The 57,671-nt window shown below is 62.9% G+C and carries 45 protein-coding genes (1 of these 45 running past the window's edge); 21 read left to right on the top strand and 24 right to left on the bottom strand.

Annotated elements, in window-relative coordinates; genetic code table 11:
• Together AC3A5O_RS14875 and cobA are read left to right on the top strand one after the other, a co-directional pair.
• Positions 1-2,054: the 3' portion of a nitrate reductase gene (locus AC3A5O_RS14875; protein ID WP_487753365.1), read on the top strand. 664 nt of this gene lie to the left of the window's left edge; the window shows 2,054 of its 2,718 coding nt (coding positions 665-2,718); its start codon lies beyond the left edge, outside the window; the stop codon is at positions 2,052-2,054.
• A gap of 10 nt (positions 2,055-2,064) precedes the next feature.
• Positions 2,065-2,820 (top strand): uroporphyrinogen-III C-methyltransferase, encoded by a 756-nt coding sequence (gene cobA / locus AC3A5O_RS14870; RefSeq protein ID WP_305483057.1) that lies wholly within the window; start codon positions 2,065-2,067, stop codon positions 2,818-2,820.
• Between the two features lie 251 nt (positions 2,821-3,071).
• Here the strand turns inward: cobA and AC3A5O_RS14865 are convergent, their stop codons facing one another.
• The 8 genes from AC3A5O_RS14865 to ppsA form a co-directional block, all read right to left on the bottom strand.
• Positions 3,072-4,106 carry an OmpA family protein gene (locus tag AC3A5O_RS14865; protein WP_122567888.1) on the bottom strand — a complete coding sequence of 345 codons (1,035 nt, stop codon included), beginning with the start codon at positions 4,104-4,106 and terminating at the stop codon, positions 3,072-3,074.
• Between the two features lie 107 nt (positions 4,107-4,213).
• Complete coding sequence (gene sigX, locus AC3A5O_RS14860; protein WP_003183614.1) at positions 4,214-4,804, bottom strand: RNA polymerase sigma factor SigX; 591 nt, start codon at positions 4,802-4,804, stop codon at positions 4,214-4,216.
• A gap of 91 nt (positions 4,805-4,895) precedes the next feature.
• Positions 4,896-5,720, bottom strand: coding sequence for a mechanosensitive ion channel family protein (locus AC3A5O_RS14855; RefSeq protein WP_003199523.1), 825 nt, complete (start codon positions 5,718-5,720; stop codon positions 4,896-4,898).
• Positions 5,721-5,722: 2 nt separating this feature from the next.
• A complete protein-coding gene (locus tag AC3A5O_RS14850) occupies positions 5,723-5,968 on the bottom strand; it encodes a CrfX protein (protein WP_122567887.1) in 246 nt (81 codons plus the stop codon).
• A 63-nt stretch (positions 5,969-6,031) separates the two neighbouring features.
• Positions 6,032-7,027: a zinc transporter ZntB gene (locus tag AC3A5O_RS14845; RefSeq protein ID WP_122567886.1), complete on the bottom strand. Its 996-nt coding sequence runs from the start codon at positions 7,025-7,027 to the stop codon at positions 6,032-6,034.
• A 25-nt stretch (positions 7,028-7,052) separates the two neighbouring features.
• A complete protein-coding gene (gene rraA / locus AC3A5O_RS14840) occupies positions 7,053-7,544 on the bottom strand; it encodes a ribonuclease E activity regulator RraA (protein WP_122567885.1) in 492 nt (163 codons plus the stop codon).
• Between the two features lie 126 nt (positions 7,545-7,670).
• Complete coding sequence (locus AC3A5O_RS14835; protein WP_122567884.1) at positions 7,671-8,660, bottom strand: alpha/beta fold hydrolase; 990 nt, start codon at positions 8,658-8,660, stop codon at positions 7,671-7,673.
• Positions 8,661-8,818: 158 nt separating this feature from the next.
• The gene (ppsA, locus tag AC3A5O_RS14830) at positions 8,819-11,194 is read right to left on the bottom strand and encodes a phosphoenolpyruvate synthase (protein ID WP_122567883.1); all 2,376 of its coding nucleotides are present in this window, start codon (positions 11,192-11,194) and stop codon (positions 8,819-8,821) included.
• Between the two features lie 184 nt (positions 11,195-11,378).
• On the opposite strand from ppsA, the gene ppsR reads away from it, so the two are divergent.
• Positions 11,379-12,197, top strand: coding sequence for a posphoenolpyruvate synthetase regulatory kinase/phosphorylase PpsR (gene ppsR / locus AC3A5O_RS14825; protein ID WP_003199510.1), 819 nt, complete (start codon positions 11,379-11,381; stop codon positions 12,195-12,197).
• 148 nt (positions 12,198-12,345) lie between these two features.
• On the opposite strand, the gene AC3A5O_RS14820 is transcribed toward ppsR, so the two are convergent.
• Positions 12,346-13,191 (bottom strand): type 1 glutamine amidotransferase domain-containing protein, encoded by an 846-nt coding sequence (locus AC3A5O_RS14820; RefSeq protein WP_305483055.1) that lies wholly within the window; start codon positions 13,189-13,191, stop codon positions 12,346-12,348.
• A gap of 103 nt (positions 13,192-13,294) precedes the next feature.
• On the opposite strand from AC3A5O_RS14820, the gene AC3A5O_RS14815 reads away from it, so the two are divergent.
• On the top strand, positions 13,295-14,191 hold the full coding sequence (locus AC3A5O_RS14815) for a LysR family transcriptional regulator (RefSeq protein WP_487753364.1): 897 nt from the start codon (positions 13,295-13,297) through the stop codon (positions 14,189-14,191).
• 190 nt (positions 14,192-14,381) lie between these two features.
• On the opposite strand, the gene AC3A5O_RS14810 is transcribed toward AC3A5O_RS14815, so the two are convergent.
• The 5 genes from AC3A5O_RS14810 to AC3A5O_RS14790 form a co-directional block, all read right to left on the bottom strand.
• Positions 14,382-14,609, bottom strand: a complete 228-nt coding sequence (locus AC3A5O_RS14810; protein WP_014337323.1) for an MbtH family protein — start codon at positions 14,607-14,609, stop codon at positions 14,382-14,384.
• A gap of 84 nt (positions 14,610-14,693) precedes the next feature.
• Positions 14,694-16,106: an aspartate aminotransferase family protein gene (locus AC3A5O_RS14805; RefSeq protein ID WP_305483054.1), complete on the bottom strand. Its 1,413-nt coding sequence runs from the start codon at positions 16,104-16,106 to the stop codon at positions 14,694-14,696.
• Positions 16,107-16,203: 97 nt separating this feature from the next.
• Positions 16,204-16,725, bottom strand: a complete 522-nt coding sequence (locus tag AC3A5O_RS14800; protein ID WP_305470341.1) for a GNAT family N-acetyltransferase — start codon at positions 16,723-16,725, stop codon at positions 16,204-16,206.
• A 224-nt stretch (positions 16,726-16,949) separates the two neighbouring features.
• Positions 16,950-18,281, bottom strand: a complete 1,332-nt coding sequence (locus AC3A5O_RS14795; protein ID WP_305470340.1) for an ATP-binding protein — start codon at positions 18,279-18,281, stop codon at positions 16,950-16,952.
• The gene (locus AC3A5O_RS14790; RefSeq protein ID WP_122567877.1) at positions 18,278-18,958 is read right to left on the bottom strand and encodes a response regulator; all 681 of its coding nucleotides are present in this window, start codon (positions 18,956-18,958) and stop codon (positions 18,278-18,280) included. The genes AC3A5O_RS14795 and AC3A5O_RS14790 overlap by 4 nt, the downstream gene beginning before the upstream one ends.
• Positions 18,959-19,133: 175 nt before the next feature.
• Between AC3A5O_RS14790 and dsbD the strand changes: the two genes are divergently transcribed.
• The 3 genes from dsbD to dsbG are packed head-to-tail and all read left to right on the top strand — an operon-like array spanning position 19,134 to position 22,473.
• Positions 19,134-20,861, top strand: coding sequence for a protein-disulfide reductase DsbD (gene dsbD / locus AC3A5O_RS14785; protein WP_305483052.1), 1,728 nt, complete (start codon positions 19,134-19,136; stop codon positions 20,859-20,861).
• The gene (locus AC3A5O_RS14780; RefSeq protein WP_122567875.1) at positions 20,861-21,730 is read left to right on the top strand and encodes a TlpA disulfide reductase family protein; all 870 of its coding nucleotides are present in this window, start codon (positions 20,861-20,863) and stop codon (positions 21,728-21,730) included. Before dsbD ends, AC3A5O_RS14780 begins: the two co-directional genes overlap by 1 nt.
• On the top strand, positions 21,706-22,473 hold the full coding sequence (gene dsbG, locus AC3A5O_RS14775) for a thiol:disulfide interchange protein DsbG (RefSeq protein WP_305483051.1): 768 nt from the start codon (positions 21,706-21,708) through the stop codon (positions 22,471-22,473). The genes AC3A5O_RS14780 and dsbG overlap by 25 nt, the downstream gene beginning before the upstream one ends.
• Positions 22,474-22,637: 164 nt before the next feature.
• Here dsbG and AC3A5O_RS14770 read toward each other — a convergent pair whose 3' ends face one another.
• Together AC3A5O_RS14770 and AC3A5O_RS14765 are read right to left on the bottom strand one after the other, a co-directional pair.
• Complete coding sequence (locus tag AC3A5O_RS14770) at positions 22,638-23,444, bottom strand: alpha/beta fold hydrolase (RefSeq protein WP_122567873.1); 807 nt, start codon at positions 23,442-23,444, stop codon at positions 22,638-22,640.
• Positions 23,445-23,660: 216 nt separating this feature from the next.
• A complete protein-coding gene (locus AC3A5O_RS14765; protein ID WP_487753363.1) occupies positions 23,661-36,647 on the bottom strand; it encodes a non-ribosomal peptide synthetase in 12,987 nt (4,328 codons plus the stop codon).
• A gap of 281 nt (positions 36,648-36,928) precedes the next feature.
• Here AC3A5O_RS14765 and AC3A5O_RS14760 point away from each other — a divergent pair, with 281 nt between their 5' ends.
• Positions 36,929-37,477, top strand: a complete 549-nt coding sequence (locus AC3A5O_RS14760) for an RNA polymerase factor sigma-70 (RefSeq protein ID WP_092327046.1) — start codon at positions 36,929-36,931, stop codon at positions 37,475-37,477.
• A 146-nt stretch (positions 37,478-37,623) separates the two neighbouring features.
• On the opposite strand, the gene AC3A5O_RS14755 is transcribed toward AC3A5O_RS14760, so the two are convergent.
• The 3 genes from AC3A5O_RS14755 to AC3A5O_RS14745 form a co-directional block, all read right to left on the bottom strand.
• Positions 37,624-38,637 carry a GNAT family N-acetyltransferase gene (locus AC3A5O_RS14755; RefSeq protein WP_122567871.1) on the bottom strand — a complete coding sequence of 338 codons (1,014 nt, stop codon included), beginning with the start codon at positions 38,635-38,637 and terminating at the stop codon, positions 37,624-37,626.
• Positions 38,638-38,707: 70 nt separating this feature from the next.
• Entirely contained in the window at positions 38,708-39,484 is a 777-nt protein-coding gene (locus tag AC3A5O_RS14750) for a substrate-binding periplasmic protein (RefSeq protein ID WP_163006840.1), read from the bottom strand.
• Positions 39,485-39,599: 115 nt separating this feature from the next.
• Entirely contained in the window at positions 39,600-40,226 is a 627-nt protein-coding gene (locus tag AC3A5O_RS14745) for a TetR/AcrR family transcriptional regulator (protein ID WP_122567870.1), read from the bottom strand.
• Between the two features lie 180 nt (positions 40,227-40,406).
• Between AC3A5O_RS14745 and AC3A5O_RS14740 the strand changes: the two genes are divergently transcribed.
• The 6 genes from AC3A5O_RS14740 (at position 40,407) to ppnP (ending at position 48,300) form a co-directional block, all read left to right on the top strand.
• Positions 40,407-42,197, top strand: a complete 1,791-nt coding sequence (locus AC3A5O_RS14740; RefSeq protein ID WP_487753362.1) for an acyclic terpene utilization AtuA family protein — start codon at positions 40,407-40,409, stop codon at positions 42,195-42,197.
• 163 nt (positions 42,198-42,360) lie between these two features.
• Positions 42,361-43,977: a geranyl-CoA carboxylase subunit beta gene (gene atuC, locus AC3A5O_RS14735; RefSeq protein ID WP_305483049.1), complete on the top strand. Its 1,617-nt coding sequence runs from the start codon at positions 42,361-42,363 to the stop codon at positions 43,975-43,977.
• A gap of 33 nt (positions 43,978-44,010) precedes the next feature.
• Entirely contained in the window at positions 44,011-45,168 is a 1,158-nt protein-coding gene (gene atuD / locus AC3A5O_RS14730) for a citronellyl-CoA dehydrogenase (RefSeq protein WP_305470333.1), read from the top strand.
• Between the two features lie 178 nt (positions 45,169-45,346).
• A complete protein-coding gene (locus AC3A5O_RS14725; RefSeq protein WP_487753361.1) occupies positions 45,347-47,317 on the top strand; it encodes an acetyl/propionyl/methylcrotonyl-CoA carboxylase subunit alpha in 1,971 nt (656 codons plus the stop codon).
• A 62-nt stretch (positions 47,318-47,379) separates the two neighbouring features.
• Positions 47,380-47,922, top strand: a complete 543-nt coding sequence (locus AC3A5O_RS14720; RefSeq protein WP_122567865.1) for a 3'-5' exonuclease — start codon at positions 47,380-47,382, stop codon at positions 47,920-47,922.
• Positions 47,923-48,015: 93 nt separating this feature from the next.
• On the top strand, positions 48,016-48,300 hold the full coding sequence (gene ppnP, locus AC3A5O_RS14715) for a pyrimidine/purine nucleoside phosphorylase (RefSeq protein ID WP_122567864.1): 285 nt from the start codon (positions 48,016-48,018) through the stop codon (positions 48,298-48,300).
• 313 nt (positions 48,301-48,613) lie between these two features.
• Here the strand turns inward: ppnP and AC3A5O_RS14710 are convergent, their stop codons facing one another.
• Together AC3A5O_RS14710 and AC3A5O_RS14705 are read right to left on the bottom strand one after the other, a co-directional pair.
• Entirely contained in the window at positions 48,614-49,423 is an 810-nt protein-coding gene (locus AC3A5O_RS14710) for an MOSC domain-containing protein (protein ID WP_122567863.1), read from the bottom strand.
• Positions 49,424-49,493: 70 nt separating this feature from the next.
• Positions 49,494-50,417: a chemotaxis protein CheV gene (locus tag AC3A5O_RS14705; RefSeq protein ID WP_053120553.1), complete on the bottom strand. Its 924-nt coding sequence runs from the start codon at positions 50,415-50,417 to the stop codon at positions 49,494-49,496.
• 481 nt (positions 50,418-50,898) lie between these two features.
• On the opposite strand from AC3A5O_RS14705, the gene AC3A5O_RS14700 reads away from it, so the two are divergent.
• The 3 genes from AC3A5O_RS14700 (at position 50,899) to AC3A5O_RS14690 (ending at position 53,139) form a co-directional block, all read left to right on the top strand.
• On the top strand, positions 50,899-51,369 hold the full coding sequence (locus tag AC3A5O_RS14700) for a hypothetical protein (RefSeq protein WP_305470331.1): 471 nt from the start codon (positions 50,899-50,901) through the stop codon (positions 51,367-51,369).
• 220 nt (positions 51,370-51,589) lie between these two features.
• On the top strand, positions 51,590-52,483 hold the full coding sequence (locus AC3A5O_RS14695; protein WP_122567860.1) for a sensor histidine kinase: 894 nt from the start codon (positions 51,590-51,592) through the stop codon (positions 52,481-52,483).
• A complete protein-coding gene (locus tag AC3A5O_RS14690; protein ID WP_122567859.1) occupies positions 52,480-53,139 on the top strand; it encodes a response regulator in 660 nt (219 codons plus the stop codon). The genes AC3A5O_RS14695 and AC3A5O_RS14690 overlap by 4 nt, the downstream gene beginning before the upstream one ends.
• Here the strand turns inward: AC3A5O_RS14690 and yegS are convergent.
• Complete coding sequence (gene yegS, locus AC3A5O_RS14685) at positions 53,123-54,040, bottom strand: lipid kinase YegS (RefSeq protein ID WP_122567858.1); 918 nt, start codon at positions 54,038-54,040, stop codon at positions 53,123-53,125. The genes AC3A5O_RS14690 and yegS overlap by 17 nt on opposite strands.
• Before the next feature lie 315 nt (positions 54,041-54,355).
• Between yegS and AC3A5O_RS14680 the strand changes: the two genes are divergently transcribed.
• Positions 54,356-54,664 carry a hypothetical protein gene (locus AC3A5O_RS14680; protein WP_240998505.1) on the top strand — a complete coding sequence of 103 codons (309 nt, stop codon included), beginning with the start codon at positions 54,356-54,358 and terminating at the stop codon, positions 54,662-54,664.
• A gap of 59 nt (positions 54,665-54,723) precedes the next feature.
• On the opposite strand, the gene AC3A5O_RS14675 is transcribed toward AC3A5O_RS14680, so the two are convergent.
• The gene (locus tag AC3A5O_RS14675; protein ID WP_163006838.1) at positions 54,724-55,911 is read right to left on the bottom strand and encodes a molybdopterin molybdotransferase MoeA; all 1,188 of its coding nucleotides are present in this window, start codon (positions 55,909-55,911) and stop codon (positions 54,724-54,726) included.
• A 22-nt stretch (positions 55,912-55,933) separates the two neighbouring features.
• Positions 55,934-56,473 (bottom strand): molybdenum cofactor biosynthesis protein B, encoded by a 540-nt coding sequence (gene moaB / locus AC3A5O_RS14670; protein WP_053120541.1) that lies wholly within the window; start codon positions 56,471-56,473, stop codon positions 55,934-55,936.
• Between the two features lie 78 nt (positions 56,474-56,551).
• Between moaB and mobA the strand changes: the two genes are divergently transcribed.
• From mobA to AC3A5O_RS14655, 3 genes are all read left to right on the top strand, one after another.
• Entirely contained in the window at positions 56,552-57,154 is a 603-nt protein-coding gene (gene mobA / locus AC3A5O_RS14665) for a molybdenum cofactor guanylyltransferase MobA (RefSeq protein ID WP_305470329.1), read from the top strand.
• A gap of 75 nt (positions 57,155-57,229) precedes the next feature.
• Positions 57,230-57,451: a YgdI/YgdR family lipoprotein gene (locus AC3A5O_RS14660; RefSeq protein WP_003199454.1), complete on the top strand. Its 222-nt coding sequence runs from the start codon at positions 57,230-57,232 to the stop codon at positions 57,449-57,451.
• A gap of 19 nt (positions 57,452-57,470) precedes the next feature.
• The coding region (locus AC3A5O_RS14655) for a hypothetical protein (protein WP_305470328.1) at positions 57,471-57,671 on the top strand (201 nt) is incomplete at its 3' end.

Below are 57,671 nucleotides of genomic sequence, written 5' to 3'. Positions count from 1 at the left end.
CCGATGTCGCCTTGTTCCATGGGATTTTGCACCTGCTGCTGTGGGAAGACTGGGTCGACCGCGACTTCATCAAGGCCCATACCGAAGGCTTCGCTGACCTGAAGAACCTGGTGCGCGACTACACCCCGGCCATGGTCGCCCAGTTGTGCGGCATCAGCGTCGAACAACTGCACCAGTGCGCCGAATGGGTCGGCACGTCGCCAAGCTTCCTGTCGTTGTGGTGCATGGGTTTGAACCAGTCCACCGCCGGCAGCGCGAAAAACAGCGCCCTGATCAACTTGCACCTGGCCACGGGACAAATCGGTCGACCGGGTGCGGGCCCCTTCTCTCTGACCGGCCAACCCAATGCCATGGGTGGACGGGAAACCGGCAGCCTGTCGAACCTGCTGCCGGGCCATCGCGAAGCCGCCAACCCGGAGCATCGCGCCGATGTCGCCCGCTATTGGGGTGTCGAGCAATTGCCCGCCACCACCGGTTTGAGCGCCATCGAGCTGTTCGAACAGGTGCGCAGTGGCAAGATCAAGGCCTTGTGGATCGCCTGCACCAACCCGGCCCAGTCGATGCCGGACCAGACAGCGGTACGTGAGGCGCTGCAAGCTTGCCCGTTCGTGGTGTTGCAGGAAGCCTTCCGGACCACCGAGACCGCCGCCTTTGCCGACTTGCTGCTGCCGGCAGCCAGCTGGGGCGAGAAAGAAGGCTCGGTGACCAACTCCGAACGGCGGATTTCCCACGTCCGTCGGGCCGTCGGCGCACCGGGTGAAGCACGTCCGGACTGGGCAATCACAGTGGATTTCGCACAGCGCCTGGAGAAACGTCTGCGCCCGGGCCAAACCAGCCTGTTCGCCTTTGACACCCCGGCCCAACTGTTCGATGAATACAAACAACTGACCCGGGGCCGCGACCTGGACTTGTCCGGCATCAGCCATGCCCTGATCGATCAACTCGGCCCCCAGCAATGGCCCTTCCCCGAAGGCGCCACGGTCGGAACGGCGCGCCTGTACGTGGACGGGATTTTCCCGACCGACAACGGCCGGGCGCGTTTCGTGGCCGATCCCTATCGCGCCGCCCAGGAACTGCGTGACGCCCGCTACCCATTGACCCTCAACACTGGCCGCCTGAGGGACCAGTGGCACGGCATGAGCCGTACCGGCACCGCCGCGCAGCTGTTTGGTCATGTGAACGAAGCCGTGCTCAGCCTGCACCCCGACGAAATGCAGCGCCATCGCCTGCAAGCGGGCGACCTGGTCAACCTCAAGAGCCGTCGCGGCAGCGTGATCGTGGCCGTGGACAGCGACGACAGCGTGCGCCCGGGCCAGGCGTTCCTGCCCATGCACTGGGGTGATCGGTTCCTCAAGGGCGGCGTGAACACCCTGACTCAACCGGCCTTCGACCCCTTGTCGAAACAACCGGAACTCAAGCACAGCGGCGTGCGCCTGGAACCGGTGAACCTGCCTTGGCAGTTGTTCGCCTTGATCGAAGGCGATGTTCAACAACATTTGGAGGCGCTGCGCCCCCTGTGCGAGGGGTTTTCCTACGTCAGCCTGAGCCTGACCGGCCGTGAGCGTCCCGCATTGCTGATTCGCGCTGCCAGCGCCGTCGCGCCAGAACCGCAACTGCTCAAGGCCATCGACGAGCAATTGGGCCTGATCGACGGGCCGGTACTGGCCTATGACGACCCGCGTCGCGCCATCGGTAAACGGGTGCGCATCAAAAACGGCCGCATCACCGCCATCCGCCTGGCCGGCGAAACCCTGGCCCGGCACTGGCTGCAGAACCTGTGGCTGGAAGGCCGTGCCGATGAACAACTGCGGCGCTGGCTGCTGGCGCCTTTGAGCGCGCCGCCGGGCAATGTCGGCGCTACAACGGGTGGCAGCAAAACGCTGTGCAACTGCATGAACGTGAGCCAGCGTGCGATCTGCGCAGGCATCGAGCGTGGCTTGGACTTGCAGGGGCTCAAGCAAGAATTGGGCTGTGGCACGCAATGTGGTTCTTGCGTACCGGAAATCAAACGTCTGCTGGTTGCCACGGCGCAACCGCTGGCGGCTATCTCGTGAGGAAAACACTATGAACGCAAAAGTCTGGCTGGTGGGTGCAGGTCCCGGTGACCCTGAATTGCTGACCCTCAAAGCCGTGCGCGCCTTGGGCGAGGCCGACGTGGTGTTGATCGATGACCTGGTGAATACCGCGGTGCTGGAACACTGCCCCGACGCGCGCATCATTGCCGTGGGCAAGCGCGGCGGCTGCCGCTCCACACCGCAGGCTTTCATTCATCGGCTGATGCTGCGTTATGCCCGCCAGGGCAAATGCGTGGTGCGCCTCAAGGGTGGCGACCCGTGCATCTTCGGCCGCGGCGGTGAAGAGGCGCAGTGGCTGCGCGAGCATGGCGTCGAGGTGGAACTGGTCAACGGCATCACCGCAGGCCTCGCGGGGGCGACTCAGTGCGATATTCCACTGACCTTGCGCGGAATTGCCCGGGGCGTGACCCTGGTCACGGCCCACACTCAAGACGGCAGCAGCCTGAACTGGCAAGCCCTGGCGCAAAGCGGGACCACCTTGGTGGTGTACATGGGCGTGGCAAAACTGAGCGAGATCCGCGAGCAGTTGCTGGCCGGTGGCCTGGCGGCGAACACGCCCGTGGCCATGATCGAAAACGCCTCCCTGCCCCACCAGCGTGATTGCCGCAGCGACCTGGCCTCGATGGAAGCCGATGCCAGCACCTTTCAACTCAAGAGCCCGGCGATTCTGGTGATTGGCACGGTGGCCGGCGCTGCCGAACTGGCCGACTCCTCGCCGACCTGGGCCCAGGTTTCAGCCCTCTAACAGACACCCATGTGGGAGCGAGCTTGCTCGCGATTGCAATGTATCAGCAGCCTGGAGGGTGACTGACACACCGCAATCGCGAGCAAGCTCGCTCCCACATGGGATTGAGTACGACCGAGAGAGACAGGCCGCCATCGCGAGCAAGCTCGCTCCCACAGGTCTTGTGTGTTCCAACCCACCCCATGATTTTCATAAATCCCAGGCAAAGAAAAGCCCGGCCTAAGCCGGGCTTTTCCAAAGCTGTGGGCTAATTACTTAGCTTGGGCTTCAACCTGCGCTTCTACGCGACGGTTAACTGCACGACCAGCGTCAGTGGCGTTGTCGGCAACTGGGCGGGATTCGCCGTAGCCAACAGACTGAACGCGGGACGATTCAACACCGTACTGGTTGGTCAGAACTTGCTTAACGGCGTTTGCACGACGCTCAGACAGTTTCTGGTTGTAAGCGTCAGGACCGACGGAGTCAGTGTGACCTTCAACAGTAGTGGTGGTGGATGGGTACTGCTTCATGAAGTCAGCCAGGTTCTTGATGTCGCCGTAGCTGTTAGGCTTGACAGTCGACTTGTCGAAGTCGAACTTGACGTCCAGCTCAACACGAACGACTTCAGCAACAGCTGGGCAGCCATCAGCGTCAACAGTTACGTTGGCTGGGGTGTCAGGGCACTTGTCGACGTTGTCGCACACGCCATCGTTGTCGCTGTCGGAGCAGACTTCAGCCGGAGCTGGAACTGGAGCAGCAGCAGGCTTGGAGCCGCCACCGAAGTTCACACCGATACCGACGCTTGGTGCCCACTCGGTGTCGCCCTGGTCGATGTTGTACTGAGCTTCGACGCCAGCACGGGCGTAGAAGTTGTCAGTGAAATACAGCTTGGCGCCGCCACCAACGTTAGCGAAGGTAGAACGGTTACGACCGTTGCTGCCATTCTGGTCGATGCTCTGGTCCGAGAAACCGGCAGAGACGTAAGGACGCAGCATGTCGCCTGGGTTGTTGAAGTGGTACAGAGCGTCCAGAGCGGTGTTGGCGCCCTTGACGTTAGTGCCGTCTTCGGTACGTGCGTTGTGCACTTCGTCGTAGGCCAAACGCAGTTCAACGTCGTCGGTCAGGAAGTAACCAACCGAACCGCCGAACAGGTTGCCGTTGTTCTTGAAATCACGAGCGCTGTCGAACATTTCTTTCTTGGCGAAGCCTTCGATTTCAACTGCGCCTTGGCCTTGTGCCAGAGCGCCGAACGAAGTGGCAGCAATCAAAGAACCAATGGCAAAGCCCAAGGTGTTTTTCAGTTTCATCCGTTAAATCCCCATCTGGTGATTGTGAAGCAGTCCCGCAAACCGGGGGACAACTCGGCGGCAAGTCTATCAGAACTTGCCTACACGTAAGAGATATTTGCGCCGAACTAAGTTTCAGCAATGCCCGCAAATTTCTCACGCAATTTGTCAAGAGCGCGCTTGTAACGCATTTTTGTCGCGCTCAAACCCATATGCATTATGTCTGCGATCTCCTGGAATTCCAGCTCTGCGACAAATCGTAGCACCAGAATTTCCCGGTCGATCGGGTTTACATAGACCAACCAGCGATCGAGTCCACCCTTTTCCTCGGGCTTGGGCGCCTTGTCTTCCGACGCTTCCTCGAGAGGGTCCAGGCTCAATGCGTCCATCAAGCGACGCTTTCGCCGTTCCTTGCGATACTGCGTGATGCATTCGTTGTACGTGATGCTGTAGAGCCAGGTCTTGAACTTCGATTTCCCCTCGAAGTTCTTCAGGCCATACAGCACCTTCAACATCACCTCCTGACAGACATCGTCAGCATCACGATCGTTCCCTAGATAACGCGCACAAACGTTAAATAAAGTTCTCTGGTAGCGACGCATCAACTCTTCATAGGCGCGTGTTACGTGAAACAGCTCCGTATGCGCGCGCGCGACCAACTCCTCATCGGAGAGATCACGGGGGTCGTAGCGCGTGGATAGCGATTGGGGTTTGTTCAAAACAAGTCGGGCCGACAGTCTAGGTCAATGTGCGCCACAGCCTGTGGTAGCAGGCATTTCGCGGCGGCATACATTAGCAGGGTTTGCCGGGTTAGCGGCTACTCACATGCTGTTCCAGCAGGATCCGATTGGAAAGCGACACCAGCTCGCCCTCCTCGGTCAGCAATGTGGTTTTCACCGTGCCGATCTCTTCGATCTGGCCTTCGACCTCGCCAACACGCACTTGTTGCCCAACCTCATACAATTCACGCACATAGATTCCCGCAAGAATCTGACCGGCGATTTCCCGGCTTCCCAATCCCATTGCCAGCGCAACCGCCAGACCAACGGTAATCAATACGATCACGATCACGTGGTTGAGCAGGTCAGTCTTGACCTCCAACTGGCTGATCGCCACCGAAATACTGATGATAATCACCAGGCCCTGGGCGATACGCCCCACGCCAGCGGCGTAGTCCAGCCCGACGCCTTCGGCCGCACCGCGCACCAGCCCATTGGCCAGTTGCGCCAGCAGGACACCGACCAGCAACACCAGCGCGGCACCAAAAACCTTCGGCAAATACAATGCGAGCATATCGAGCGTAGCCGAAACTCGCTCAAGGCCAAGGGATTCTGCTGCGGAAACCAGGAAAATCAGCAAGACGAACCAGTACACGATCTTGCCGACCAGGGTCGAGATCGGTACCTGGATGCCGCCACGGGACAGCAGCTTGGTCAGGCCAGTGCCGCCCATCAGGCGATCGAGGCCCAGCTTGGCGAGCAGCTTGGACAGCAGCGTGTCCAGCAACTTGGCCACGACAAAACCCAACAACAGCACCACCAGCGCGCCGAAGAGGTTCGGGATGAAGTTAGCTACCTTGGTCCACAACGCAGTCATTGCCGTGACGAGGCTCTGGGTCCAGAGATCAAGTTCCATATTCAATCAGCCTTATCAGCGGTGCGAGCAACAGGTTTACGGCGGGAAACCGGCGAGACATGGGCCGATCCATTATTCAGGGCGATCATCAGCGCGGGCAACCAACGGCCCAGCAGGCTGAACAGATCGCCCGCACCGACCTGGCGGTTGGCGGTTTTCAGTACACGCCCCAAGCACGCGTCGTCGTCCCGGCTGGACGGCGAAGCCTTGAGCATGTCGCGCAAAGACTGTTCAAACGGATCGTGCATACGCACCTCTCGTGATGTCTGTGGAAGACGCGATCACATTTGGTCGGGTCACATGAAACCCCATCACACCCAGCGCAAGCGGCGAAACAACCACCACTGCCCCAGCGCCACGCAGATCATCAGCAGGCACGCGACCATGAAACCGTAGGGACTTTCGGAGAACGGAATGCCGCCGACGTTGATACCCAAAAGACCGGTGAGAAAACTCATCGGCAGGAAAATCCCGGTGACGATGCCGAAGCGGTACATGGTGCGGTTCATGCGCACCGAAAGTCGCCGGTCTTCAGCCTCCAGCACAAGCCCCACGCGCTCTCGGGTCAATTCAAGCTCTTCGAGATAACGGGTCAGGCTGTTGTTCAATTCGTTCCAATAGTCGCCGTCTTCCTCCAGGAACCATGGCAACTTGATCCGCGACATCTGGCCGAAAATATCCCGTTGTGGTGCCAGGAAACGCTTCAGTCCGGCGGCCCTTCGACGGATGTGCAAAATGGCGTCATGCTCGGGTGCATACCGTTCGTCGGCGTCGAGTTTTTCTTCCTCGCCATCGACGATTTCCGAGAGGCAAGTGACCAGGTCCTGCACCTTGTCGGTGAGGTATTGCGCCATATAAAGGATGAGCTCAGAGGCGTTTTCAGGCCCCTTGCCTTCAGCCAGTTGCGCCAACAATTCATCGGTAGCGCGCAACGGCCGCAGGCGCAGGGAGATCACCCGCTGGGCGGACGCGAAGATCCGTACCGAGACCATGTCTTCAGGTTCGGCGCCCGGGTTGAGGTTGATCCCCCGCAGGAACAGCAGCATCTCGGCATTGGGCAACGGCAACAACCGCGGCCGCGTGTTCTCTTCGAGCAGCAGGTCGCAGTTGAATTCGCTCAAGCCGCTGGATTTGCGCAGCCAGGTGTGGGTTTGCGGATGACTGCGATCCCAGTGCAGCCACAGGCTTTCGTGGGCCTGCAACTGCAAATCGTCGAGTTCGGTCCGGGCTATGGAACGCGCGCCGCCTTTACCATCCAGCACCAGGGCATGCACCAGCCCCCATTGCGCGTTTTCTTCCTCGAACATCCTCATCCCTTATGGCAGTGGTGCTTCATTCAGGCATTTTCAGCGGGCTTGGCGAAACGATCACGCCGTTGTTGTCGGCATAGACATACTCACCCGGGCGGAACGTCACGCCGGCAAAGGTCACCGCTACATTGAGCTCGCCGACGCCGAGCCGGTTGGTTTTCATCGGATGGCTGGCCAGGGCCTGGACCCCGAGGTCGGTCTGGGCGATGACATCGACGTCGCGGATGCAACCGTAGATCACCAGCCCTTCCCAGCCATTTTTCGCGGCTTTTTCCGCCAGCATGTCCCCCAGCAGTGCCCGACGCAGGGAACCGCCGCCGTCGACCACCAGCACCTTGCCGTTGCCTTTGAGTTCAACTTGCTCCTTGACCCGCGAGTTGTCCTCGAAGCACTTGATGGTCACGATTTCGCCACCGAAGGAGTCGCGGCCACCGAAATTGCTGAACATCGGTTCCAACACCTGCACCAGTTCCGGGTAGGCGTCGCACAGGTCGGGCGTGAGGTAATGGTTCATCGAACAACTCCTGAAAGGCTGGAACGTCAGACTGAATGAGCAACCGTTTGTGACTGGAACCGCTAGACGCGTCATATCTTAGCCGCAAGCCGACCAGAGCGAAATGCCCTTGTCAGAGCCTTCGCTTCAAACCGCCTCGGCCAGCTGGGGCTGTTCGCCCAGCAAGGGTGCCTGCTGATCCTCGAGCCAACGGGCCACCAACGGCCAGACCTCGAGGTGAGCGGCTTTGCTGACCAGCATCTCGACGTGACCGAAATCGTCACTGAAGCCCTGTCCCCGGCCCAGGCAGACAAACTGCTTGTGCGCGGAACCGATCTGATCGAAGAGTTTGCGGCACGCCCAGGTCGGGTCCTGGTGATCGCCGGCTGCACTCACCGCCAGCACCGGCAGCTGGACATCGGCCAACCCGGCCCACCAGTTTTTCTCGGCATCGCCGAAACGCCCGAACAGGCCGTACCAGCGCATGCTTTCCAGGGCCAGGCCGATGGGTTCGTCCTCGGGGCCGCGCTTGAGCCTTGAACCGGACAATTGGGCAAAACGCTTGAGAATGAAGCGACCGCTCCATTCCACCGGCGGGATCTTCAGCGGCCAGTAGGTGCGGCTGACCTGGGTGCCGAAAAACGCCGCCGACGCCACCGCGGGCTCACCCAGGTAGTGGCCGCCCAAAGCTGCCGCCAGGGTAATGCCACCCAGCGAATGACCGATCCAGTGGGGCACTTGCCCGCTCTGCTCACGCACGAAGGCGCCAATGGCCGGCAAGTCGTAACGGGCATAGTCGGCCACACGATTGTTGCGATAGCCCTGGTTGCGCTGGGACAAGCCGTGGCCGCGCATCTCGGGAATCCACACATCGAACCCCAGGCGTGCCAGGTACGCCCCCAGGCCCAGGCCCTTGGGCGAGTACCAGAAGCGCCGGTTGGAAAAACTGCCATGCAACAGAATCACCGGGACGCCACGGGTTTCACCGGCGTCGGCCATGCCCAATCGGGTGACAGCCAGTTCGACACTGGCGTCCGGGCTGTTGCCGGGTTTCAAGCGATAGACATCTTCGCTCAGATCACCGCGCCGCTCGGCGCTGATCAAGGCGACAGGAAAGAGGTTGCTGCTGCTTTGCATAATCTTCTTGCACAAAAAAAGACGACTGTGGGAGCGAGCTTGCTCGCGATTGCGGTGGATCAGCAAAAACAATCTTGGCTGACATTCCGCTATCGCGAGCAAGCTCGCTCCCACAAAGGTTACCCGGCTTACATTACCGGCGAGGCCCCTTCACTCAATCAGACCGCAGCCTGACCCTCAGCCAGGAAGAACCAGGTTTCCAGCACGGAGTCCGGGTTCAACGAAACGCTTTCGATGCCCTGCTCCATCAGCCATTTGGCCAGGTCCGGGTGGTCCGAAGGGCCCTGGCCGCAGATGCCGATGTACTTGCCGGCCTTGTTGCAAGCGGCAATGGCGTTGGCCAGCAGCTTCTTGACCGCCGGGTTACGCTCGTCGAACAGGTGGGCGATGATCCCGGAGTCGCGGTCCAGGCCCAGGGTCAATTGGGTCAGGTCGTTGGAACCGATGGAGAAACCGTCGAAGAACTCAAGGAACTCTTCAGCCAGGATGGCGTTGGACGGCAGCTCGCACATCATGATCACGCGCAGGCCGTTGTCGCCACGGGCCAGACCGTTTTCCGCCAGCAGGTCGACGACCTGGCTCGCTTCGCCCAGGGTCCGCACGAACGGCACCATGATCTCGACGTTGGTCAGGCCCATCTCGTTGCGCACGCGCTTGAGGGCGCGGCATTCGAGCTCGAAGCAGTCGCGGAACGATTCGCTGATGTAGCGCGAAGCACCACGGAAGCCCAGCATCGGGTTCTCTTCTTCCGGCTCGTAGAGCTTGCCGCCGATCAGGTTGGCGTATTCGTTGGACTTGAAGTCCGACAGGCGCACGATGACCTTTTTCGGCCAGAACGCCGCCGCCAGGGTGCTGATGCCTTCCACCAGTTTCTCGACGTAGAAGCCGACCGGGTCGTCGTAGCCGGCAATGCGCTTGTCGACGCTGTCCTTGATGTCCTGGGGCAGGCCGTCGTAGTTCAGCAGTGCCTTGGGGTGCACGCCGATCATGCGGTTGATGATGAATTCCAGGCGGGCCAGGCCCACGCCGGCGTTCGGCAACTGTGCGAAATCAAAGGCGCGGTCCGGGTTGCCGACGTTCATCATGATCTTGAACGGCAGGTCCGGCATGGCATCGACGGAGTTTTTCTTGATGTCGAAGCCCAGTTCCCCTTCGAAGATGTAACCGGTATCGCCTTCGGCGCAGGAAACGGTCACGCCCTGGCCGTCTTTCAACAGCTGGGTGGCGTTACCGCAACCCACCACAGCCGGAATACCCAGTTCACGGGCAATGATCGCCGCGTGGCAGGTACGCCCGCCGCGGTTGGTAACGATGGCGCTGGCGCGCTTCATCACCGGTTCCCAATCCGGGTCGGTCATGTCGGAGACCAGTACGTCGCCGGCCTGGACCTTGTCCATCTCCGAGACGTCCTTGATGATCCGCACCTTGCCCGCGCCGATGCGCTGGCCGATGGCACGGCCTTCCACCAGCACAGTGCCGGTTTCCTTGAGCAGGTAACGCTCCATGACGTTGGCCTGGGTACGGCTCTTCACGGTTTCCGGGCGGGCCTGCACGATGTAAAGCTTGCCGTCGTCACCGTCCTTGGCCCACTCGATGTCCATCGGGCACTTGTAGTGCTGCTCGATGATCATCGCCTGCTTGGCCAGCTCGCTGACTTCGGCGTCGCTCAGGCAGAAACGCGCGCGCTCGGCCTTGTCCACATCGACGGTTTTCACCGAACGACCGGCCTTGGCTTCGTCGCCGTAGATCATCTTGATGGCCTTGCTGCCCAGGTTGCGGCGCAGGATGGCCGGACGACCGGCTTGCAGCGTGCCTTTGTGAACGTAGAACTCATCCGGGTTCACCGCGCCTTGCACGACGGTTTCACCCAAGCCGTAGGCGCCGGTGATGAACACCACGTCACGGAAGCCCGACTCGGTGTCGAGGGTGAACATCACGCCGGCGGTGCCGGTTTCGGAGCGGACCATGCGCTGCACACCGGCGGACAGGGCGACCAATTTGTGGTCGAAGCCCTGGTGCACGCGGTAGGAAATGGCACGATCGTTGAAAAGGGAGGCGAAGACTTCCTTGGCTGCACGGATGACGTTTTCCACGCCACGGATGTTCAGGAAGGTTTCCTGCTGACCGGCAAAGGAGGCATCCGGCAGGTCTTCGGCGGTGGCCGAGGAGCGCACGGCGACGGCGATGTCGGGATTGCCTTCGGATAGCTTGGCGAAAGCGGTACGGATCTCGGCGTTCAGTTTCTCGGGGAACTCGGCTTCCATGATCCATTGGCGGATCTGGGCACCGGTCTTGGCCAGGGCGTTGACGTCATCGACGTCCAGGGCATCGAGCGCATCGTGGATCTGCTGGTTCAGGCCGCTCAGTTCCAGGAAATCACGATAAGCCTGGGCGGTCGTGGCGAAGCCACCTGGCACCGATACGCCGGCACCGGCGAGGTTGCTGATCATCTCGCCCAGGGATGCGTTCTTGCCCCCCACATGCTCCACATCATGGACGCCGAGCTTATCGAGGGAAACTACGTACTCTACCAAGGTGATCTCTCCACTAACTGTGTTGGAAAAGCTCAAGGCACCGGCGGCTCCAGGGGAGCGCTTGCCGGCGATATGGCCTGGACCTGGAAAATAAGTGAGAATGCAGGCCACTGGCGGCCGGCAAATCGCGCCTATCATATCCAAGAATCGTCACTAGCTCACTAGCTTAAGGCCCAAGGCGCAAATGAAACGATCTGCTTTCTTTATCTCCGACGGCACCGGCATCACGGCCGAAACGCTAGGCCAAAGCCTGTTGGCACAGTTCGAAAACATTACCTTCGCCAAATTCATACGTCCGTACATCGACAGCGTCGACAAGGCGCGGGCCATGGTACAGCAAATCAATAAAGCCGCCGAAACCGACGGTTTCCGCCCGATCATCTTCGATACCATCGTCAATCAGGACATCCGTGAGATTCTCGCAACGTCCAATGGTTTCATGATCGACATTTTTTCCACCTTCCTGGCGCCCCTGGAACAGGAGCTGAGCGAGCATTCCTCCTACTCGGTCGGCAAGTCCCATTCCATTGGCCACAACTCCAACTACATGGAGCGGATCGAGGCGGTCAATTTCGCGCTGGACAACGATGACGGCGCCCGCACGCATTATTACGACAAGGCCGACCTGATCCTAGTGGGCGTGTCGCGTTGTGGTAAGACACCGACGTGCCTGTACATGGCGATGCAATTCGGCATCCGCGCGGCCAACTATCCGCTGACCGAAGACGACATGGAGCGCCTGCAACTGCCCAGCGCGCTGCGCGCCCACCAGCACAAGCTGTTCGGCCTGACCATCGACCCGGACCGCCTCACCGCGATCCGCAACGAGCGCAAGCCCAACAGCCGTTATTCAAGCTACGCCCAGTGCGAGTTCGAAGTGCGCGAGGTGGAAAACCTGTTCCGGCGGGAGAACATTCCCCATATCAACTCCACGCATTTTTCCGTGGAAGAGATTTCGGCGAAGATCCTGGTGGAGAAAGGGGTGGAGCGGCGGTTCAAATAAAACCGCCACACCACTAAAACCTGTGGGAGCGAGCTTGCTCGCGATTGCGGAGTGTCAGCCGGCATCAATGTTGCTGATTCGCCACTATCGCGAGCAAGCTCGCTCCCACAGGAGGATCTCCCACAGGGAAATCGGTGGTGTTCCTGGGTCAGCGCTTCAGACGCTTGACCAACGCCTGCCCCACCGCCAGCGCCGACGCCGGGTTCTGGCCCGTGATCAATTCCCGATCCGTCACCACATGGGACGTCCACGGCGAGGTGTTGCTGCTGTAGTGCCCTCCCGCCTGCTCCAACGCGGTTTGCGGATAGAACTTCATGCTCCCGCCGCCCAGCAGGCCCTTGGCCAGCTCTTCTTCCTGATTGCTGATCACCGTCATCTTGTACCCGGCATAGATCCAGTCGGCCTTGCCCGAGGCCTGGCCTTTGGCGGCCAACTGACCCACGAAACCCTCGGCATCAGGCAGCGTCGACAGCAGCGCGATTGGCCCGTGGCAAACCAGCGCGGTGGTCTTGCCCTTGTCATGGAAGTGCGTCAGCACCCGCCCCAACAGTGCGCTCGTCAGCAAATCCTGCATCGGCGCATGCCCACCTGGGATGTACAGGGCGTCGAACTGCTCCAGGCCGATCTGCTCGACACGGGCCAGGCTGATCACCGGCGAGTCCTTGGCCGCCGTGATGTTCAACTGCGCCAGCAACGCCTGATAGCGCTCCAGCTCCGCCGAGTCGTTATTGAAATACATCTTGTCCACCGAGGACCGGTCCAGCGTCGGCGCCTTGCCTTCGGGCGTCGCGAACGTCACCTGGTGACCGGCATCCAGCAACAGTTTCACCGGTTGCAGCAGCTCGTTGAGGTAGAACCCGGTGGAGAAGACCTGGCCATTTTTCAAATCCAGATGATCGGAATCGGACAGGACCACCAGCACGTTATCGGCATGGGCCGCGACACTGATGCCTGCCAGAACGACAGATGTTGCCAAGGTCGTGAGCTTTTTCATGATGACTCCAGAACGCTTCGAGAAAAGATGCGCTCACTGTATTGATGCGCTTACCGGCGATAAACTTGTTCTCCGGAACATCACTTGGCCCCTGGAGGCAACAATGCCCCGTCGATTCGATCATCTGGCCGACGTGGAGGCCTTCGTCACGGTCGTGGAGAAAGGCACCCTCAGCGCCGGAGCCGTGGCGCTGGGCACCACACCTTCGGTCCTGAGCCGCGCCATTTCCCGCCTCGAAGCCCGGCTCGGGGTGCAACTGTTGCGACGCACGACCCGGCGGCTGAACCTGACCGATGCCGGCACGTTGTACCTGGAACAGTCGCGCTCGGCCTTTGCCCTGATTGACGACGCCGAGCGGCGAATCCAGGGCCAGGACGGTGTCTTGACCGGACGCGTGCGCTTGAGCGTACCGACCACCTACGGTCATTACCGCCTGCCATCGCTGCTGTCGCGTTTCGCCCAGGCGTGCCCGCAAGTTCGGGTCGAACTGAGCATCACCAACCGCAATGTCGATCTGGTCGCTGAGGGGTATGACTTGGCAATCCGCCTTGGGCCGCTGCCGGACAGCGGGCTGGTCGGGCGCAAACTCGAAGACGCCCGCCTTTGCCTGGTGGCTGCGCCGCAGTATCTGGAACGCGCCGGAACGCCCCGGCACCTCGATGAACTGGCTGCCCACGCTTGCCTGCCCTTCGTGATGCCCAGCAGCGGACGCATCGCACCCTGGCTGTTTCGCTTAAATCAGGAAGATCGAGAATGGCTGCCGACGGGCAATGTGCACGTGTCCGACGATGTATTGGGCATCGTGTCCCTGGCCCAGGCCGGGATGGGGATCTGCCAGACCTATGACTTCATTGTCCGGGAGCGAATCGAGCGTGGGGAACTGGTGGCGTTGCTGGAGGACGTTGGCGGGCGCAGCCGACCGTTTTCGATCATCTACCCGCCCCATCGACAATTGCCAGCGGCGGCACGGGCGTTGATTGATTTTTTGATTGGGCAATAGCTGGTAACGCCGGCCGCCCCTGTGGGAGCGAGCTTGCTCGCGATGGCGGCGTGTCAGCCGGCATCGATGTTGCTGATCCGCCGCCATCGCGAGCAAGCTCGCTCCCACATGGGTTCCGATGTGACTGCAGGATTTGCATCCTCCCGCAGCCATCCTGTGGAAAGCTTCCTTGCTGCCACAGGTTCTACATTCAATGAACCGCAGCCGCCTGCTCCTCCATCTTCTTGCGCAGGCTCAGCGGGCGCATGTCGGTCCAGACTTCTTCGATGTAGGCCAGGCATTCCTTCTTGAAGCCGCTTTTGCCAACGGTGCGCCAGCCCTCGGGGACGGCCTTGTAGTCCGGCCAGATCGAATACTGTTCTTCGTGGTTGACCACGACCTGAAAGACGATGTCCTCGCGGTCGAATACTGAAGTCATGGGTGTCTCTCCATCTTTGCTCGAGGTTCGCTGCGTCGCATACGCAGCCAGGATATGAAAGGAACGTACGGGGCCGGGTGAAAATTAGCTGTCGGTGACCGCCGCATGCAGGGCTCGCCCGAAAATCTCGGCGACCCGGTCGATTTCCGCCCGGGTGATGATCAACGGTGGCAGGAACCGCACCACGCCGCCCTGCCGGCCGCCCAGCTCCAGGATCAGCCCGCGCTTGAGGCATTCGCGTTGCAGCCGTGGCGCCAACTGTGCATGCACCGGCGGATGACCGAGGGCATCCGGCTTGCCCGCCGGGTCTACCAGTTCAACACCAAGCATCAACCCGCGACCGCGGATATCGCCCAGTTGCGGGAAGTCTCGCTGCAGGATGCGCAGGTGCTCGCTCAAGCGTTCGCCCATGGCGGCGGCGTGGGCCGGCAGGTCGTGCTCACGCAGATAGCGCATGACTGCGGAACCGGCGGCCATGGCCATTTGATTGCCACGGAAGGTCCCGGCGTGAGCGCCCGGCAGCCAGGTGTCGAGCCACTCGCGGTAAACCACCACCGCCAGCGGCAAGCTGCCGCCGATGGCCTTGGACAGCACGACCACATCCGGGATGATCCCGGCATGCTCGAAGGCAAACATTTTGCCGGTACGGCCGAAGCCGCTCTGGATTTCGTCGACGATCAACGCCACCCCTGCCTGCTCGGTGATCCGTCGCAAGCCGCGCAGCCAGTCCAGGTCGGCGGGAATGACCCCGCCCTCGCCCTGCACCACTTCGACGATGACCGCCGCCGGCAATTGCACGCCGGCCTCCGGGTCGTTCAGCAGGTTTTCCAGATAATGCAGGTTGGCCTTGACGCCCTCGACACCGCCCAGCCCGAACGGGCAGCGGTAATCGTAGGGGTATGGCATGAACTGCACACCACTGCTGAGCAAGGCGCCCAAGGGTTTCTTCGGCCCCAGGCTGCCCATCAGGCTCAATGCCCCCTGGCTCATGCCGTGGTAACCGCCCTGGAACGACAGCACGGTGCTGCGTCCGGTGGCGGTGCGCACCAGCTTGAGGGCGGCTTCCACCGCGTCGGTACCGGTGGGGCCGCAGAACTGGATTTTCGCCTCGGCGGCCAGCTCTATCGGCAACAGACCGAACAGATCCTGGACGAAGCGGTCCTTGACCGGTGTGGTCAGGTCCAGGGTGTGCAACGGCAGTTCATCGGCCAGCACCTGCTGGATCGCGTCGATCACCACCGGGTGGTTATGCCCCAGCGCCAGCGTGCCGGCGCCGGCCAGGCAATCGATGAAGGTACGGCCCTCGACGTCCTCGACATACAATCCCTTGGCGCGCTTGAGGGCCAGGGGTATCCGCCGTGGATAGCTGCGGGCATTGGATTCCTGCCGACTCTGGCGCGCCAGCAGTGGTGATTCATTGAACTGGTAGAGCGTCTCGGCCGGCACCGGGCTGACCCGGGCCGGCTGTGCTTCGATAAGGCTGTTGGCGACTGACATCTCTCGACCCCGCAGTACGTAGTGACCCAAAACGACACACCGGGCAGGTGCGCATCCGGTCGGGGCGCACATGCAGGTTTCCTGTTGTGGAAACGCATCAGCCACGGACGGATTTACTCGCGGGCAGCACTTTCGCCAGTGGCGCGATCAGTGGCTTGTGCATCGCGATGGCCTTGACCCCGCCGACGGCGAAGGCGTCAGCGCTTTGCTCGAAGCCCAGGTGTCGATAGAACGCCTGGCTGCTACGGGTGCTGTTGAGACGCACCCGGGCCACCCCGCGCCCGCGCAGCCAGGCCTCAATGTCCCGCACCAGCGCCTGGCCGACACCGCGGCGGAAGGACTCCGGTTGTACATAGCAGAAGGCGATCCGGCCACTGGCCGAGGCCATGGCGACACCCGCCGGCCGCCCCTGCAAACGTGCCAGGGTCAGGCGCAAGCGTGGGTCGGCCAACCAGGGGTGGATATGCGCAAGGGTGTTATTGCGTACCCAGGCGGCGACGATAGTGGGGTCGTTGCGGTGTTCGGCGGCACACCCGATCCGTATGGAGCGTTCGGCGATCCGGCTGATGATGCCGGCATCGCTGGGCGTGGCCGTGCAGATTTCGATGAACGTGTCCATGGCGCGGTTTTCCTCAGTCCTTGAGTCGAGCTGAAAAAAACATAGACCCGGATAAGGCCGAGGCGCCAATGGCGGATCGTTACAGCAGATGTACGCAAGCCTGAAGAAGCTAAACCTGTGGGAGCAAAACCTGTGGGAGCAAAGCTTGCTCGCGATGGCAGCACCTTGGCCAACAGTCAGACCGAGGTGCCTGCCTCGCGAGCAAGCTTTGCTCCCACAGATAATTAACCGGGCAGCACCTGCACCGGCATCGTCAATTCGACCCGCAATCCATCCGGGCGGCTGTCGAAATGCAGCCCGCAGCCGCACCGCTGGACAATGGCCTGGACGATCGCCAGCCCTAGCCCGCAGCCGGTGCTCTGGCCGTTGCGCCAGAAGCGCTGGGTCAGGTGCTGAATGTCGTCGGCGGCGATGCCCGGGCCATGATCGCGGACCTGGAAGCGTACGCGCTGGCCGATCATTTCCAGGCTCAGTTCCACATCGGTATCGTCCGGGGTATGGCGCAGGGCGTTATCCAGCAGGTTGCGCAAGGCGGCGATGGAGAGCACCGCCGGCATCTGCACCGGCGCATCGGACAGCCCTGGGGCCAGGTGCAGCTTGATTCGCCGGGACTCACTGCTGGCCGAGTCCTGGATCGCCAATCGCGCGACCTGCTCGGCATTGCAGTGCACGCCATCGTCGAACGACAGGCTGCCTTCGACCCGCGCCAGCAACAGCAGTTGTTCGAGGGTGCGATGCAAGCGGTCGGCGCCCTCCTCGGCCCGGGCCAGGGATTGGTCACGGGCGGCGCCCTCGGTCATGCGCGCCACTTGCAGGTGTGTCTTGATGGCGGTCAGTGGGCTGCGCAGTTCGTGGGCGGCGTCGCCGGTCAGCCGGCGCTCGCGTTCGATGGTCTTGCCGATGCGCTGGAACAACTGGTTCTGGGTCTCCAGCAAGGGTCGCAACTCGCTGGGCAGCGGATGGATCTGCAAGGGCTCCAGAGAGTCGGCATTACGCCGCATCAGCGCATCGCGCATGCGGTTGAGCGGCGCCAGGCCCTGGCCGATGCCCAGCCACAACAGGCACAGGCAACCGAGCAACGCCACGCCCACCGGCACCGAGGCGGCCAGCAGTATCGACATGTTCAGGGCTTCGCGCTCGATCTGGCGGTCGGCGGTGGTGATGCGCAAGTCGCCCCGGGCCAGGGTGAAGCTGCGCCAGGGCGCGCCGTCGATCATCTGGTCGTGGAAGCCCATTTTCTCGGCTTCCAGGACCTGTTCCGGGGTGCCGTGGCTGCGGGCCAGAATCTCCCCGCGCAAGGAACTGACCTGGCAGGCCATGCCGCCGGGAATGCTCAATTGCTCGGAGCTCAAATGCGTGCCGTCGCCCTTGCTGGGCAACGGCGGCATCTGTTCCAGCAACCCGGCGACCATCCGCGCCGAGGCCACCAGACGCTGGTCGAGGGAGAACATCATCTGGTTGCGCAGGTCACTGAGCATCCACGCCGCGGCCAGGGCCCAGATCAGGGCGAAGGCCGCGCCGAGGGTCAAGCTCAGGCGCAGTCGCAGGCTCATCACTTGGAGGACTCTCCGCCGTCGGCCGGCCCCAGGCGATAACCCAGGCCGCGCACGGTCTCGACAATGCCGTTACCCAGCTTGCGCCGCAGGTGATGGATATGGACGTTGAGGGCGTTGCTTTCCAGTTCGTCGTTGAACCCGTAGACGCTGTCCTTGAGTTGCTCGCTGGACAGCACCCGACCGCGACTGTGCAAGAGCGCCTGCAACAGCGATTGCTCGCGCCGGGACAGATCCACCGGCTGGCCGTCCAGGGTGGTCTCCCGACTGCTGGGGTCGTAGGTCAGGCGACCGTGCTCGATCAGGTTGACGCTACGCCCCGCCACGCGCCGCAGCAACGTATGCAGGCGCGCCGCGAGCTCGCGCAGGTCGAAGGGTTTGAGCAGATAGTCATCGGCGCCGGCCTGCAAGCCATCGACCCGGTCGGTCACCGAGTCACGGGCGGTGAGGATCAGCACCGGCGTTTCCAGCCCCTGCTGACGCAGTTGCCGGAGCAACTTGAGACCGTCCTCATCGGGCAATCCCAGGTCCAGCACCATGACATCGAACTCCGCCACGCCGACCATCGCCCGCGCCGCCGATGCGGTGGCCACGTGCTCGACCGTCAGGCCCTGCGCCGTGAGGCCGGCAACGATCCCGCTGGCAATCAACTCATCGTCTTCGCAGACCAGTACGCGCATGGTAAGCCCCGTGGAAAAAGGTACATTAGGCCGCCGGCCGATTAAGCCGACATTATGCGACGAGTACGGCCAACATGGGCGATCATTGCGGCCTGCCGGTCGTCGCCGGGTTAATCGACGGTTAATCGCCAGCCGCCATTGTGTTTTCCACTTGCTTCGTTCTAAGGCTTTATCCATGCGTCGATTGTTTTTGCTGTGGCTGTTCCTGATCTCGGGCCTGGCCCAGGCCGCCAATCCCTTCGAAACCAAACCCGATTTCCTGCCGGTGGAAAAGGCGTTCGTGTTGACCTCCGAACGCCTGGACTCCGGTCAGACGCAGCTGTTCTGGCAGATCGCCGATGGGTACTACCTGTATAAGCAGCGGCTCAAGTTCGATGGCCTGGCCGAGGCGCAGAAACCGCAGCTGCCGGAGGGTGAGGCCCACAGCGACGAGTTTTTCGGCGACCAGCAAGTCTATCGCCAGGCGCTGGAACTGAAGATACCCGCCGGTGCCACGGGCAAGATCAAGGTGGGCTTCCAGGGCTGTGCCGACGCCGGCCTGTGCTATCCACCCCAGACCCAGGTGATTGACCTGGGTGGCAGCGCACCCGCGGCGGCCACCGGCGAGGCACCGGACCAGGCCCTGGCCAGCGGCCTGCAACAACGGGCCTTGGGCTGGAGCCTGCTGGTGTTCTTCGGCCTGGGCCTGCTGCTGGCGTTCACCCCTTGTTCGCTACCTATGTTGCCGATTTTGGCCGGGCTGGTGGTGGGCAGCGGCGCCGGACCGAGACGCGGCCTGGCCCTGGCCGGCAGCTACGTGATCAGCATGGCCCTGGTGTATGCGGCCATGGGCGTGCTCGCCGCGCTGCTGGGGGCTAACCTGCAGGCACTGCTGCAACAACCGTGGCTGCTGGGCAGCTTCGCGGCCGTATTCGTGTTGCTGGCGTTGCCGATGTTCGGTTTCTTCGAATTGCAATTGCCGGCGGCGCTGCGTGACCGTCTGGAAAACGCCGGACGCCAGCGGCGCGGTGGCAGCCTGGTGGGCGCCGGTATTCTCGGGGCGTTGTCCGGCCTGTTGGTGGGCCCGTGCATGACCGCCCCGCTGGCCGGCGCCCTGCTGTACATCGCCCAGAGCGGCAATGCGCTGCACGGCGGGCTGATCCTGTTCACCATGGGCATCGGCATGGGTCTGCCGCTGTTGCTGCTGGTGACCGTGGGCAACCGCTTCCTGCCCAAGCCCGGCGCCTGGATGAACCTGCTCAAGGGCGTGTTCGGCTTCCTGTTCCTGGGCACCGCGCTGCTGATGATTCGCCCGATCATCGACGGCTCGCTGTGGATCGGCCTGTGGGGCGTGCTGCTGTTGATCGCCGCCTATAGCGCCTGGCGCCAGACCGAAGGCTTCGGCCGCATGGCCTACCTCTGCGGCAGCGCTTCGTTGCTGTTCGGCCTGTGGGGCAGCCTGCTGGTGATTGGCGCAGCGGGCGGTGGCGATGACCTCTTCCAACCCCTGAAGGTCTACGCCGGCAGCGAGGGCAGCGCGAGCGTCAGCGTCCACGACACCTTCGTTACCGTCAGCGAGCCCGCCGCCCTGCAACGGGAACTGGACGCCGCCAAGGCCCAGGGGCAGTGGGTGCTGCTGGACTATTACGCCGACTGGTGCGTGTCCTGCAAGATCATGGAAAAACAGGTATTCGGCCGCGCCGAGGTACTCGACGCCTTGCAAGGCGTGCGCCTGCTGCGCCTCGACGTCACCGCCGACAGCCCCGCCAGCCGCGAGCTGCTGAGCCGTTACCAGGTACCGGGGCCGCCGAGCCTGCTATGGATCGGCGCCGACGGTGAAGAGCGCCGCAGCCAGCGGATCACCGGGGAAGTCGACGCCAAGGCGTTCCTGGCGCGCTGGAACCTCACCCGGGACGCACGCTGATGCTGACGTTCACCCTCGGCACCTTCGCCATCGCCCTTAACCACCTGTTGCTGATCAGCGCCCTGGCCCTGGCGACCTTCGTCGGCTGGCGGGTGGCCAAGCGCGGTGGCGAGAACCCCGAGTCGGTGCTATTCGTGCTGTTTCTACTGGGGCTTTTGGCCGCGAGGATCGGCTTCGTCGTCGCCTATTGGCAACATTACCGCGACGACCCTTGGCAGATCGTCGACCTGCGCGACGGCGGCTTCCTCGCCTGGCCGGGGATTGTGGCGCTGCTGATCGGCGCCTTGTTGTGGGCCCGGCACCGCCCGGCCCTGCGCCGACCGTTGGGCTTCGGCGTCGGCAGCGGCCTGCTGTTCTGGCTGGTGGCGACCCTGTCGCTGACGATTTATGAACAAGGCACCCGACTGCCGGACATCACCCTGCGCACCGCCGACGGCCAGACCGTGAAGCTCACCGACTACCAGGGCGGCCCGCTGGTGATCAACCTCTGGGCCACCTGGTGCCCGCCCTGCCGGCGAGAAATGCCGGTGCTCGAAGAAGCCCAGCAACAGCGCCCGGACCTGACCTTCCTGTTCGTCAACCAGGCCGAAAGCATGCAAAGCGTCAGCACCTACCTGGCCACCCAGGGCCTGAGCCTGACCAACGTATTGTTCGATGGCAGCGGCCGCCTCGGCCAGGCCGTGGGTTCCATGGCCCTGCCGACCACCCTGTTCTACAGCGCCGACGGCCGCCTGCTGGGCAGCCACCTGGGCGAATTGTCGGAAGCGAGCCTGGCCCGCGCCCTGGAAAACTTCGAAACACCGGGCTCGACCACGGTGCCCCACTCCGCCACAAGGAAACCGCCATGCCCCGCCTCCGCCACCTGCTGACCCTGGCCGTTGCCGCCACACTGTCGCAGACCCCGTTGCTCCAGGCCGAAGAATTGCCTGCGGCCATCAAGAAGATCGAAGCCAAGGGCGCGAAAATCATCGGCACCTTCGAGGCCCCGGACGGGTTGCGCGGTTACGCCGCGCAATACCAGAACCGTGGCATGGCGCTGTACCTGACCCCGGATGGGCAGCATGTCCTGCTGGGCAACCTGTACGACGCCAACGGCAAGGACCTGAGCGCCGAGCCGCTGCAAAAACTGGTCTATGCACCGATGGCCAAGGCCATCTGGGCGAAGATGGAAGCGAGCAACTGGATCGCCGACGGCAACAAGGACGCACCGCGCACGGTGTACCTGTTCAGCGACCCGAACTGCCCTTACTGCAACATGTTCTGGGAGCAGGCCCGGCCTTGGGTCAAGGCTGGCAAGGTGCAGTTGCGCCACATCATGGTGGGCATCATCCGCGAAGACAGCCCAGGTAAATCCGCCGCCTTGCTGGCCGCCAAGGACCCGGAAAAAACCCTGGCCGAGCATGAAAAAGCCGGCAAGGGCAGCCCGCTCAAACCACTCAAGGACATACCGCCCGCCATCCAGGCCAAACTGGACGCCAACCAGCAGTTGATGGACGAACTGGAACTGTCCGCCACCCCGGCGATTTTCTACCTGGATGAGAAAGGCGACCTGCAACAGCAGCAAGGCGCGCCGTCGCCGGACAAGCTGGTGAAGATTCTCGGGCCGAAGTGACCGACCGCCAGACCGCCACTGCAGCCCCCCTGTGGGAGCGAGCTTGCTCGCGATTGCGGCAGATCAGTCAGCATTGAGGTGACTGACATACCGCTATCGCGAGCAAGCTCGCTCCCACAGTGGATTTGCATCGGTCACAAAATCCCTGCACGCGATGACAACGGTCAGCGACGCAGGAACTCCAGCAACGCCTCGTTCACGAATTGCGGGTTCTCCAGGTTGGAGATATGCCCCGCCTCCGGAATCAACACACGGGCACACCCGATCAACTCGGCCATTTCCAACGCCTCGGACGGCGGGCGGGGTTTGTCCTGGTCGCCGCACATCACCACTGTGCCCTTGGCATCCAGGGCATGCAGGCGTGGCAGGATGTCGTCCCGACCGAAAATGATCCGCCCCAGCGGCACGATGCTGTCGCGCAGTCGTTCAGTCGGCAGCGCGGCCAATGTGGCGCGGAACTGTTGATAGAGCGCCGACTGCGGATCGATGCCCGGCCGGAAGAAGATCGGCACGACGATGTCCAGCAACGGCTCGGGAATGCTGCCGATGGCCTCGATCTTGTCGAACAGTGAAAAATAATAAAGCCGGGTCGGCTCCGGCTCGACGCCGACGTAGGTGTCCATCAATACCAGCGACTGCACGCGCTCAGGCGCCGCCAGCGCCAGCCGAGCGCCCCACATCCCGCCCACCGAAAGCCCGACCAGGTGGAAGCAGTCAATGTCCAGGTGATCCATCAACGTCAATGCCTGGCGGGCCAGGTCGTCCAGGGAGGTCATGCCCTCGGGCAATCGCCCGGACTGGCCGTGGCCCCACAGGTCCAAGGCAATGACCCGGTAATGCCGGGATAACACCTCGATCTGCGGCGCCCACATGGTGTGGTCCCACAGATAGCTGCTGCCCAGCAGCACCACCGGGCCCTGGCCTTGGTCCAGGTAGTGAAGCGGTTGTCCGTCGATCGTTGCAAAGGGCATGGGTGACCTCCTTGTTTGAGTCTGGAAAAAAGCCTTGGGAGACTGAGCGGTACAGAGTAAGCAGTCAACCTTTAGGCCAACAGTGCCTGTTCTGCCCTCATCGCGGGCAAGCCTTGCTCCCACAGAGTTGAAGCTCGAACACAGATAATCTGCTCGCAGCCGATCCCTGTGGGAGCAAGGCTTGCCCGCGATGAGGCCTCTATAGACGCCGCAAAACTACATTCCTTCCAACTCCGCCATCAAATCATTCAACCGATCCACCTTTTCCTCAGTGATTTCGCTGGCCGCCAGGCCATCGATGTAGTCGGCCAGTTCCTGCACCGTGCTGCACTCGAACATCGCCCGCAGCGGCACGTTGCGTTGCAGGGCCTTTTGCACCCGTGAGGCGATTTGCGTCGCCAGCAAGGAATGACCGCCCAGCTCGAAGAAGTTGTCCCGCACGCCCACGCGCTCGACTTTCAGCACCTGGGCCCAGATGTCCGCCAGGGTCTGCTCCAGCTCATTGCCGGGCGCCTGATAGTCCTGGCTTTGCAACTGGCCGATCTCCAGAGCCGGCAAGGCCTTGCGGTCGAGTTTGCCATTGGCGTTGAGGGGCAGGCAGTCGAGCCACAGCCAGTGCAGCGGCACCATGTACTCCGGCAGCTCGGCCCGCAGGCGCTGCTTGATGCGCTCCAGGCGTTCGGTGGGTTTCAGTGCCGAATCGGTGGCAACCAGGTAGCCCACCAGATGCTTGCCATTGGCGCCCTCCTGGACGCCCACCGCCCCATCGCGCACTTCCGGCTGTTCATGCAACCGCGCTTCGATTTCCCCCAGTTCGATGCGGTAGCCACGGATCTTCACCTGATGGTCGATGCGCCCGACGTACTCCAACACCCCGTCGCTGCGCCGCCGCGCCAGGTCGCCGGTGCGGTACAGCCGCTCTCCCGGCGCCCCGAACGGGTTCGGCACAAACACCGGGGCGGTGCGCAACGGATCGCTGACATAACCGCGTCCAACCCCCGTGCCCGCCACGCACAACTCGCCCACCGCGCCGAGCGGTACCAGGTCCAGCGCGCCGTCGAGCAGGTACAAACGGTTGTTATCGGTAGGTGTGCCAATCGGTAAGTAAGTGCCACGGGTCGAGGCCATGTCGACCCGGAAAAACGCTACGTCATCGGAGCATTCCGCCGGACCGTAGGCGTTCACCAGGCCGATATCCGGGTAGCGCAACAGCCATTGATGAGCCAACTGCGGCGGCATCGCTTCGCCGGTGGGCAGCATCCAGCGCAGGCCGTCCAGACCGATACGGTCTTGGGCGAGCATGCCCTGGATCAGCGACGGCACGCTTTCCAGCACGGTAATGCCCTGGTGTTGCACATGCTCCAGCAGCCCTTGCGGGTCGTGGGCTATGGCGTTGGGCACGATGTCGACCCGGGCGCCGAACAACGGTGCGGCGAGGAACTGCCAGACCGAAATATCGAAGCTTTGGGACGCCGTCTGGGCGATCACGTCCGCCTCGCTCAGCGCCAGGTACGGCACTTTGCTCAATTGGTTGTTGAGCATGCCGCGCTGTTCCACCATCACGCCTTTGGGCTGGCCGGTGGAGCCGGAGGTGTAGATCACGTAGGCCAGGTTATCCGGCCCGCTGTAGACGCCGGGGTTTTCCTGCGACACAGCGCTGGCCTGGATGGCTTCCCACACCAGCAACTTCGGCCGCCCGGCACAGGCGAACTCCTCCAACAGCGCCAGCGCCTGGGCATGACAGGCCTGGGTGCAGACCAACAGCGGCGTGCGGCTCAGTTCGATGATGCGGCTCAGGCGCTGGCTCGGCAGGCCCGGATCCAGCGGCAAGTAGCCGGCACCGGCCTTGAAACTGCCGATGATCATGCCCAGCAGTTGTGCATCCCGTTCAGCCAGCAACGCCACCGGCTGATCCAGGCCGACACCGGCCGCGATCAGGGCGTGGCCGAGGCGGTTGCTGCGTGCATTCAACTCGGCGTAGCTGTAGCTCGCGTCCAGGCAACTGACCGCACGGCGGTGGGGATGGGCCGCGACCCGCGCCTCGAACAGCTCGACGTAGCTCTGCTCCAGCGGATAGGCATGCGCGCTCTGGTTGCAGCCCTCGATGAGGAAGTCCTGTTCTTCGGCACCGATCAGCGGCAGCTCGCTCATGTCGCCGTGCAAGCCCTCCATCAACGCCAGCAGCAACCGTTTGAACTCGCCCAACAGCCCCTGGACGGTGCTTTCATCGAAGTAGCGCTGGTCGTACGAAAGGTGCAGTCCCAGGTCATCCCCCGGGTAGCAGACCGCCGTCAGCGGGAAGTTGGTGTGGGTGCGCCCCGAGTCGGAGGTGGCATTGAGGCTTTGGGCACGGTCCAGCACCGAGACTTCCACCGGCGCGTTCTCGAACACGAACAGGCTGTCGAACAGCGGCTGGCCCTTGGGCAGTTCGCTGACTTCCTGGATGCTCACCAGCGGCAGGTATTCGTACTCGCGTAGTTGCATGTTGCGGTCCAGCAAATCGCTGAGCCACTGGCGCACGCTGCAACGCTGATGGTCCTCGGGCATCTGCACGCGCAGGGCGATGCTGTTGATGAACAGCCCCACGGTGCGTTGCATCTGTGGCAGTTCCACCGGGCGTCCGGCCACGGTGACGCCGAACAGCACGTCGCGGTCGCCGCTGACCCGGCGCAGTACCAGGGCCCATGCCGCCTGGGCGAAGGTGTTGACCGTCAGTTGGTGGGCCTGGGCCAGTTCCCGCAGCCGTGCGCCGTCCCGGGCATCGAGACGGGTGTAGCAGTCGCCGACGATCATGCCGCCGCTGTCACCGGCGTGCTCGCGCAGGAACGGCCGGTCGCCAGGGATCGGCGTGGTCCGCTCAAAGCCTTGCAGGTTGCGCTTCCACCACTGCCGGGCGTCGTCCAGGCTCTGGTGTTGCAGCCAGCCGATGTAGTCGCGATAGCGCGGCGGCACGGCCAACTGCGGCTCGCGCTGTTCGCCCAGGGCGGTGTAGAGCTCGAAGAAGTCGTCCATCAGCAGCGAACGGCACCAGGCATCGATGAGGATGTGGTGGTTGCTCATCATGAACCAGTAGCGCGCCGCGCCGACCCGAATCAGCCGCAGGTGGAAGGGCGCCTGGTTCAATAGATCGAAACCGGCCTCGCGTTCATCCTTGAGCAGGGCCTGGAGCTTGGCTTCCTGGGCGTCTTCCAGCACCTCGGACCAGTCGAGGTAATCCACCGGCGTGCGGCCCGGCTTGTGGATAATTTGCAGCATGTCTTCGCCGACGTTCCAGCAGAACGAGGCGCGCAAGGCTTCGTGGCGAGCGATGACCGCCTGCCAGGCCTGGGCAAAACGCCGCGGGTCCAGTTCGCTGTTAATGCGGTAGCGATCCTGCATGTAGTACAGGCCGGTGCCCGGTTCCAGCAGGGTATGCAACAGCATGCCTTCCTGCATGGGCGTCAGCGGGTAGACGTCTTCGATCTGCGCGGCCGGCACGGGCAGGCTGTCGAGCTGGCCCTGGGTCAGCTTCGCCAGGGGGAAATCCGATGGCGTCAGGCCGCCCGCTTCGTCCGTCAGGCAATGTTCGATCAGGCGTTGCAACTCATCGAGGTAGGCCTCGGCCAGCGTGGCGATGGCCTCTGGGTCGTGACGCTGAGCGCTGAAGGTCCAGCGCAGCACCAGCTCGCCGCCGCTGACCTGGCTGTCGACGCTCAGTTCGTTGGGCAACGGTGCATCGGGATCGTGGATCGCCCCCAACGGCGCATCCAGCGGCTGGAACAGCGCATCCTGACCGAGGGTCTGGTCGAGCTGCCCCAGGTAGTTGAAGGTGATCGCCGCGTGCGGCAGGCCGGCCATCGCCTCGCGAGTCGCCGCGTCCGCCAGGTAACGCAGCACGCCATGGCCGAGGCCCTTGTGGGGCACCGCGCGCAGTTGCTCCTTGATGCTCTTGATCGAGACACTGAAATCTTCGGCCGCTGGACTCAGGCGCACAGGATAGACGCTGGTGAACCAGCCCACGGTGCGGGTCAGGTCGAGGTCGTCGAACAGCGCTTCACGGCCGTGGCCTTCAAGCTGGACCAAGGCCGAATCATGGCCGCTCCAACGGCACAGCACCCGGGCCAGCGCCGTGAGCAGCAGGTCATTGACCTGGGTACGATAGGCGCTCGACGCCCGTTGCAGCAGTTGTCGGGTGCGCTCGGCGTCCAGGCGCACGCTGACGGTTTGCGCGTGACGTTCCTGCAGCCCGCCGTCAGGATTGGCGCACGGCAACGCCAATGGCGCACCGCTCAACTGCGCTTGCCACCAATCCAGTTCTTCGCGCAAAGATTCGCTGCCGGCGTAGGCCTGCAAACGCGCGGCCCAGTCACGCAACGGGCTGGTCTTGGCCGGCAGTTGCAGCGCCTGCCCGGCGCTGAGCTGGCGATAGACAGTTTGCAGGTCGTCCAGCAGCACCCGCCACGACACACCGTCCACCACCAGGTGATGGATGACGATCAGCACCCGTTGCTGGCCATCCGGGAACTGCGCCAGCACGGCACGCAGCAACGGCCCGGTGGCGAGATTGAAACGGCTCTGCGCCTCGGCAAACAACGCTTCGCACGTCTGCGTGGTGTCCACGCAGACCTGCTGCAACAGCACGGCGCCAGACAACGACTGGTGCTCGGCGCACCACTGCCCGGCGCTTTTGTCGAAGCCCAGGCGCAAGGCATCGTGGTGCTGGAAGACGGCGTGCAACGCCCGTTCCAGAAGTTGCGGTGCCAGGGCCGTGGTCGGCTCCAGCACCAGCGCCTGATTCCAGTGATGCCGGTTGGGGATCGGACGGTCGAAGAACCAGTGCTGAATCGGCGTCAGCCCCGATTCACCCTGCAACAGCCCCTGTTCGGCGTGCACCTGCTGGCTGCGCGTGGCAACGGCGGCCAGGGTCTGTACGGTCTGGTGCTGGAACAAATCCCGGGGGGTGAAATGGATACTCTGCTGTCGGGCGCGGCTGACCACCTGGATGGACAGGATCGAGTCGCCGCCTAGCTCGAAGAAGTTATCGTTGAGGCCCACCTGCGTCACGTTCAGCACCTCGCACCAGATCGCCGCCAGGGCCTGCTCCAGAGCATTGCTCGGCGCCACGTAGTGTTGGCGATTGAGCTCAAGATCGGGCAGCGGCAAGGCGCGGCGGTCGAGCTTGCCGTTGGCGGTCAGCGGCATGCTCGCCAGCAGGATCAGGTGCGTGGGCACCATGTAGTCCGGCAGTTGGGTCTTGAGATGGTTTTTCAGTGCTTCGCGCAGAGCCGCTTGTTGCTCGTCGTCCTGGCTGGCGATGTCGCTCACCAGGTAGCCGGCCAGTTGCTTGCCGCCAGGCATGTCGAGGGCCAGGACCACCGCCTCGCGCACCGCCTCATGTTCCAGCAGACGGGTTTCGATTTCCCCCAGCTCGATACGGAAACCACGGATTTTCACCTGATGGTCGATCCGTCCCAGGTATTCCACCAGCCCGTCGGCACGCTGGCGCACCAGGTCGCCGGTGCGATACAGGCGCCCGCCCTCGGTGGCGAACGGGTCGGCGACGAAACGCTCGGCGGTCATGCCCGGACGCTGGTGATACCCCTGGGCCAGACCGGCGCCGCCGACATACAACTCACCCGTGGCGCCTGGCGGCACCAACGCCAGGTCGGCGTCGAGGATGTACGCCACCCGGGCGCCAATCACGCTGCCAATCGGCACACTGGCCGCGCCCTCCTCCAATTGCTCTGGGGCCAGGCTTGCCAGGGGCATGACCACGGTTTCGGTCGGGCCATAGGCATTGAAGAACAGGCTCGGGCTGAACGCGGCGCGAATGCGCTGCAAATGCTCGCCCGTCAGGGCTTCGCCGCCGGTGATGCACATGCGCACGGGCAAGGTCTGCCCTTGGGTCGCCAACCACTGCGCCAACTGGCTGCCGTAGCTGGGGGTGAACCCGAGGATGTTGATGCGGTGCTGGCGAATCAGCCCGCAGATTTCCTCGGCGTCCCACTGGCCCTGGGCCCGCAGCACCACGTGGGCGCCACTGAGCAACGGCACCAACAGGCGTTCGGTGGCCGCGTCGAAGTTGATGGAATAGAAATGCAGTTCGCAATCGTCCGGGCGCATGCCAAAGCGCTGGATCACCGCCTGGCAATGCATGGCGATTTCACCGTGGGACACCACCACGCCCTTGGGTTTGCCGGTGGAACCGGAGGTGTAGATCAGGTACGCCTGATGCTGTGGCAGATTGATCAGCGGCAGCGAGTGATCCGGGTATTGGGCCAGGGCCGCCGAATCATCTTCCAGGCACCAGCACCCCACACCCTCAGGCAATGCACCGAGGGCCTGGAGCATCGCCCTGTCGCTGAGCAGCAGGCTGATGCCACTGTCTTCGATCATGTAGCTCAAGCGGTCCAGCGGGTATTCCGGGTCCAGCGGCACATAGGCACCGCCAGCCTTGAGGATCGCCAGCAGGCCGATGACCATTTCCAGCGAACGCTCCAGGGCCAGACCGACCCGCACCTGCGGCCCAACGCCTCGCTCGCGCAGGCTCCAGGCCAGGCGATTGGCGTGGCTGTCCAGTTGCGCATACGTCAGGGTCTGCCCGGCGAAGGTCAGGGCTGGGGCGTCGGGACGCGCCCGGGCCTGTTCGTCGAACAGTGCGTGGAGGCACTGGTCCAGGCGATGCTCACCGGGCTCGACACCCAGGCTGTCGAGCAGTTGTTGCTGCTCGCTGGCGCCCAGCAACGGCAACTCGCTCAGCCGCCGGGTCGGATCCTCCAGCAACGCTTCCAGCAGATTGCGCCAGTGCCCGGCCATGCGTGCGATGCGCGGTTCGTCGAACAGGTCGGTGCTGTAGGTCAGGCAGCACCCCAGGCGCTGATCCAGGTCGGTGACCTCCAGGTTGAGGTCGAACTTGGTGGCCCGGGCGTCGTTGACCAGGTATTCGACGCTCATGCCGGCCAGCGTGCGGCTCTGCTGGAATTCCCAGCGCTGCACGTTGCACATCACTTGGAACAACGGGTTGTAGGCCGTACTGCGCGGTGGTTGCAGGGCTTCCACCAAATGATCGAACGGCAAATCCTGATGGGACTGGCCTTCGATGACGGTGTGGCGCACCTGCTCAAACAATTCGCCCACCGACATCTGCCCGTCGAGCTGGCAACGCAGCACTTGGGTGTTGAGGAACGCACCGATCAAGCCTTCGCTTTCCGGGCGGATGCGGTTGGCCACTGGCGCGCCGATGCGCAGGTCGGTCTGGCCGCTGTAGCGGTAGAGCAGCACGGCCAGGGCGGCGGTCATGGTCATGAACAGGGTCAGGCCCTGCTGCGCATTGAAGGCGCGGACCCGCGCTGCCAGCTCATCACTGAGATCGAAACGGAACAGTTCGCCGCGATGGCTTTGCACCGACGGACGCGGGCGATCGCCGGGCAGCTCCAGCAGCGGATGTTCGCGGCCCAGTTGCGCGGTCCAGTAGTCCAACTGCCGTTGACGCTCGCCGGATTCCAGCCATTGGCGCTGCCAGACGCTGTAGTCCAGGTACTGCACCGGCAACGGTTCCAGCGGGGATTCACGGTCGTCGACAAAGGCTTCGTACAGCGCGCTCAGTTCACGGGCGAAAATATCCATCGCCCAACCTTCGGTGACGATGTGGTGCAGCGTCAGCACAAAGTAATGCTCATGCTCGGCGGTCTTGACCAGACAGGCCCGCAGCAGCGGACCGGTTTCCAGGTCGAAAGGCTGGTGGGCCTCGCTGTCCGCCAGTTGCTGCACCCGCTGCTGGCGAATGTCAGCGGCCAGCCTCGAGAAGTCCTTCCAGCCCATGCGCAGGCCCGTCTCGCCGTGCACCTGTTGGCGAGCCACACCGTTGACGCTCGGGAACGTGGTGCGCAGGGTTTCGTGGCGCAGGATCAACGCCTGCAAGGCCGCCTCGAAGCGCCCGACGTCCAGCACCCCGCGCAATCGCGCCATGCCGCCGACGTTGTAGGCCGGGCTGTCCGGCTCCATCTGCCAGAGGAACCACATACGCTGTTGGGAATACGACAGCGGCACCGGTTGGCTGCGGTCGACCTTCTCGATGGGCGGCTGGCGGTTGGTCTGGCCGCTGCCCTGGATCAAGCGCACCTGTTCGGCGAAAGCCCCAAGCTCACTGGCCTCGAACAAGGTGCGCAGTGGCAGCTCGACGTCGCAGACCTGGCGGGTGCGGGAAATGATCTGGGTCGCTAACAGCGAATGGCCGCCCAAAGCGAAGAAATCATCCCGCAGGCCGACGCGCGCAAGGCCCAGCACGTCGCGCCAGATACCAGCGATTTGCTGCTCAAGGGCGCTGACCGGCTCGACGTGCTCGCGCACCTGCCATTGCGGCTCGGGCAAGGCGCGGCGATCGAGCTTGCCGCTCGGGCCCAGGGGCATGGCGTCCAGGCGCAGCAGTTGAACAGGCACCATGTAGTCCGGCAGCTCGGCGGCCAGGGCGGTTTTGAGCCGGGTGTTCAGTTCGTCCTGGCCGAGGGCAACCTCAGGCGCGGTGTAATAACCGATCAACTGCGGGCCAGCCGAGGTGTCGCGCACCAGCACCGCCACTTGGGCGACGCCGTCCTGGGCCAGCAGGCGCGCTTCGATTTCCTGCGGTTCGACCCGGAAACCGCGCAGTTTGACCTGCTGGTCGAGGCGACCGAGGTATTCGATCACGCCGTCGGCGCTCCAACGTGCCCGGTCGCCGGTGCGGTACAACCGCGACCCAGCCGGCCCCATTGGGTCGGCGACGAAACGCTCGGCGCTCAGGCCCGGACGACCGAGGTAACCCCGGGCCAGGCCCAGGCCGCCGATGCACAGCTCGCCCGGCACACCGGCCGGCACGGGATTGAGGTCGCTGTCGAGCACCCGGCACAGCACGTTGCCCAACGGCCGCCCAATCGGCGAGCGCTCGCCATCGGCTTCAGTGCACTGCCAATGGGTGACATTGATCGCGGTTTCGGTCGGGCCGTAGCGGTTGTGCAATTGCGCCGACGGCAGGCGCGCCAGCACCCGGTTGCGCAACTCGGCCGGCAAGGCTTCGCCCCCAGAGAAGACCCGCCGCAGGCTGCTGCAATGGACACTCAGTGGTTCGTCGACGAACAGGCTCAACAGCGGTGGTACGAAGTGCAGCGTGGTGACGCCAAACTGCTGCGCCAACTGGGCGATGCGGTGCGGATCACGGTGCTCGCCGGGGCCGGCCAGCACCAGTTGGCTGCCGGTGATCAGCGGCCAGAAACATTCCCAGACCGACACGTCGAAACTGATGGGGGCCTTTTGCATCAGCACATCGCTGGCATCCAGCCCGTAGGTCGCTTGCATCCATTGCAGGCGCTCGGCCAGGGCCGCGTGGGTATTGCCGACGCCTTTAGGCTGGCCGGTGGAGCCGGAGGTGTAGATCACGTAGGCCAGGTGATCGCCGTGCAGGTGCAGGCCCGGTGGGTTGCTCGGCCATTGTTCCAGGTGCAGGGCGTCCATGGCGATCACGCTGACACCCTCGCAAGCTGGCAAGCGTTCGAGCAACGCGGTTTGGGTCAGCAGCAAGTCGACGCCGCTGTCGTCGAGCATGTAGGCCAGGCGGTCGGCCGGGTAGTCCGCATCCAACGGCACATAGGCACCGCCGGCCTTGATGATGGCCAGCACGCCGATGAGCAACTGCGGCGAGCGCTCGGCGGCAATCGCCACGCACACGTCCGGGCCAACGCCCTTGTCCCGCAGGTAATGGGCCAGGCGATTGGCCTGGGCGTGCAGCTCGGCATAATCGAGTTGACCGCCGTCCCAGCGCAGGGCGATTCGTTGCGGCGTGCAGCGGGCCTGCTCGTTCAACAGCTCCGGCAACCATTGGCTGGCCGGCGCGCACGGGGCCGCGCTCCACTGCTGCTGTTGGCTGTGTTCATCGGCGGTCAATAACGGCACATCGCCGATGGCTTGCTGCGGATCGGCACAGACCGCTCGCAACAGGTTGCAGTAATGCACTGCCAGCCGCTCGATGGTCGCCGCCTCGAACAGTTCGTCGGCGTAGTCGAACGACAGGGTCAGCCGGCCGTTGCGATCTTCTTCGCTGTGCAATTGCAGGTCGAACTTGGCTTCGCGACTGTGCCACGGCAATTCCTCGGCCAGCAACCCCGGCAAACGGCGCAAGGCACTCAGGTCACGCTGCTGGTGGTTGAACATCACCTGGAACAGGCCTTGTTCGCGCGCCTCGGGAAACGCTTCGAGCAGTTGCTCGAATGGCAGGTCCTGGTGGGCCTGGGCCCCGAGCGTGGCTTCCCGGGCCTGGGCCAGCAGCGCGGCGAACGGTTGACGGGAATCGACCTGCCCGCGCAAGACCTGGGTGTTGATGAAGAAGCCGATCAGCCCCTGGGTTTCCAGGCGCGGACGGTTGGCATTGGGCACACCGACGCGGATGTCGGATTGCCCGGTGTAACGCTGCAACAGCGCCTGGAAGGCCGCCAGCAACAGCATGAACGGCGTCGCGTCATGGGCCTGGGCCACATGGCGCAGGGCCTCGCCGAGATCCTTGTCCAGACGCAGGCTGTGCCGCGCGGCGCTGCGCAGACGTTGAGCGCTACGTAGGTGATCCGTGCCCAGCACCAGGGCCGAATGTTCAGCGCCCAGTTGCTGCTTCCAGTAGCTCAGTTGGCGCTCGGCCTCACCCTCGGCGAGCCACTGGCGTTGCCAACTGCCGTAGTCGGCGTATTGCAAGGGCAACGGCGCCAACTCGGCGATCTGGCCTTGGGAGGCGGCGGCATACAACCGGGAGAATTCTTCGAGCAATACATTCATCGACCAGCCGTCGGCGATGATGTGGTGCAGCGTCACCAGCAGTTGATGGTCATCCTCGTCGAGGCGCAACAGGGTGACCCGCAGCAGCGGCCCCTTCTCCAGATCGAACAGCGTGGCCGCTTCGTCTTCTCGAACCTGCCGCGCCCGGGCTTCGCGCCGGCTCCCTGGTTCGTCACTGAGATCGATCACCTGCAGCTTGAATTCGCCAGCCGGATCGACCTGTTGCAAGGCCACGCCATCGCGTTCCAGAAACCGCGTGCGCAAGGACTCATGACGCTCGATCAGTTGCTGGAAACTGGCGCGCAACGCGTCTTCGTCCAGCTCGCCGCGCAGGTGCAAGGCGCCGGGAATGTTGTAGGCGCGGCTCGTCGGGTCGAGCTGCCAGGTGATCCACAAACGGTTCTGCGCCAGCGACTGTGGCAGTGGCGCGTGGCGCGGCAATGCGCTGATCGCACCCTGGGCCCGGCCGCCGTCCTGCTGCTGGTTCGCCACCGCTGCCGTGAACGCAGCCAGGGTCGGGGCTTCGAACAACAGGCGCAGGTTGAGCGCCAGCCCGAGGGTTTCGCTCAGGCGGGCGATCACCTGGGTGGCGGCGATGGAGTTGCCGCCCAGCAGGAAGAAATGATCGTCGGCCTGGACCTGCTCGACCTGCAATTGCTCCCGCCAGACCTGGCCGATGAGGGCTTGCAACTCGGAGGCTGGGACAAACTCATCAACCACGTCGACTTCGACGGACGGGAACTGCGCATAACTGTCCAAACTGCCGTCGGCCAATCGGCTGCGGCAGGCCGAGCGCTGCAACTTACCGCTGGAGGTCTTGGGCAGCGCGCCGGGGTTGAGCAGCACCACCACGCTCGGGGCTTGTTGGCAGGCCTCGGCCACGGCCTGGCGAATGGCTTTGATCAAGGCCTCTGGCGGCAGGACTTTCTGCACGCTGCGGCTGATTTCCGCGGCGATGCCGATGCCTTCCTCGCCGTTGTCGTTGACCGCGAACACCGCCACCCGGCCCTTGCGCACCACTTCCACTTCGCGCTCGATAGTTTGCTCGATGTCCTGGGGATAGAGGTTGTGCCCACGCACAATCAGCAGGTCTTTCAGGCGACCGGTGATGAACAGTTCGCCGCCACGCCGGAACCCCAGGTCCCCGGTGCGCAGCCAGGTCCGGCCGTCGTGCTGGACAAAGGTCTTGGCGCTGGCTTCGGGGTTGCGCCAGTAGCCCAGGGCGATGCTCGGCCCGGCGGCCCAGACTTCACCGACCTGGTTATCGGCCAACGGCTGCAACGTGGCGGGCTCGACGATCAGCACCGCGTGCCCGGGTTGGCTGACACCGCAACTCATCACCGCGCCGCCCTGCCCCGGCTCGACCCGGTTTTGCGCCAGCGCCGCGTCATCCACCCGCAGCGAAGGAATGCCGTGGCGGCGTGGCGTGCCGGCGACGAACAAGGTCGCTTCGGCCAGGCCATAGGAGGCCATGAAACTGTCCGGCGTGAAGCCGCACGGGGCGAACTTCTCGGCAAAACGCTCCAGGGTGTCGAGGCGGATCGGCTCGGAGCCGGAATAGGCCACGCGCCAGCCGCTCAGGTCGAGACGCTGCAGGGCCGAATCACTGACCCGCTCGCTGCACAACCGATAGGCGAAATCCGGGCCGCCGCTGATGGTGCCGCCGTACTCGCTGATCGCTTCGAGCCAACGCAGGGGTCGGGCCAGGAAATAAGCCGGAGACATCAATACGCAGGGAACGCCGCTGAACACCGGCTGCAACAAGCCGCCGATCAGACCCATGTCGTGGTACAGCGGCAGCCAGCTGACGATGACGTCGTCGGGGTTCAGGTCGATGCCGAAGCCATGGCGAATCAGCAATTCGTTGGCCACCAGGTTGCCGTGGCTGACCTGCACGCCCTTGGGCAACGCGGTGGAACCGGAGGTGTATTGCAGGAACGCAATGTCATCGTCCTGCAGCGTCGGCATCCGCCATTGCCCGGCGCAGGCCGGGTCGAGGGTATCGACGCACAACACCGGCGGCGCCGATTCGATGGCTTGCAGCGGCTCGCGCAGATCACTGCTGGTGAGCAGCAGGCGCGGTTCGGCGTCTTTGAGGATCGACAGCAAACGCTCCTGATGATGGCGACGGGCGGACTCCGGTGGATAGGCCGGAACGGCAATCACCCCGGCATAGAGGCAGCCAAAGAACGCTGCGACGTAATCCGGGCCGCTGGGGAACAGCAGCACGGCGCGATCGCCCAGTGCCGCTTCGGCCTGCAAGGCGCCGGCAATGGTCCGGGCGCGCAGGTCCAGGTCGCGATAACTCAACACCACACCCTGCTCCGGGGTGTCGGCAAGGAAGCGCAAGGCCACCCGGTCCGGCGTCAGCGCGGCGCGGCGCTGGAGGGCATGAGCCAGGGTGCTGGGGAGTTCGAACGCGTCGGTCATGGGGGTTTCCTGCCTGAATTCGGCTTGCAAGTTGTCCCCCATGGAACGGATAGCCCCGACAAATAATTAGTCGGGCCGCCGACTCACCACACCCTGCAGCGAAGCATCCGACAGCCACGCGCCGCGGCAATGGGTCGCGGGGCCGAGGCTGGATTTTATTGCACCAATAATTCTCCTTCTCAATTGACAATCATTATCATTAAGCCTAATTTGGCGCTCGATGTGTAGGACGGGTCCGCCATCCGGACGTCCCGCTAACTTTTTGCAGCAAGGTGAATTCCATGACGGAACAAGTATCCACAAGCAGGTGCGACTCACCGTTACTCCAGGCGTTCGTCGATAACCGACTGATCCTGGTCAAGATCGCGGCGCGCATTACCGGTTGCCGGTCCCGCGCGGAAGATGTGGTACAGGACGCTTTTTTCCGGCTGCAATCGGCGCCGCAGATCACCTCCTCGTTCAAGGCGCAGCTCAGCTATCTGTTCCAGATCGTGCGCAACCTGGCGATCGACCACTACCGCAAGCAGGCGCTGGAACAACGGTACTCGGGACCGGAAGAGGAAGGGTTGAACGTGGTGATCCAGGGTGCTTCGCCAGAAACCTCCCATATCAACTTCTCCACGCTGGAGCACATTGCCGACGCCCTGACCGAACTGCCCAGCCGTACCCGCTATGCCTTCGAGATGTACCGCCTGCACGGCGTGCCACAGAAGGACATCGCCAAGGAACTGGGCGTCTCGCCGACCCTGGTGAACTTCATGATCCGCGACGCCCTGGTGCATTGCCGCAAGGTGTCGGGGGTTCGGGGGGATACTTTCGCTCGGCGGTAATGCGGGTAGCAGTTCCGGCCCCATCGCGGGCAAGCCTTGCTCCCACAGGTTACCTGTTCACAAAAAGGTGCCTGATAGAGATCCTGTGGGAGCAAGGCTTGCCCGCGATAGCGTCCTGACGGCAGCCACTTGGGCCGAGCTGAACCTCACATCAACCCACACCGATCAAAAAACCGCTCACGCCCCAGGATCATCAGTGCCGCGCGCTTGTGGGGGAAATCGAATTCCTTTTCGCAATGAAAGCACTGGTTGTGCAGGTGCCCGATCATCCGGGCATTGTCGGCCCGAGGTTCGGCCACCACACGCTGGGTGCGCGGGTCGTCCAGGAACAGGTAGTGCACCAGCGCCGACAGCCAGCTCGCCACCTTGTGCGGCCCGCGGTGCTGCTCTTCGCCCACCAGCATGTGGATGCCGCGGTCGTAGTGGTCGGCCTCATAGAACGGCGCGATCCGGTCTTCCTTGGCCCAATAGGCTTCGAAGTAGGCGAACGGCTGGTCATCGAAGCAACCGATCAGGGTCAGGACCCGGGGATCGGCCTGCAGCTTGCCCAGGTACTCACGATGTTGTTCCAGGCTGCCCTCCTCCTGCCAGAAACTCGCCACCCGCGGGCTGTTCTGCCAGCGGTTGAATCGCTCCAGGTCCTGCTCGATTTCCACGGTGCGCAAGGACACCCAGGCCCCCAACCGCGCATCGAAACGCCGGTACACCTCGCCACGCGGCTTCATCGGCCGGCGTGGATGGCGGCGGCCATCGGTGATGATCATCTGTTGCGGGTAACTGCCGCTGAACGACTCCCCCAACCAGGGCTGCGGCAATTGCCAGAACATCGTGCGCTCGCAACGGTATTCACCGGCACGCTCGGTGCCCGTCAATAAACCGCTGAGCAAGGCTTCGCCGGGGCGTTCGTCGAGGTGCCAGGTCAGGTGCTGACATTCGGGGTCGCGGGCAAACAGCCAATAGCAGGCCGCCCACAGCGCCGGGCCCACCGGGCGATCATTGATTTCCTGCAAATGCACATGCAACGCGGGACCGCGCACCAGGCGCAGCCGGATCAGCGGCGCGCCTTCAAGCATCAGGCTCAGGTGGCGTTCGGTTTCATCGGCGCCGAGGCGACGGCCACCAGGCAAGGGCAGCGTCGTCGGGTGGTTGAGGTTGGACATGGGAGCGGCTCGCGTATTCGTCGGTAGTCAACGTGTGACGTGAGCCGGGGAGGGAAATTTAGTGTCGCCTTCAATGGGAATGCGTGGGCACCAGCTGGATCTGGTAAGGCTGGAAAATCTTCAGCAACTGACCGTTATCCCGCAGCATTTGCAGCAACTGTGCAAACGCCTCACTGGAAATGGGCGCCTGCGGGCGGATCAGCGCGTAATGGTGGTAAACCTGATCGATGCGCTCGGACACCAGCAATTGCGGGCCGACTTCGGGATTGCGCAGCACGTAATCGTTGAGGTACGAACGGGTCACCAGGGCGATATCCGCCCGCCCGCGCAACACCATCAACAAATTGCTGTCGTGGGAATACGTCAGCGTGGCGTTGTATTGGCCGATGAGGAACTTGGGGTCGGCGTTGAATTCGGCAAAGGCGTAGTGATAACCGCTGAACAGCGCCAGGCGCTTGCCCCTGAGATCGGCGAAATAACTTTGCTGTCGCTCCGGCTGGCGCTGAGCGACGAAGACTTCCGCATCTTCCAGGCCCATGTCCACCGCAGTGTGCGGCACCTCCTGCCAACCCCATTCGGGGTTCTCGAAAATCGCCATGTCGACCCGGCCCTGCTTGAAATCATTGAACCGGCGCGGGATCGAAGTTGGCACCAGTACGAACTGATAGTCGCTTTGCGACTGGTTCAAGGCCTCCACCATCTGCGGCAGCAGGCCGGTGTCGGCGCCGTTCTCGGGACGAACGGTATAGGGCGGAAAATGCGCCGCGCCGATCCTCACCAGTTGCGCCGCCTCGAGTGGCAACGCCAGGAAAACGGCCAGAGTGGCCAGCAGTACACGCGAGGTCATCCCCATCGGCGAAAACGTCAAGATAACCCACTCCCCAAAAGTCCCCATCACTACAATCAAGCTAGGCGGTTTCAGCCGCTGAGCCAGCCACACGGCCATTTATAGCACCGCTCGATTATTGTTTTTCTTCAAGCACCAGGATCAAGGCCTGCTCGGCCAGTTCATCGAGGCTCAGGCTGCCTTCGGCGCGAAACCAGGTGGTGGTCCAGGACAACGCCCCCGTGAGGAAGCGCCGGGTAATGGACACGTCCCCGCGAATATACCCGGCCTCCTTGGCCTGGCCCAGGACCTCGAGCCACAGCGCTTCATAACTATCACGCAGGGCCAGCACATGTCGCTGTCCATCCTGCGAAAGCGAACGCCACTCGTAGACCAGCACCGCCATGGCCTCGCCCGTGCCGCCCATGATCGACTGCAATTCGCAGCGAATCAGCGCCAGCACCCGCTCGCGCACGCTGTCGGCTTCGGCCAGGGCGGCGCGCATCAACGCGGTGTTGTAGCGGATGGTTTCTTCCATCACCGCCCGCAGGATGTCGTCCTTGCTTTTGAAATGATGAAAGATACTGCCCGACTGGATGCCCACGGCACTGGCCAGGTCGCGCACCGTGGTGCGCTCGAAGCCTTTGTTGCGAAACAGGTGGGCGGCGGTCTGGAGCAGTTTGCCGCGAGCACTGTCCGGGTCGGTCAGTTGCCCGTTGTCGACCAGCTCACGCATCACGCCCTGGGCTTTTTGCTCGTCCACCCATTCTCTCCTACAGTCGATCCACCAACGCGCCGCCATCGCACACCAAAGCATCGGTGGCGCGGGCAATTTAAGCCGAGCGAGGCAACCAAGCAAGCGCTCGGCCCGAAGAACCGGTGGACGTTTACAAACCAAGCGCTTGCTTGGTAGTCTCGAACCACCTTTGCCGGAGGGAACGCCATGCCCAAAACGATCCGAATCGGTTGCGCCAGCGCCTTTTGGGGCGATACCTGCACCGCGGCGGCGCAACTGGTCGAGGGCGGGAACCTGGACTACCTGGTGTTCGACTATCTGGCCGAAATCACGATGTCGATCATGGCCGGGGCGCGCCTGAAGGACCCATCGAGCGGCTATGCCACGGACTTCATCGAAGTCCTCACCCCGCTGCTCCAGCAGTTGCATGACGACGGGATCCGCGTCATCAGCAACGCCGGCGGGGTCAATCCCCAGGCCTGCGCGAAGGCCTTGCAAGCCGCCTGCGACCAGGCTGGCGTAGCGCTGAAGATCGCCGTGCTGCTGGGCGATGACCTGCAACCGCAAGGTGAACGACTCGCCATCCAAGATATCCGCGAGATGTTCAGCGGCGAGCCCTTGCCAGCCACGTGTGTGTCCATCAATGCCTACCTCGGCGCGCCCGGTATCGTCGAGGCGCTGCGCCTGGGCGCCGATGTGGTGATCACCGGCCGCGTGGTGGACAGTGCCGTGGTCAGCGCCGCCCTGGTGCATGAATTTGGCTGGGCCTGGGACGATTACGACCGATTGGCCCAGGCCGCACTGGCGGGGCATCTCATCGAGTGCGGCGCCCAGTGCACCGGCGGCAATTTCACCGACTGGCAGGACGTGCCGGATTACGAGCACATCGGCTTTCCTATCGTCGAGGTCAGCGCCGACGGCCCATTCATTGTCACCAAGACCGAAGGCAGCGGTGGGCTGGTCACGCCGTTGACCGTCGGCGAGCAACTGCTCTACGAAATCGGCGACCCGCAAGGTTATCTGTTACCCGACGTAATCTGTGATTTCAGCCAGGTCAGGTTGATCCAGCAGGGCAAGCACGCCGTGCGCGTCCATGGGGCCAAGGGCCTGCCGCCCAGCGATCGATACAAGGTCTGCGCCACGTGGCTGGACGGTTGGCGCTGCACCGCCACTTGCCTGATCGCCGGCATCGATGCAGTGGCCAAGGCTGAACGGGTCAGCCAGGCGATTGTCGCCAAGACCTCGCAGCTATTGCACCAACGTGGCTGGGCGCCCTACAGCGAAGTGAGCATCGAACTGCTGGGCAGCGAAGCCACTTATGGCCAGCACGGCCAGCGCCGGGACAGCCGTGAGGTGGTGATCAAACTGGCGGTACGGCACCCGGACAAACAACCGCTGGTGCTGTTTTCCAGGGAAATCGCCCAGGCCGCCACTGGCATGGCGCCGGGACTGACCGGCCTGGTCGGCGGCCGGCCGACGGTGTCACCGTTGATTCGCCTGTTCTCGTTCCTGGTCGAAAAAGCCACCTGCCGGCTCGACATCGAACTCGACGGCCAGCGCCACCCTTGCCCCCTGCCCGCTGTCGAACCGCTGCACACCGTCGATCTGCCGGTCGCCCCGGCCCCGCCCAAACCCCAGGGCCAGGCCGACGCCAGCGTGCCGCTGATCAAACTGGCAGTGGCGCGTTCCGGCGACAAGGGCAACCACAGCAACATCGGCGTGATCGCCCGGGAACCCGAATACCTGCCCTGGATCGCCGAGGCGCTGACCCCAGAGGTGATGGTCGACTGGATGAGCCACGTGCTCGACCCGCTGCTGGGCCGGGTCGAACGCTGGTACCTGCCGGGCATCCACGGTTTGAATTTCCTGCTGGAAAACGCCCTCGGCGGCGGCGGTGTCGCCAGCCTGCGCATCGATCCCCAAGGCAAGGCGTTCGCCCAGCAGTTGCTGGAGATCCAGATACCGGTGCCGCAGCACATTGCCGATCAGGTCGGCTAGGGGCGGCCGCCATGGCAAATAAACGATCAGCAGTGTGGCGAGGGAGCTTGCTCCCGCTGGGTTGCGCAGCGACCCCGGCTTTTGCGATTGCTGCGCAATCGAGCGGGAGCAAGCTCCCTCGCCACAAGGGTTCAGCTGATCCGTTCCAACACGAGGAGTCTGCATGCCGGTCATCGAATCGCACCTGGATCCCCACAGCGCTGACTTCACGCGCAACCACGCGGCGATGCTGGCCGGCGTCGAACAGTTGCGCCAGCTCGAACGGGCCGTGGTGGAGAAAGCCGCCCAGGCCCAGGGCAAGTTCGACCAGCGCGGCCAACTGCTGCCGCGCCAGCGCCTGAACCTGCTGCTGGACCCCGGGGCGCCGTTTCTCGAACTGGCGAGCCTGGCCGGCTACAAACTCCATGACGACAAGGACGGCAGCCAGGCCGGCGGCGGCCTGATCGCCGGGATCGGCTATGTGTCCGGGGTGCGGGTGCTGGTGGTGGTCAACAACAGCGCGATCAAGGGCGGCACGATTTCCCCCAGCGGGTTGCACAAGACCCTGCGCCTGCAACAGATCGCCATGGAAAACAAACTGCCGGTCATCACCCTGGCCGAAAGTGGCGGCGCCAATCTCAATTACGCTGCGCAGATTTTCGTCGAAGGCGCGCGCTGCTTCGCCAATCAGGCACGTATGTCGGCCATGGGCCTGCCGCAGATCACCGTGGTGCATGGCTCGGCCACGGCCGGTGGCGCTTATCAACCAGGTTTGTCGGATTACGTGGTGGTAGTGCGCGACAAGGCGCGGCTGTTCCTGGCCGGGCCACCGTTGCTCAAGGCCGCGACCGGCGAAGTGGCCAGCGAAGAGGAACTGGGCGGTGCGCTGATGCATGCGCAGGTGGCCGGCACCGCCGAATACCTGGCCGAGAACGACGCCGATGGCATACGCCTGGCTCGGGAAATCCTCGACTTGCTGCCCTGGAATGCACAATTGCCGCCACAGCCCGAACGGACCTGGACCGAGCCGCTCTACCCCGCCGACGAATTATTGGGACTGGTGCCTGACGACCCGAAGAAACCCTATGACGTGGGGGAAATCATTGCCCGTATCGCCGACGGCTCGCATTTCCTGGCCTTCAAAAGCGAATTCGACACCCAGACGATTTGCGGCCACCTACGCATTCGCGGCCATGCCTGCGGCCTGGTCGGCAACAACGGGCCGATCACGCCCCAAGGCGCCAGCAAGGCCGCGCAGTTCATCCAGTTGTGCGATCAGAGCCGCACGCCGTTGCTGTTTTTGCACAACACCACGGGATTCATGGTTGGCACGGAGTCGGAGCGACAAGGGGTGATCAAGCACGGCGCCAAGATGATCCAGGCGGTGGCCAATGCCCGGGTGCCCAAGCTGACCGTCGTGGTGGGCGGCTCCTATGGCGCTGGCAACTATGCCATGTGCGGCCGCGGGCTTGACCCACGCTTCATCTTCGCCTGGCCCAACAGCCACACCGCCGTGATGGGCGGCGCCCAGGCCGGCAAGGTCCTGCGGCTGGTCACCGAGGCCACACAACTCAAGAACGGCCTGAGCCCCGACCCGAAGATGCTGGACCTGCTCGAGCACACCACCGCGCAGAAACTCGACAGCCAGTCCACTGCCCTCTACGGCAGCGCCAGCCTGTGGGACGACGGGCTCATCGACCCGCGTGACACCCGCACCTTGCTGGGCTACCTGCTGGACATCTGTCACGAAGCCGAACAGCGGCCATTGCAAGCCAACAGTTTCGGCGTGGCCCGTTTCTGAGGACGCTCCACGACTCACAGGAGAACAATAAAAATGATCTTCACCCAGGAACACGAGGCACTGCGGCGCACCGTTCGCCAGTTTGTCGACCACGACATCAACCCCTACGTCGACGAATGGGAGCAGGCCGGGCGCTTCCCCATCCACGAGATTTTCCGCAAGGCCGGCGCGCTGGGCCTGCTGGGCATTTCCAAGCCGCAGGCCTTCGGCGGCATGGGCCTGGACTACAGCTATTCGATCGTCGCGGCCGAGGAATTCGGCACCATTCATTGCGGCGGCGTGCCGATGTCCATCGGCGTGCAGACCGACATGTGCACCCCGGCCCTGGCCCGTTTCGGCTCCGATGAGTTGCGTGAAGCGTTCCTGCGCCCGGCCATTCGCGGCGAACAGGTGGGCTGCATCGGCGTCTCGGAAGTCGGTGCCGGCTCCGACGTCGCCGGGCTCAAGACCACGGCGCGCAAGGACGGCGACGACTACGTCATCAACGGCAGCAAGATGTGGATCACCAATGCGCCGTGCGCCGATTTCATTTGCCTGCTGGCCAACACCTCGGACGACCAGCCCCACGTCAACAAATCGCTGATCATGGTGCCGATGTGCAGCCCCGGCATCAGCCTCGGCCAGCACCTGGACAAACTCGGCATGCGCAGCTCGGAAACCGCCCAAGTGTTTTTCGATGACGTGCGGGTGCCACAACGCAATCGCATCGGCCAGGAAGGCGCCGGGTTCATGATGCAGATGCTGCAATTCCAGGAAGAACGCCTGTTCGGCGCGGCCAACATGCTCAAGGGCCTGGAACATTGCATCGACAGCACCATCGCGTACTGCAAGGAACGCAAGACCTTCGGCGCGGCCCTGATCGACAACCAGGTGATCCACTTTCGCCTGGCGGAACTGGCCAGCGAGATCGAATGCCTGCGGGCGCTGGTCTACCAGGCCACCGAGCAGTACATCCACGGCCAGGACGTCACACGCCTGGCGTCGATGGCCAAGCTCAAGGCCGGACGCCTGGCCCGGGAAACCACCGACAGTTGCCTGCAATACTGGGGCGGCATGGGCTTCATGTGGGACAACCCGGTCGCCCGGGCCTATCGCGACGTACGGCTGGTGTCCATTGGTGCCGGCGCCGACGAAATCATGCTGGGCATCATCTGCAAGCTCATGGGCATTTTGCCGGGGAAGAAAAAATGAATACAACGCCTGCCAGGCAGCCATCGCGAGCAAGCTTTGCTCCCACAATGCCTGGCGAGTGCATTCGCCTGTGAGAGCAAAGCTTGCTCCCACAATGCCTGGTGAGTGCATTCGCCTGTGGGAGCAAAGCTTGCTCGCGATGAGGCCCTGATAGCCACCGCAAACCCCAGGAGCGACCATGCCCACCTTCAGCAAAATCCTCATCGCCAACCGTGGCGAAATCGCCTGTCGCATCCAGCGCACCGCCCAGGCCCTGGGTTATCGCACCGTGGCGGTGTTCAGCGAAGCCGACGCCGATGCGCTGCACGTGCGCATGGCCGATGAAGCCGTGCTGGTCGGCCCGGCCCCGGTGCAGCAGTCCTACCTCGACCCCTTGGCCATTCTCGACGCGGCCCGGCGCAGCGGTGCCGATGCGCTCCACCCCGGCTACGGTTTTCTTTCGGAAAATGCCGGGTTCGCCCAAGCCTGCGCAGACGCCGGCATCGTTTTCATCGGCCCCAGCCCCGAAGCCATCGACCTGATGGGCAGCAAGCGCCGCGCGAAAATCGCCATGATCCAGGCCGGCGTTCCCTGCATTGCCGGTTACCAGGGCGCGGCCCAGGACGACGACGCGCTGCTGCGCGAAGCCGGGCGCATCGGCTACCCGCTGATGATCAAGGCCAGCGCCGGCGGTGGCGGCCGCGGCATGCGCCTGGTCCAGTGCGCCGAAGACCTGCTGGAGCAGTTGCGCAGTGCGCGCTCGGAAGCCCTGCACGGCTTCGGCAGCGACGAGTTGATCCTCGAACAGGCGTTGATCGATCCACGGCATGTGGAAGTGCAGGTCTTCGGCGACCATCATGGTCAGTTGATCCACCTGGGCGAACGGGACTGCTCGATCCAGCGGCGCCACCAGAAAATCATCGAGGAAGCGCCCTGCCCGGTCATGACCGCCGACCTGCGCCAAGCCATGGGCGAGGCGGCGCTCAAGGCGGGGCGTGCAGTGAATTACATCGGCGCCGGGACCGTGGAATTCCTGCTCGCGGCGGACGGCAAGTTTTACTTCCTGGAAATGAACACGCGCCTGCAGGTCGAACACCCGGTCACCGAGTTGATCACCGGCCTGGATCTGGTGGCCTGGCAATTGGACGTCGCCGCCGGCAAGCCGCTGCCCCTGCGCCAGGACCAGGTGACGTTCAGCGGCCATGCCCTGCAAGCGCGGTTGTACGCCGAGGACCCGGCGGCGGATTTCCTGCCCCAGACCGGGCAATTGGTGGGCTGGGAGCCGCCCATCCGCGACGATGTGCGAGTCGACCATGGCCTGCTGGAGGGCCAGGTCATTACCCCGTTCTACGATTCGATGCTGGGCAAACTCATCGCCTACGGCGTCACCCGCGAAGAGGCCCGCCGTAAATTGTTGCGAGCGGTGGACGATTGTGTGCTGCTTGGGGTCCAGAGCAACCAGCGCTTGCTCGCCGGGCTGCTGGCACATCCGCGCTTCATCGACGGCGACGTCAGCACCGGTTTCATCGGCCAGCACTTTGCCGATCATTCGGCGCTCCTGCCCCTTGAGCCCTCGGCCGAACAACTGGCCATCGCCACGGCAGCGTTTTATCAGGCTTCGCAGGCACGGCATGCCCCCGGTCTGGGTGGATGGCGCAACAGCCTCGGCACGGCGCGGCATTGTCGGATCGGCGTCGGGGAGCGCGACTGGGTGCTGAGCCTTGAGGCCGAAGCCGACGGGACACTGAACATCCGCAGTGCCGGACGCCTGATCGAACTGAAGCTGCTCGACGTTGACGCGCAGGGTGCAACGCTGGTCATCGACGGGATTCGCCAGCGCCATGCCTGGCGCCTCGATGGCCACGATCTCTGGCTGTCCACCCGCCCCGGCGGCCTGCACTTGCAGGATCGGACCCTGGCCCCGGTCGCCGCCCAGGCCAGCGCCAGTGACGGGACACTCCAGGCCCCCATGGACGGTGCCATTATCGAGGTGCTGGTCAGCGAAGGCAGCCCGGTGCGCCAAGGCCAACTGCTGATGGTGCTCGAGGCGATGAAAATGGAGCACCCACTCAAGGCCGGCATCGACGGCGTGGTCAGGCAATTACACGTCACACGGGGTGCCCAGGTGAAAAACCGCCAGGTTTTGTTGCGCGTTGAAACAGCCCACTAGTCGGATGCCGAGGGTTTGACTACGCTCAAACCCATCAGCACGCCGACACCGGGAACCTCGCAATGCCTCACTGGCTGGTGATTGATCTGGAGGCCACCACCGATGAAGGTGGCTGGCCGGTAACCGAAATGGAAATTATCGAAATCGGCGCCACGCTGGTGAATCGTGACGGCCGCGAAGTGGATCATTTCCAGCGCTTCGTACGCCCCCTGCGGCGACCGCTGCTCACGCCGTTCTGTCGCGAACTGACTCACATCACCCAAGCCAATATCGACGGCGCCGCGCCCTTGACCGAAGTCTGGCCGGCGTTCGAGCGTTGGCTGGCGCCGTATCATCCGAAGCTGGAAAGCTGGGTCAGTTGGGGCGACTACGACCGCAAGCAATTACTTCAGGAATGGCAGCACCAACAGTTGCACAGTGTCCTCGCCCAGATGCCGCACATGAACCTCAAGCAACGCTTCGCCAAGGCTCGTCGGCTGGAACGACCGCTGGGGCTCAATGGCGCGCTGCAACTGGCGGGCCTGCAATTTTGCGGGCAACAGCACCGCGCCCTGGAAGATGCCCGCAACACCGCGCGGTTGTTGCCCCTGGTGCTGCCGGGTTGAGCGGCGGCCACCGCCCGGCGCGGCAGATGACGAATGTTCAAGCCTTGTGCATACTGGCCGGCCTTTTTAAGCCCCTTTTTCGAGGAATCGCCCATGTTTAAAGTCAACGAGTACTTCGACGGCACCGTCAAGTCGATCGCTTTTGGCACTGCCGAAGGCCCCGCGACCATCGGCGTCATGGCACCGGGCGAATATGAGTTCGGCACGGCCCAACGGGAAATCATGCACGTCGTTTCCGGCGCCCTGACCGTGAAGCTGCCCGACAGCACCGGCTGGGAAACCTTCGCGGCCGGCAGCCAGTTCAATGTACCGGCCAACAGCAAGTTCCAGCTCAAAGTGACCGTCGACACTGCCTATCTGTGTGAATACCGCGGCTGATTCGGCACACCACCGAAACTGGCCCCCTCCCGGAGACACGGTTACCTCTGTGGCGAGGGAGCTTGCGGCTGATTCTGTGGCGAGGGGATTTATCCCCGTTGGGCTGCGCAGCAGCCCCAAGACCTGCCGCCTTGGTGTGTCAGGCTGATTGTGCTAAGCCTTGTTGGGGGCTGCTTTGCAGCCCAGCGGGGATAAATCCCCTCGCCACAAAAGCTAGAAAAGCTAGAAAAGCTAGAAAAGCTAGAAAAGCCGTGACGTGACAAACAAAAATGCCCGTGTCCAATGACACGGGCATTTTTATTCACGGCTCTTTTTATTCGAGCACTTCAACCGGCATGCCGACTTCAAGCCGGCCATCGCTGTCGTTGACCAGGTTCTGGCCGAACATCGCACCGTCCGGCGTCGAACGGTATTGCTGCAACGTGGCAAAGGGTTCGCGATGCGGATCGCGTTCTCCGGTGTGCGGATCGACCGTGGTCATGATGCAACGCGAGCAAGGCTTGACCAGCCGAAACTCCACCTCGCCGATACGAATGCGCTTCCAGCCGTCCTCGGCAAACGCCTCGCTGCCCTCGACCACCAGGTTGGGACGAAAGCGCAGCATTTCCAACGAGCGACCGACCCGGCTCGACAAGTCCTGCAATGACGCCTGGCCAATCAGCAGCAGGGGGAAACCATCGGCAAAAGCGACCTTGTCGTCGTCCTTGCCATAACCGGCGGCGGTGGTACGTGCCAGTTCCACCGGCACATGCACCAGCCGCGTGGGGTTGCCGATGAATTCGCTGACCCAGGCCGCGGCCGCGTCACCGGCGTCCGGCACACGCAAGGTGTCACGCCAGATGATCACGCCGCGCCGCTGCTCTTGCTGGGTGGGCGGCAACGGCACGTCGATGGCGCCATGGCCCGGCGCGCTGAGCGTCAGGCCACCCGCCTCGTTCCATAAGGCCGAAAGCTGGCTCATCTTCGCCACGGCGCGTTGGGTCAAGAACCGGCCCGTGCCCTCGTCCACCAGCATCCAGCGCCGATCACCGTCCAGCCCGAGCTTGTCCAGGCCAATGTCCTGCAGGGGTTGACCCTTGCCGGACTTCAACGGATACCGATACAGCGCGCTCAGCCGCAACATGGTCAACTCCCCGGTGGCAAAAAAATGCCACCTTATACGAGCCGGCCGTTGAAGCAAACCACCATCGGTTTCAGTCGAGCATCAACCGCTGACGCACCACGTCGACCAGCTTGTCCGGCTGGAATTTGGAGAGGAAATTGTCGCAACCGACCTTCTTGACCATCGAGTCGTTGAAGCTGCCGGACAGCGAGGTGTGCAGTACGACATAGAGCCCACGCAAACGCGGGTCGTTGCGGATTTCGGTGGTCAGGCGGTAGCCGTCCATTTCCGGCATTTCCGCGTCGGTGAAGATCATCAGCAATTTGTCGGTCATGACCTCGCCGGTATCGGCCCAGGCCTTGAGCATGTTCAGGGCCTTCAGGCCGTCGCTGGCGATGTGCATTTTCACGCCCAGTTGACCCAGGGTGTCGCGCAGTTGCGAGAGCGCAACATTGGAGTCGTCCACCAGCAGCACTTCGCGGCCACGGGCGCGCTCCAGCACCGGGTCTTCGAGTTTGTCCCGGGAGACCTTGGCGTTGTAAGGCACGATTTCGGCCAGGACTTTTTCCACGTCGATGATTTCCACCAACTGATCGTCCACCTTGCTGATGGCCGTCAGGTAGTGCTCGCGACCGGCACTGGTCGGCGGTGGCAGGATCGCTTCCCAGTTCATGTTGACGATGCGGTCGACACCGCCCACCAGGAACGCCTGAACCGAACGGTTATATTCGGTCACGATAATGGTGCTGTTGGCTCCTGGCACCAGCGGACGCATGCCAATGGCCTGGGACAGGTCGATCACCGGCAGCGTCTGGCCTCGCAGATTGACCACGCCGCACACGAACGGGTGGCGTTGCGGCATCAGGGTCAACTTCGGTAGTTGCAGGACTTCCTGGACTTTGAACACGTTAATGGCGAACAACTGCCGACCCGCCAGGCGAAACATGAGAATTTCCAGACGATTCTCACCCACCAGTTGGGTTCGTTGATCTACTGTGTCGAGAATGCCGGCCATCGATGACTCCTGGGCTTGTTCGGATGAATCCAATAAAACCGATATCGGCCGTACGAACCGAATCTTGACCCCCGGATAAAACACAGCGAGGGGAATTGATATCACATTAACATCATGTTTTACTGGCTTCATGATTTCATCTGCTACTTTTCCCCGCTGCGCGACTCCGGTTTGCGCACTAAGTTCCCCTGCCTAAGGGATTCCCTTAGGCACAATCAGGTCCAACCTGATATTCCCGTTATCCAATAGCCATTAATGTGACGCCATTCTCATTGCTGAACGGAGTCAGGCTTTTGTACGCGACCACAGGACATCGGACCTGCAGCCTTTCGGCCGATCCCACCCGTGTAATCGTTTACGAATTCACCTTCGCTGAACGGCACGGGCGTGTCGTCACGCGTCCGTCCGCGCTCGACCTTGAGATCCAGCCGTTCGCCATACGCGGTTTCCTTTCGCCTGACATGATGTTGTGGAGATAAGCATGCCGAACGATCGTAGGAACTGGAATCAACGTCTTCCCGAATTTCTGATCGAGGCCGAGACACTGCTGGCCAAGTCGGAGGAATGCCTGAGCCATCTGCAATTGATCAACAATGACAAGGACGCCATCGACTGCATGCTCAGCACTTTGCTGAAACTGGCAAACAAGGCCAATGCCCTGGCGCTGGAAGCCGTTTCGGAGTTTTCCCTACATATCCATGGCTTGCTCAGCCATGCGCAAAACCACATGGAGTTGCATGATCAGGCCCTGGACGCGTTGAAGGATTGCTTCACCCTGATGGCTTGGCAATTGGAACTGGTCGATCACACCACTGGCCAGTTGGGCCTGGACAGCAGCGAACAGACGTCCTTGATCGAGGCATTCGCTTTCCAGGTGGGTCAGAGTCCCGGCCAGGCATTGGCCGCGTCGCGTCCGCTGGCGTTGGTGTCTTATCCCCAGAAACAAGCCTGATACGATGGCGATGTGCCTGCTCCCTAGCGCTTTCACGGCTCCATGCCGAGCGCGACCAACGATAGGCGAAGTGGTACTATCTCCCGCGTCAGCCACTTCAAGACAGCGTCATAAAAGCCGCCAACCGAAGCCGCCTTCGACCTGAAACGTTTACCCGACCCGGCCTGTCAGATGCGCTGACCGGCCTGCCCGCAGCGAACATTCATTGGCTCCATCCGCTATGCACGCCAGCCTCAAGTCATTCATCACCTGGCCTCCCTCCCGAGAAAACGCCCGTCGCTTCACCTTATTATTGTGCATCTGCTCGACCCTCGGCTGCCTGCTCACCTACCTGTACGCCGACACGGTGCCGTTGGTCCTGCTGGCCCTGAATGTCGCGGCCTTGAGCTGTGTCTGGATCCACCATCGATTGTCGCGCAAATCCATCAAATTCCAGCCCCAGGAGCTGGCCGACCGGTTGCTCGAGGTCCAGGAGAATGAGCGCCATCGACTCAGCCGCGAACTGCACGACGACATTGGCCAGTTGCTGACCGCGGCGAAACTGCAAGGCGAATGGCTCAAGCGGCGGATGCCAGAGGAATTGCAAGGTCAGTGCGCGCTCTTGTGCGAGACCCTGGACGAAACCCTCAACAAGGTCCGCGACGTATCGGCGATTCTCAACCCCAGAGAACTGGCCAGCCTCGGGCTTGAGGCCAGCCTGCGGGCGCACCTGCTCAAGACCCTGGCCAACGTCCCGGTGAAGTGGAGCCTCGATTGCCAACAGCGCATGACGGGGATCCCGGAGGAGATGTCGGTCGCGGTGTTCCGGATCACTCAGGAAGCAGTCACCAATATATTGCGCCATGCCCGGGCGACGAACCTGCTGGTACGCCTGCAACGCCTGCCCGACGGCCTGACCCTGGTGATCAGCGACGATGGCCAGGGATTTGTCCCGGCCAGCCACCCCGCTCGCGAAGGTCAACGAGGCATGGCCGGCATGTTGGAGCGGGTCGAACAATTGGGCGGTACCCTCAAGATCATGAGCGAGGCCGGCAAAGGCACGCACATCGAAGCACGCTTCCCCTGGGCACCGCGCGCCCTGGAACGAGCCAGTAAGAATAAGGTTCTCCTTTGATTTGTAATTTGCTTCTGGTAGATGACCACTCCCTGATCAGGGCCGGCGTACGCGCCCTGGTCATGGATATCCCAGGCTATGCCGTGATCGGCGAAGCCAATGACGGCACGCAATTGGTGGAGTTGGTCGAGCGGCTGAACCCCGACATCGTGCTGCTGGACATTTCCATGAAGGACACCAGCGGCCTGGATGCCTTGCAACAGCTCAAGCGGGTACGACCTCACAGCAAGGTGATGATCCTGTCGATGCATACGGATCCGACACTGATCATGCAGGCGCTCGAATCAGGCGCCCATGGCTACCTGCTCAAGGACACCACCGCCACCGAGCTGAAACACGCCTTGGAAGCGCTGCGCAATGACGAACGCTACCTGAGCCCTGCCATCGCTCACACGGTGATCAACCAGGCACTGACCCGCGTCCAGAAACATCAGCCGGGCCCTGCCCAGACCCATAACCTGACGGCACGCCAGTTGGAAATTCTGCGGCTGATCGTGCGTGGCAAGTCCACTCGGGAAATTGCCAACGGCCTGAACCTGAGCGTCAAGACCGTGGAAACCCACCGGGCGCAAGTCATGAAGCGCTTGCAGATCCATGACGTGGCCGGCCTTGTGCTGTTCGCGGTGCGCGAGCAAATCATCAGCCTGGATGACTGAGCACCGTCGCGCCGCCCAACAGCGGCGAATCGGATGGCAGGTGCAGCCGCAGCGCCTTCGGTCGGACAGTGAAGCGCAGGGTGCCGACCTGCAACGGTTCGCCATCGAGATTGATGTCCAGGCCTTGAGCGACCTTGATTTCCACCCACGGCAAGCGCGCGCGGACAAACATGTTGTCGATGCCCAGGCCGCCAGCGAGCAAGTCCTTCAAGGTACTGACCACTTCCTGGGGCGCCGGCAGGATGCTGATGTCCAGCAACCCATCATCCGCCAACGCCTCCGGGCACAGCACATGGCCTCCCCCCGCCTGCCGGCCATTCCCGATGCCCAGCGCGAGCAAATCGCCCTGCCAGTGAAAATCGGGGCCCTGCAACTCACCATAGGCGGCACTCAGCTCACTGAATCGCGACAGGCCCGTGAACAGGTAGGCGGCACCGCCCAAGACCTTCTTGAGATCCTCGGAGGTGTTCGCCGTCACCTGGCTACCAAAACCACCGGTGGCCATGTTCAGGAAAATCCGCCCGCCGACTTCGCCCACATCAACGGCCTGCGGCGCAACGTCCAATAGATCCAGGGCCTGCGCAGGCTCCAACGGAACACCGGCCGCCCGGGCGAAATCGTTGGCCGTGCCCAGCGGCAGCAGTACCAGACTGGCATCGCTGGACTTGAGGGCGATCGCTTCGGCGATATCACGCAAGGTTCCATCACCGCCGCCGGCGATCAGTCGGGTATAACCAGCATCCAGGGCTTCATCGACGCATCGCTGGGCATCACCAGCTTCCCAGGTCAACCGTACCGCCAGCTCCCAGCCCTGTTCGCGCTTGAGCATCACTGCCGAGCGAACCTCTTCGTTGAGCGCTTGCTTGCCATGCAGAATCAACAGCGCCTTGCCTTTGCTCATCGTGGTCTCCGTCATTGGAAGGTACAGGCATGGGACCACCCATTCGAGCGAAAAAGCCCGACGCATCTCAATTTATTAACAGAGCAGGACGACTCGCCCGATCGACACGCCCTGATTCGAAGAGTTTTCTTACAAGATCTGGCGAATCAGCTCAATTGACCCTCCAGCGGTATTGAGACACCTTGGCTTCATGTTTGCTGGATCGCTTAAACCCTCATCACACAAGGAAGCATTCTCCCATGGATGGATACGTCACGGCCCGCAGGGGCCGGATCAGTCGCTCGAACAGTTATGGCCAAGGGGATGGACCGTCCCATGCATAACCGTGAATACAAACTGTCGCCCCGGCAGCTCGCATCCTTTGGAAGCGGGCGGGCCGATACTCGAAACGAATGCAAAAGTTGCAGTAATCCCGTTGGAGGAATTGATTTGGAACCGCGCGTCGTTGAACTGGAAACCCACCTCAAATACATCCGCAAAGACATGGATGAAATTCGCACCGACGTCAGGGTGATCCGCCACCGGCTGGCCTATTCGGCTGGGGCTGCGGCGGTGGTGCTCGGCCTGCTGGGCTGGATCGCCAACAATCGATTCGATCAGTTGGTGATGCTGCTCACGCGATAAAGGTGAGGCGCGCAAAGGCCCGAGCGTCCAACTCGGGCCGGAGAACACCTGCCAGGGTACTAGCCCAGGACTTCGCTCAAGGGGATGAAGCCCACCTCGTCGCCCTCCACCAGCGTCTGTCCCTCGAGCACTTCGACCAGCCCTTCGGCCCAGGCCGCGCTGCGCAGGACACCCGAGCTCTGATTTCGGTAGATGATCGCTCGACCATTCTCCATACGGCCTCGCAGGTATTCTCGTCGACTGCCCGCCTTTGGCCAGGCGAAACCGGCCGGCACCTTGAACTTGAGCGGCGCCACCGACTGAACGCCTTGGCGTCTCAATAGGTAAGGTCGTGCCAGCAGCGCGAACGTCACGAGGGTCGAAGCGGGATTTCCAGGCAAGCCTATGACTGGCACACCACGGTAATGCCCGAACGTCAGCGGCTTACCCGGTTTGATGGCGAGTTTCCACAGCGCCAATTCACCGTCCTCGCGCAAGGCGATGCCCAGGAAGTCCGCCTCCCCCACCGATACCCCTCCAGTGGACAGGATCAGATCGACATCCGACAACTGTGCCAGGCGCTCGCGGGTGGCCGACAAATCGTCGGGCAGGATACCTGCGTCAACCACCTCACAGCCCAGGCGTTGCAGCCAGCCGCACAGCAACACGCGGTTGCTGTTATAGATCTGGCCGGGACCCAATGCCTGCCCGGGCTCGACCAGCTCATCACCCGTGGACAGCACGGCGACGCGGACCTTGCGCACCACGTCCAGCGACGCACAGCCCAAGGATGCCGCCAAGCCCAGCTCGATCGGCCCCAGGCGAGTACCGGCGCAAAGGACTTGCTCCCCAACGGTGGTCTCCTGTCCTTGAGGACGAATGTTCTGCCCACCGACCATGGGCTCGGTAAACCGCACCCGTTGATCGCTTTCAACCACGGTGTTTTCCTGCATCTCGACGCAATCGGCGCCGGCAGGGACTGGCGCCCCCGTGAAGATCCGCGCACACGTGCCAGCGGCCAGCGGCTCCGGCGCCTGCCCGGCAAAAATCCGCTGGCTGACCACCAACGGCTCGCCGTTCCAGTCCGCCAGCCGCAAGGCATAGCCGTCCATGGCGCTGTTGGGCCATGGCGGTAGATCAAGGGTCGAGACCAGATCCTCGGCAAGCACTCGCCCTGACGCCGCGGCCAAAGGCAAATGCTCGCGCTGGACAATCGGTGTACTCGCCGCCATCTCGAGCAGCCGCTCCAACGCCACCTCAACGGCCATCAAGGCACCGGCCTTGCCCGGTTTACCCACGGGATTCACAAGGAGCAGCCTGTTTCAAATGGGCCACGAAGTTGCACGGTCGATGCCGCACATCCAATTGTTCGGCCAGGATCCCATCCCATCCGGTACGCACCGCATTGGTCGACCCTGGCAGGCAACATACGAGCGTGCCATTGGCCAGGCCGGCCAACGCACGGGACTGCACAGTGGAAGTGCCGATGTCAGCCACGGATATCTGCCGGAACAACTCGCCGAACCCGTCGACCTGCTTGTCCAGCAGACACGTGACCGCTTCCGGCGTGCTGTCACGCCCCGTGAAACCGGTGCCGCCGGTGATCAGCACCACTTGCACCACGTCCTCGGCAATCCAGGTCGCGACTTGCGCGCGGATCTTGTACAAATCATCTTTGAGCAGGACCCGCGCCGCCAGGTTGTGACCGGCCGCCGTGAGCCGATCGACAAAGACCTGCCCGGACGTATCGGTTTCCAGGGTACGGGTGTCGCTGACTGTCAGCACCGCGATATTGAGCGGCACGAAAGGTACATCAGCCTTGGCTTTCATAGGCTCGTCCAGTTGTGAAGGAAACAGCCCGGTGTTATATCACAGCGCTTCATTTTTTCGCCCGCGCGGAGACACGACATGACCTCGAACACGCCGCTGCCATCCTGCTCCATTCTGCTCTTGGCGGGTGGGCGTGGGCAACGCATGGGCGGCCAGGACAAAGGCCTGGTGCAGTGGCAAGGCGAACCGCTGATTGCTCATCTCCATCGCCAGACCCGCGCCATGAGCGATGACCTGATCATTTCCTGCAACCGCAATGCGCAACGTTATGCAGCGTATGCCGATCAGTTGGTGCATGACGAGGAAGGCGACTTTCCCGGGCCGCTGGCGGGCATCCGGGCGGGTCTCAAGGCAGCGAGGCATCCGTATTTGCTGGTGCTGCCGTGCGACGTGCCGCAGATCGACGCGAGCCTGCTCGACAACATGCGCAAAACGGCCAGCCAGCACCCTGATCAACCATTGATGGTGCGGCACGGCGAGCATTGGGAGCCGCTGCTGTGCGTCATTCCGTTAACCCTGGCAGCACGCTTCGAACAGGCCTGGAGCGAAGGCGAACGCAGCCCCGGTCGCATCATGCGCGCGCTGCACGCCATTGCCTTGCAGTGCCCTGCCGACGATCCGCGGCTGGCCAATCTGAACACCCCGGAGTTACTGGCCCGACATAAAGGCGTGTCAGATTGACACTAGCCAGGAACTTGCGCGCAATGTATACGTCTGAAGGTCAGTAACTTGAAGAATCCATTTCGGAGAAACACCATGACACAACGGACCCTCGCCACGTTCATGCTCGCTCTGGGCCTCGCCACCCTTGCCGGGTGCGCTTCGCCAACAGTGATCACCTTGAATGACGGTCGCGAAATCCAGGCCGTCGATACCCCCCATTACGATGAAGAAAGCGGCTTCTACGAATTCGAGCAACTGGATGGCAAGCAGACTCGCGTGAACAAGGATCAGGTTCGTACCGTTAAGGATTTGTAATCTGTAGCGTTGCTGCCCGATGTTGCTGGAAAAACTGGCGCTTCCTGAAGAGGGAAGCGCCGGTTTTTTTTTGGGCTTGGGTTTTGAGTTTTGGGTGTATATCCGTTTCTTCGGTAACGGCCACTGGCGGTTCCGCTCTTACAGCGGCTCACTTTTGAAAAGCGCAAAAGTAAGCAAATGTATGGTCAGCCCATCTCCTGCAACCACGGGCGATGAGCGG

The organism is Pseudomonas sp. Soil_N_39 (genome assembly GCF_057655955.1).
The sequence above is the reverse complement of the archived record's forward strand: the minus strand, read 5'-3'. Positions and strand labels throughout refer to the sequence as shown.

What these genes read in the sequence shown, in the direction of transcription:
- AC3A5O_RS14675 (WP_163006838.1), bottom strand. Translation starts at nt 55,911, where the DNA reads ATGGCCGTTGAGGTGGCGTTGGAGCGGCTGCTCGAGATGGCGGCGAGT.
- atuD (WP_305470333.1), top strand. Translation starts at nt 44,011, where the DNA reads ATGATCTTCACCCAGGAACACGAGGCACTGCGGCGCACCGTTCGCCAG.
- AC3A5O_RS14780 (WP_122567875.1), top strand. Translation starts at nt 20,861, where the DNA reads ATGCTGACGTTCACCCTCGGCACCTTCGCCATCGCCCTTAACCACCTG.
- AC3A5O_RS14805 (WP_305483054.1), bottom strand. Translation starts at nt 16,106, where the DNA reads ATGTCAGTCGCCAACAGCCTTATCGAAGCACAGCCGGCCCGGGTCAGC.
- AC3A5O_RS14865 (WP_122567888.1), bottom strand. Translation starts at nt 4,106, where the DNA reads ATGAAACTGAAAAACACCTTGGGCTTTGCCATTGGTTCTTTGATTGCT.
- AC3A5O_RS14710 (WP_122567863.1), bottom strand. Translation starts at nt 49,423, where the DNA reads ATGTTGCGGCTGAGCGCGCTGTATCGGTATCCGTTGAAGTCCGGCAAG.
- ppsR (WP_003199510.1), top strand. Translation starts at nt 11,379, where the DNA reads ATGAAACGATCTGCTTTCTTTATCTCCGACGGCACCGGCATCACGGCC.
- AC3A5O_RS14695 (WP_122567860.1), top strand. Translation starts at nt 51,590, where the DNA reads ATGCACGCCAGCCTCAAGTCATTCATCACCTGGCCTCCCTCCCGAGAA.
- AC3A5O_RS14705 (WP_053120553.1), bottom strand. Translation starts at nt 50,417, where the DNA reads ATGGCCGGCATTCTCGACACAGTAGATCAACGAACCCAACTGGTGGGT.
- AC3A5O_RS14850 (WP_122567887.1), bottom strand. Translation starts at nt 5,968, where the DNA reads ATGCACGATCCGTTTGAACAGTCTTTGCGCGACATGCTCAAGGCTTCG.
- AC3A5O_RS14750 (WP_163006840.1), bottom strand. Translation starts at nt 39,484, where the DNA reads ATGACCTCGCGTGTACTGCTGGCCACTCTGGCCGTTTTCCTGGCGTTG.
- AC3A5O_RS14680 (WP_240998505.1), top strand. Translation starts at nt 54,356, where the DNA reads ATGCATAACCGTGAATACAAACTGTCGCCCCGGCAGCTCGCATCCTTT.
- cobA (WP_305483057.1), top strand. Translation starts at nt 2,065, where the DNA reads ATGAACGCAAAAGTCTGGCTGGTGGGTGCAGGTCCCGGTGACCCTGAA.
- AC3A5O_RS14720 (WP_122567865.1), top strand. Translation starts at nt 47,380, where the DNA reads ATGCCTCACTGGCTGGTGATTGATCTGGAGGCCACCACCGATGAAGGT.
- atuC (WP_305483049.1), top strand. Translation starts at nt 42,361, where the DNA reads ATGCCGGTCATCGAATCGCACCTGGATCCCCACAGCGCTGACTTCACG.
- AC3A5O_RS14815 (WP_487753364.1), top strand. Translation starts at nt 13,295, where the DNA reads ATGCCCCGTCGATTCGATCATCTGGCCGACGTGGAGGCCTTCGTCACG.
- AC3A5O_RS14820 (WP_305483055.1), bottom strand. Translation starts at nt 13,191, where the DNA reads ATGAAAAAGCTCACGACCTTGGCAACATCTGTCGTTCTGGCAGGCATC.
- AC3A5O_RS14790 (WP_122567877.1), bottom strand. Translation starts at nt 18,958, where the DNA reads ATGCGCGTACTGGTCTGCGAAGACGATGAGTTGATTGCCAGCGGGATC.
- AC3A5O_RS14835 (WP_122567884.1), bottom strand. Translation starts at nt 8,660, where the DNA reads ATGCAAAGCAGCAGCAACCTCTTTCCTGTCGCCTTGATCAGCGCCGAG.
- ppnP (WP_122567864.1), top strand. Translation starts at nt 48,016, where the DNA reads ATGTTTAAAGTCAACGAGTACTTCGACGGCACCGTCAAGTCGATCGCT.
- AC3A5O_RS14725 (WP_487753361.1), top strand. Translation starts at nt 45,347, where the DNA reads ATGCCCACCTTCAGCAAAATCCTCATCGCCAACCGTGGCGAAATCGCC.
- AC3A5O_RS14755 (WP_122567871.1), bottom strand. Translation starts at nt 38,637, where the DNA reads ATGTCCAACCTCAACCACCCGACGACGCTGCCCTTGCCTGGTGGCCGT.
- rraA (WP_122567885.1), bottom strand. Translation starts at nt 7,544, where the DNA reads ATGAACCATTACCTCACGCCCGACCTGTGCGACGCCTACCCGGAACTG.
- AC3A5O_RS14700 (WP_305470331.1), top strand. Translation starts at nt 50,899, where the DNA reads ATGCCGAACGATCGTAGGAACTGGAATCAACGTCTTCCCGAATTTCTG.
- moaB (WP_053120541.1), bottom strand. Translation starts at nt 56,473, where the DNA reads ATGAAAGCCAAGGCTGATGTACCTTTCGTGCCGCTCAATATCGCGGTG.
- AC3A5O_RS14855 (WP_003199523.1), bottom strand. Translation starts at nt 5,720, where the DNA reads ATGGAACTTGATCTCTGGACCCAGAGCCTCGTCACGGCAATGACTGCG.
- AC3A5O_RS14760 (WP_092327046.1), top strand. Translation starts at nt 36,929, where the DNA reads ATGACGGAACAAGTATCCACAAGCAGGTGCGACTCACCGTTACTCCAG.
- AC3A5O_RS14765 (WP_487753363.1), bottom strand. Translation starts at nt 36,647, where the DNA reads ATGACCGACGCGTTCGAACTCCCCAGCACCCTGGCTCATGCCCTCCAG.
- dsbG (WP_305483051.1), top strand. Translation starts at nt 21,706, where the DNA reads ATGCCCCGCCTCCGCCACCTGCTGACCCTGGCCGTTGCCGCCACACTG.
- AC3A5O_RS14660 (WP_003199454.1), top strand. Translation starts at nt 57,230, where the DNA reads ATGACACAACGGACCCTCGCCACGTTCATGCTCGCTCTGGGCCTCGCC.
- AC3A5O_RS14770 (WP_122567873.1), bottom strand. Translation starts at nt 23,444, where the DNA reads ATGCCCTTTGCAACGATCGACGGACAACCGCTTCACTACCTGGACCAA.
- AC3A5O_RS14800 (WP_305470341.1), bottom strand. Translation starts at nt 16,725, where the DNA reads ATGGACACGTTCATCGAAATCTGCACGGCCACGCCCAGCGATGCCGGC.
- AC3A5O_RS14845 (WP_122567886.1), bottom strand. Translation starts at nt 7,027, where the DNA reads ATGTTCGAGGAAGAAAACGCGCAATGGGGGCTGGTGCATGCCCTGGTG.
- yegS (WP_122567858.1), bottom strand. Translation starts at nt 54,040, where the DNA reads ATGAGCAAAGGCAAGGCGCTGTTGATTCTGCATGGCAAGCAAGCGCTC.
- AC3A5O_RS14810 (WP_014337323.1), bottom strand. Translation starts at nt 14,609, where the DNA reads ATGACTTCAGTATTCGACCGCGAGGACATCGTCTTTCAGGTCGTGGTC.
- AC3A5O_RS14740 (WP_487753362.1), top strand. Translation starts at nt 40,407, where the DNA reads ATGCCCAAAACGATCCGAATCGGTTGCGCCAGCGCCTTTTGGGGCGAT.
- dsbD (WP_305483052.1), top strand. Translation starts at nt 19,134, where the DNA reads ATGCGTCGATTGTTTTTGCTGTGGCTGTTCCTGATCTCGGGCCTGGCC.
- mobA (WP_305470329.1), top strand. Translation starts at nt 56,552, where the DNA reads ATGACCTCGAACACGCCGCTGCCATCCTGCTCCATTCTGCTCTTGGCG.